Raw genomic sequence first — 57671 nt, 5'->3', positions numbered from 1 at the left:
AACGAACTCTGGAAATTTCCTCTGCCGGTCGGCTCGAGTGCGACGCCGATGACCTACGTCTCACCGAAGACAGGCAAGCAATATGTTCTGGTCTCGATTGGCGGAGCAGCAAATTCGACTGATGTCGGCGACTATGTACTCGCCTTCTCCCTGAAAGACGGGAACTAGCGAGGCAATCACACGAAGCCACCTGGCACAGCTCGATACCGTCAATCCCGGCCGTTGGCCGCTGCACTGCCACCACCTGGACCACATGGCGACGGGGATGATGACGTAGATCGCTTATGACGGCGCGATCTGATCAGCAAGCTCGGGCTCCCGCATCCGGCAAGCTCTGGTAACCCGGGAACCAACCCGCCCATGCAAGGTTAAGGCGATATGCCTCCGAGTTGTTGCCTCGGAAATATCTGGAGCGGTTCAGCTTTTCACGGAAGCGCAGAACCGCTCTAACCTTTTGGATTGACGCGATTCCGGAGGGAAAACGGCTTCGCACTTTTCCTGGAATTGCTTTAACCGCCTTCCGACTCGGTCCGGAGGCCGGAAGGAAGTTAGCGATGCGCGACCACCATAATTCCCGACATGAGGAGATGAGCAGGCATCCCTATTCCATGTTCGCTGTCAACATGATCCTCAGCCTCATCGTCATGTACTTCGTGATGTTTTCGATGATCGATGGCTGGAGCGATTTCCGGAACAATCTCAACATGCTCTACATGGCGCTGACGATGGTGGCCCCGATGGGCATCATCATGCTCGCCACCATGGGCGGCATGTACCGGAACAGGAAGCTGAACGCCGCAATCCATGTCGGCCTTGTGATCCTGTTCGTCGCGGCATTTGCAGGCACTCGCACACAGGCTCTCATAGGCGACCGCCAATTCATCGCCTCCATGGTGCCTCATCATTCAGGTGCAATCCTCATGTGCCGGGAAGCAGCCCTCAACGATCCTGAACTGGTCGCGCTCTGCGCCAATATCTCGCGCGGCCAGCGTGCGGAGATCGAGCAGATGAACGCGATCCGCACGCGCCTGGATCAGGGTGCGCGGTAAGCGCCCACGGATGTCAAGAAGGCAATCGAGACAGCCGCTCCAGCCTCGTCGACCACCATTCAACCGGGAGACGAAGATGGCCTGCAAGAGGAATTTCTCGCCCGTCCATGCTCTACCTTCTCGGCCCCGAGCTTATACCAATGCGCCTATTGGCGGCTTGGCGAATGTTGATTTGGGAAGCAGGATTTGTTGTTTTCTGTCCCGCGTCGTCGGCTTCGCCTGCTTGCAGGCCCCATCGAAAGCGCGCGCTTGGCAAGCGACCTTCGCCACATCCGGACGGACTCGATCTTGCTCCCCCGATGACAATAATCTTGTGAAAAATCCGATACTAGGGCACAATTTGCGAAGGCATCTGAAGTTGCGGCGCAGTCTCGAACCCGGCCGTCTCGCGCCGAGTGGCAGTTCGCGTCGGAGGGTCGGCGTCGATGGATCAGGGGTTCTTTCTTCTGTTCGCTGCGGTATCCGTGATCACGGCCCTGACGGTGGTCCTGGCGCGCAATCCGGTTCACAGCGCATTGGCGCTGATGGCGTGTTTTCTGCAGATCTCGGCAATCTTCGTCTTGCTCGAGGCGCCGTTGCTCGCGGTCATCCAGATCTTCGTCTATATCGGCGCGATCATGGTCCTGTTCCTGTTCGTGATCATGATGATCGATGTGCGCGAAGCGGTGTTGCAGCGGTTCTTGCCGGGCGGCAACCTGCCGGCTCTGATACTGCTCGTCCTGCTCGGGGTCGAGATGCTCGTGCTGGTGCTCTGGAGCGACCGCTTTTCGGTCGTGGAGCCCGTCGCGATGGGCGGCGGCGATGAGGTCAGGCAGCTTGGCACAGCACTTTTCGCCGACTATCTGCTGCCGTTTGAAACCGCCTCCGTAATCCTGCTGGCGGCCTTGGTCGGCGCCATCATGCTGGCGCGGAAGGAGCAGGGATGATGGTTCCGCTCTGGTGGTATGTTGTGCTCGGAGTGGTCCTGTTCGTGATCGGAGCGGCGGGCGTGCTGCTCAGGCGCAATATTCTCGTCGTACTGATGTCGCTGGAGCTGCTGCTCAACTCGGTCAACATCAATTTCATCGCTTTCGGGCGTTACCACGCTGATTTCCGCGGGCAGATCTTCGCGATCTTCGTCATCGCAATCACCGCGGCGGAAGTTGCCGTCGCCCTCGGTATCCTGGTTGCGCTCGTGAGGAACAAATCCACCCTCAAGATCGACGACGTGACGGTGATGAAAGGATAGCGGCTTTGGACCCGGTTGTATCGATCCGGCCGTTGCTTGCCATCGCCGTCGCCGGTCTGGCCGCCCTTGCAGTTCTCCTTTTGAATAACCGCGAGAGACTTCGCAATCTGGTCTCGCCATTGGCCGCGATCGCCATGTTCGCGATTGTCTTGTCGATGGCGCCCACGGTGCTGGCGGGCGGGACGGTCGAATTGCGCCTGTTCGAGATTCTGCCGGGGATCGACTTTGCTTTCCGGGTCGATGCGCTCGGAATGGTGTTTGCCACCGTCTCGTCGCTGCTATGGATCGTGGCGGCGATCTATTCCATTGGCTACATGCGGCATTTGAACGAGCATGCGCAGACCCGGTTCTTCGCCTGCTTCGCCAGCAGTCTTGCGGCCGCCGCCGGGGGCGCCTTCGCCGCCAATCTGTTTACGCTGGTGATCTTCTACGAGGTGCTCAGCCTCGTCACCTATCCGCTCGTCTACCACCACGAGGACGAGGAGGGATGGAGGGGTGGCCGCAAGTACCTCGTTTATCTGATGGGCGCCTCGAAAAGCGCGCTGCTCGCCGCACTGGCGCTGACTTACCATATTGCGGGGTCGCTCGACTTTGTCGCGGGGGGACTGCTGGCGGGGAGCGATGCCTCGGCGGCGCTGCTGACGGTCGTCTATTTCTGCTATCTTTTCGGCTTCGCCAAGGCCGCCGTGATGCCGATGCACGCCTGGCTGCCCGCCGCGATGGTCGCGCCGACACCGGTCAGCGCGCTTTTGCATGCAGTGGCAGTGGTCAAGATGGGCGTGTTCTGCGTTCTGCGGGTGGTGTTCCATGTTTTCGGCACCGGACTAGTGGGTGGGCTGGGTCTCGGCATCGCCACGGCCTATCTGGCTTCGTTCACGATCCTGATGGCGTCGGTTTACGCCCTGACGCGGGACGACCTGAAGGCCAGGCTCGCCTATTCGACGGTCAGCCAGCTCTCCTACATCGTCCTGGGCGCGGTTCTGTTGTCGCCGGTCGCGATGGTCGGCGGGATCATCCACATCGCGGCGCACGCATTCTCCAAGATCACGCTCTTTTTCTGCGCCGGGTCGATCTATTGCGCGTCGGGCAAGCGCAACATCAGCGACATGGCCGGTATCGGCCGCAGGCTGCCCTGGACGATGGGGGCATTTTTCGTCGCCTCGCTCAGCATGATCGGGATACCGCCGACCGCGGGCTTCGTCAGCAAGTGGTATCTGGCGAAGGGGGCCGTGGCGGCGGGAGAGACCGCGTTCCTGGTCGTGCTCCTGGTGAGCTCAATCCTGAACGCCGCCTATTTCCTGCCGGTCAGCTATGCCGCCTTCTTCCAGGCGGAGACGCAGGAGAGCCGCACGACGGTCCGTGAAATTCCACTGGTGACGATTCCGCTGGTCGCAACGGCGATCCTGTCGGTGCTGATGGGCATTTTCCCGAGCTATTTTCTTACCCTGGCAGACGGAGTGATCCGATGATCAAGCGTGTCGTCGACTTCTTTGGTGCCGAGCAATATGCGAGGCGGCGGCGCCGACTGTTCTACCTCGTGCTCGTCCTGATCGTCGTCGCCGACTTTCTGGTCTTCCGCGAGCACGCCGAATATCTGTGGGACAGTCTGCCGGGCTGGTCCGCCGTCTACGGATTCGTCTCCTGTGTCCTGCTTATCTTCGTTTCCAAGTTTCTCGGCCATCGGGTCGGGCTGATGCGGCGCGAGGACTATTATGACTGACTTCATCCATCCGGCTCTGCTCTTTATTCTTGGCGCCCTGCCGATCCCTTTCCTCGGCGGGTGGGTCCGCAAGGCCTATCTGCTTCTGATCCCTGCGCTGGCGATCCTTGCCGTGCTTGCGATGGAGCCGGGCAGCTATGGCGAAGCGCGGTTCATCGGGCAGGAGATCCTGATCGCGAAAGTGGACAAGCTCAGCATCGTCTTTGCCACCGTTTTCACCATCATGGCGCTGATCGGCATGGTCTACGCGCTGCACCTGACGGATGCCGGCCAGCACGTGGCGGCATTCGTCTATGTCGGCAGCGCACTTGGCGTGGTGTTTGCCGGTGACTACCTGACCCTCTACCTGTTCTGGGAGGGCATGGCATTCGCCTCCGCCTATCTGGTCTTCGCGCAGCGTGGTGGGCCGGCGATCCGGGCCGGGTTCCGTTACCTCATGGTCCATATCACCGGCGGCGTCGTCCTGCTCGGCGGCATCATTTCCCACGGGCTCGCCACCGGTTCACTGCTTTTCGGCCCGATCGCGGGGGCCCTCACCAACGGAGGAATGGGGGTCGGCGACTACCTGATCCTCGCCGGCTTCATCCTCAACGCGGCCGTGCCGCCGCTCAATGCCTGGCTGACCGATGCCTATCCGGAGGCGACCGTCACCGGGGCGGTGTTCATGAGCGCGTTTACCACCAAGACCGCCGTCTATGTGATGGCGCGGGCGTTTCCGGGGACCGAGCTTCTTGTCTGGCTCGGCACCATCATGGCGCTCTACGGCGTCATCTACGCCGTGCTGGAGAACGATTGCCGGCGGCTTCTCGCCTATCACATCGTCAGCCAGGTGGGCTACATGATCGCGGGTATCGGCATCGGGACCGAGATGGCGGTGAACGGAGCCACCAGCCACGCCTTCGCGCATATCCTCTACAAGGCGCTGCTGTTCATGGGTGCCGGCGCCGTCATCTACGTTACCGGCCGACGCAAGCTCACCGAGCTTGGCGGGCTTTACAAAACCATGCCGCTGACCGTGGCGCTTTACATGGTCGGCGCCTTCGCGATCTCGGCCTTCCCGTTCTTCTCGGGGTTCGTCACCAAATCGATGGTGATAGCGGCTGCAGGAGCGGATCACCGCGCACTGGTGGTGCTGGCGCTGACCATGGCATCGTCCGGGACGTTCCTGCACACTGGCCTCAAGCTTCCCTATTACATGTTCTTCGGGACGGACCGGAAACTGGAGGCGCGGGAGCCGCCGCGCAACATGCTGATTGCCATGGGCATGGCGGCGGTGCTCTGCATTGCGATCGGGGTGTTCCCCCAGCCGCTTTATGCGCTTCTGCCCTATCCGGTTGATTTCGAACCCTATACGGGTTTGCATGTGATGGAGAGCCTCGGGCTGCTGATGTTCACCGCCCTGGGGTTCGTGCTGTTCCTCTGGGCGCTCGATCCCGAGAACACGATCAGCCTCGACACTGACTGGTTTTACCGCAAGGGTGCGCGGGCCTTCATGTGGCTCGCCGAAAGACCGCTGGCGCGCTATGAGCAGGCGGTGAGCAATGTCTCCGAGACCGCGGCGCTGCCCTTGCTGCGCGGCGCGGCGCGGGCAGGACTCCGGCTCGATCTTGCCGGCGTGGATGCCGTCGTGAATGGCATTGCGCATTCGATCCTGAACGGCGGCGGGCGGCTCAGGCGGCTCCAGACGGGTGTCGTGACCCATTACGTGCTAGCGATGATCGTCGGTCTTATCGCAGCCACCGCCGTCTTCGTCGTGGCGTGGCGATAGGGGGTGCCATGGGCTTCCCGCTGCTCAGCCTCATCATATTCACACCCGTTGTCGGGGCCGCGATTCTGATGTTCCTGCGCGGTGCCGATGCGGTGCGGTGGACTGCGCTCTCTTTCACCGTCCTCGACCTTGCGCTCTGCATCGCCATGCTGGTCAGCTTCGACACCACGACCCATGCCATGCAGTTCACCGAGACGCACCCGTGGGTACCCGCGCTCGGGATCAATTATGCCCTTGGCATCGACGGAATCAGCGCGCTCTTCGTGTTCCTGACCGCACTGTTGGGGTCGATCTGCGTGCTCGCCTCCTGGGTCGCGATCGACAGCAAGGTGAAGGAATTCATGATCTGCCTGCTCTTCATGCAAGCGCTGATGCTCGGCGTCTTCTGTGCGCTCGATCTGTTCCTTTTCTACGTCTTTTGGGAGGCGATGCTGATCCCGATGTACCTCATCATCGGCGTGTGGGGCGGCGAGGGTCGGGTCTATGCGGCGATCAAGTTTTTCCTCTACACGCTGGCGGGCAGCCTCCTGTTCCTGATCGGTGTCATCGTGCTCTATTTCTACGGTGGCAGGACCTTCGATATCCTCGCCTTGACAGAGCAGGACTTGCCGTTCCGGATCCAGTCCTGGCTGTTCTTCGCCTTCCTGATCGCTTTTGCGGTCAAGGTGCCGATGGTGCCGCTCCATACCTGGCTGCCGGACGCCCATGTGCAGGCGCCGACGGCGGGCAGCATTATCCTCGCCGGCGTGCTCCTGAAGATGGGCGCCTACGGATTCCTGCGGTTCTCGCTGCCGATGCTGCCGGAGGCATCGATGTATTATTCGACGCTGATGCTCGCGCTTTCGGTGCTTGCGATCGTCTATGGCGGGTTGCTCGCGCTGGCGCAGGACGATCTGAAGAAGCTGGTGGCCTATTCCAGCATCAGCCACATGGGCTTCGTAACACTGGGGATTTTTGCGCTGAACCTCCGCGGGCTCGAGGGCGGCATCCTGCAGATGTTCAATCATGGCGTGACGACAGGCGCCCTCTTCCTGTTCGTCGGGCTGATTTACGAGCGGACCCATACCCGCAGCATCGCCGACTATGGCGGGTTGATGAAGGTGGCGCCGGTCTACACCACGTTTCTGGCACTGTTTACCCTGTCGTCGATGGCGTTGCCGGGAACGAATTCGTTCGTGGGCGAATTGCTGGTGCTGTCAGGGGGATTTGCGGCCAACCTGGTCTTTGGCTCGGCCGCCGTTCTGGGCGCATTGCTGGGGGCTGCCTATCTGCTCGGCATGTATGGGAAGGTCGCGCTGGGCCCGGCCAGCGCAAGCGCCCGGTTAACGATACGCGACGTGAACGCCCGTGAGATGGCTGCGATCCTGCCGCTGGCCGTCTTCGTGCTCTGGGTCGGGCTCTATCCGAAACCCTTTCTCAACGTCATCGATGCCTCGGTGAAGCATCTGGTGACACATGTGCACAGTAGGGGGAGCGGCCAATGACCGCCGCCGCGCTTTTCCAGTCGGCCCTAGCGAGCCTGCCCGAGATCGTGGTGATCACCGGCGCCTGCATCCTGCTGATCCTGGGACAGTTTGTGCGAAGGGGACAGGAAGATTTCCTTGTCTGGGCGTCGGTCGCGATCATATTGATTGCCGCCTTGGCGACGCTCATGCTGGCGAGCGAGGTACGGCCGGCCTACACGGGCATGTTCGTCGCCGACCGCTTCGCGGTCTTCTTCAAGTTCGTATTCTACCTAGCCACCGTTCTGACATTCCTCCTTTCGCGAAGATATGCCGATATCGAAGGGATCGGGAGCAGCGAATACTATGTCCTGCTGCTCTTTGCGCTTTCGGGCATGATGATCATGGCCTCGGCGACCGATCTCCTGTCGATCTATGCAGGCCTCGAACTGATGGTGATTTGCACCTATGTGCTGACCGGCTTCCTGCGGCGTGAGCGGCGGTCGAACGAAGCAGCGCTGAAATATGTCATCCTCGGCGCGGTCTCGACCGGGATTTTCCTTTACGGCGTTTCGCTGGTCTACGGGCTCACCGGCACAACGCAACTGGACGGGATGGCTGCAGCCGTGACTGGCGATCCGCTCGATCCAGGATTGTTGCTGGCGGTGGTCTTCATCGTCGCCGGGCTGGTCTTCAAGGTCGGCGCGGTTCCCTTCCACATGTGGCTGCCGGACGTCTATGAAGGCGCGCCGACAACGATCACCGCCTTCATGTCGGTAGGCCCCAAGGCGGCGGGGTTCGCGGTGATTCTGCGGGTGTTCCTCAACCCTCTGGTCGCAGCCTCGGACGTCTGGATCATCGTTGCCGTCATCGCGGTGGTGACGATGGCGCTTGGCAGCTTCGTGGCGCTGGTGCAGGATAATTTCAAGCGTCTCCTGGCCTATTCCAGTATCGCCCATGCCGGCTTCGCCATTTTCGGCGTAGCCGCTGGCGGCGCCGATGGGATCGCCAGCGTGATGCTCTATCTGCTGATCTACGCCTTCATGAATCTCGGCATTTTCGGCGCCGTCATCATGATGCGGAACGGCGATTTCTCGGGCGAGGTCATCGAAGACTATGCGGGTTTCGCCAAGTCACATCCGGGGCTGGCGCTTCTGATGCTGCTCTATCTCTTCTCATTGGCCGGCATTCCGCCGACCGCCGGGTTCTTCGCCAAGTTTTACGTGCTGGTCGCCCTCGTCGAGCATGGTTTCGTCATGCTGGCGGTCATCGCAGTGCTGTTCAGCGCGGTCGCCGCCTATTTCTACATCCGCATCGTCATGGTGATCTATATGCACGAGCCGAAGAGGGCGTTCGCCCCGGCGCTGACGCCTCTGGTGGGCGCGACACTCGCCGTCACCGCTGCCGGCACCATCGGCATCGGCCTATTTCCGTCGTGGTTTCTGAAGCTTGCCCAAGACTCGGTCTTTGGCGGGTGAGCGATTGGATTTGCAATGATCACACCGACGGAATAGACTTGAAAGAGAAGGAAGGATTGCCCAAGTCGCTCCGCGGCGTGACCTATTTACCCCGTCGGGATGAGGTCGGTGGGCAACCGGTGCAGTGATATGACTGCAATGGAATTCTTGCCGGTTCTTTTCATGATCGCCGGAGTCGTTCTGGTGGCGGGGGTGACGTTGTTGGTTTCCTCGCTGCTGCGCCCATCCAATCCCTATCCCGCCAAGAACATGCCTTATGAATGCGGCATGGACGCAGCGGGCGAGGCGGCGGCGGGCCGCTTCAGGGTGCCGTTCTTTATCCTCGCGATCCTGCTGGTCGTTTTCGATGTCGAAGCGATGTTCCTCTTTCCCTGGGCCGTCGTCCTGAAAGAGATCGGGCTGGTCGGCTATATCGAGATGATCGTCTTCATATTGCTGCTTCTCGTGGGCTTCGCCTACGCCTGGCTGAAAGGAGCGCTGGAATGGGAGGCGTAAACAACGCGATCCGCGACAGCGTGCTGTTCACCACGGCCGACAGCATCATCAGTTGGAGCCGGAGATCGGCGCTGTGGCCGGAGACCTTCGGCATTGCCTGCTGCGCCATCGAGATGATCTCGGCCGGTTGTGCCCGCTACGATCTCGACCGGTTCGGCGTGGTGTTCCGCCCTTCGCCGAGACAATCCGACGTCATGATCATCGCCGGCACCGTGACCCGGAAATTCGCGCCCGTCGTGCGGCGACTCTATGACCAGATGCCGGAACCGCGCTGGGTGATCGCCATGGGCACCTGCGCTATTTCGGGCGGGGTCTACAACACCTATGCCGTGGTGCAGGGATCGGAAACCTTCGTGCCCGTCGATGTGCATGTGCCTGGCTGTCCGCCCCGGCCCGAGGCGCTGATGCACGGCTTCCTTCTGCTTCAAGAAAAGATCAAGAGGTCCCGGGCGCTCGCCGGCACACCTCTGGATCGGGTTATAGCGTCATGAATGCGGAGCCGTCCCTCAATCGCGCTCCGATCCTGGAGCGCTTCGGAGAAACAATCGAGGACCTCGGCACTGCGCACGGTATCGAAGCCTTTGCCGTTGCGCCCGAGAGGATCGTTGAGTTCTGCCGGCTCCTGAAAGAGCATCCGGCGCTGCAGTTCAATTTCCTCTCGGACATTTGCGGCGTCGATCATTATCCCGAAATGCCGCGGTTCGAGGCGGTCTACCATCTTTACTCGCTGCCCAACAGGTGGCGGGTCCGCATCAAGTGCCGACTTGGCGATCCTCCTGAAGTGCCTTCGGTCACGGGCGTCTGGCGTACCGCCAACTGGCATGAGCGTGAGGCCTGGGACATGTATGGTATCCGGTTCGAGGGACATCCCGATCTGCGCCGGATCTACATGTGGGAAGGCTTCGAGGGCTTTCCGCAACGCAAGGATTTCCCCCTCAGGGGCTATAAGGACAAGTTGAACCCCTTCGGTGCCGAGGGTCCGCCGCCAACACAGCCCGACCTTGCCACCAGGGACATTCCGTAAGGGAGGCCGTTCTACGCCGGAACGTTGAGATGACTGAAGTCACCGAGCTCAGCAGGCCTGAGGGTGAAGCGCTCAATACCAGAGAAGTGCTTCTCAACCTCGGTCCGCAGCACCCCAGCACCCATGGGGTTCTTCGGCTCGTCCTCGAACTGGACGGCGAGTTCGTCGAGCGCGTCGATCCGCATATCGGCTATCTCCATCGTGGCACTGAAAAACTGGCGGAGAGCTTCACCTATACCCAGATTTTCCCGCTGACGGATCGGCTCGACTATCTCTGTCCGCCCTCGAACAACCTCGCCTTCGCGCTGGCGGTCGAGAAACTCCTCGGCATAGAAGCCCCAATCCGAGCGCAATATATCCGCGTGATGATGGCCGAGCTGGCACGGATCTCCGGTCACCTCCTGATCACCGGCGCGCTGCCGATGGATCTCGGCGCCATGACCGCGCTGCTTTACGTCATGCGCGAGCGTGAAATGATCATGGACCTCCTGGAAATGATCACCGGTGCGCGCATGCACACGTCCTTCTGCCGGGTTGGCGGGGTGCGCGAGGATCTGCCTGATGGGTTCTTCCCCAGGATCCGGGAGTTTTGCGACATCTTTCCGAACCGTATCCGCGACTATGAGCGACTGCTCGAAGATAACCGGGTGTTTCTCAATCGCACGAAGGGGATCGGCGTGATCTCCGCAGAGGATGCTGTCGATCTCGGCCTCAGCGGCCCGAACCTGCGTGCTTCCGGTGTCGACTGGGACATCCGGCGCGACGAGCCCTACGAGATCTACCACCGGCTCGATTTCAACGTCATCACCCGTGACGAGGGCGATTGCTATGCACGCTGGCGATGCCGCGTCGATGAGATGCGCGAGAGCATAGGGATCATCGAACAATGCATCAACCAGATGCCTGAGGGGCCTTTCCAGATCGACATGCCGACAATCGCCTTCCCGCTGGACAAGGATCGGGTGCACTGCTCGATGGAGGCGCTGATCCAGCATTTCGACCTGTCGGCTTACGGCTTCAAGGTGCCGAGGGGCGAGGTCTATTCGGCAATCGAGGCGCCAAAGGGCGAGCTTGGCTTCTACATCATCAGCGACGGGTCTCCAAAACCGTTCCGCATGAAGGTGCGGGCCCCCTCGTTCGTCAATCTTCAGGCCCTCTTCGGGGTCGCGAACGCCCGCTATCTGGCGGACATGATCGCCGTGCTCGGCAGCCTCGATCCCGTGATGGCGGAGGTGGACAAGTAGCAAGGATTTGAATGCGATGACCATGCGCGAAAAGATCGAAGAGGCGGCGGCGCGGTATCCCGACCAGCGCTCTGCGATCATGCCCGCGCTCCTGATCGCGCAGGAAGTACATGGCCATCTGCCTGGGCCAGTGTTGGAAGAGGTCGCCGACATTCTCGGAGTCGAGCGGATCTGGGTCTACGAGTTGGCGACCTTCTACACCCTCTTCCATACCGAACCGGTGGGGATGTTCCACCTGCAGCTCTGTAACAATGTTTCCTGCATGCTGTGCGGATCGCAGGACCTGCTAGACCATCTGGAAACAGTGCTGGGGATCAGGAAAGGCGGCACCACCCCGGACGGGCTGTTCACGCTCTCGACTGTCGAATGCCTCGGCGCCTGCGAGATGGCTCCGGTGATGCAAGTCGGCGACGATTACCACGCCCACCTTGATGTGATGCGGATAAACGCACTGCTGGACAACCTGCGGGCGATAGCGGGAGCCGCGAGCGTCGAGCACGCCTCTGCGCGGCTGCCGGGAGAGTAGCGCCATGTTCGAGCCGGTTCTTCTCAAAAATGTCGATGTGGCGGATGGTCATTTGGTGTCGACCTACGAGGCTGGAGGCGGCTATCAGGCGCTGGCGAAGGCGCTGCGCGAGTACACGCCTGACGAGATTATCGACCTTGTCAAACGGTCCAACCTGCGCGGTCGCGGCGGTGCCGGATTCCCGACGGGCATGAAATGGGGTTTCGTGCCGAAGCGCGCCGGCAAGCCGACATATCTGTGCTGCAACGCCGATGAAGGCGAACCGGGCACGTTCAAGGACCGGATCATCATGGAGCGTGACCCACATCAACTGATTGAGGGGCTGGCGGTAAGTGCCTACGCGATTGGGGCTGAAACCGCCTATGTCTACATTCGCGGAGAATATGTGACGGCGATCCGTCGTCTGGAGCAGGCGATCGCCGAGGCCCACGCAAGGGGCTATCTCGGAAAGCGCATTCTGGGCTCGGATTTCAATTTCGCCGTCCACATCCACTGCGGCGCCGGCGCCTATATCTGCGGCGAGGAGACTGCGATGCTCGAGTCGCTTGAGGGCAAGCGGGCGCAGCCGCGATTGAAGCCGCCGTTTCCGGCCGTGGCTGGGCTCTACGCCAGCCCGACTGTAATCAACAATGTCGAGACGCTGGCCTGCGTGCCGCATATCGTGATGCGGGGCGCGGACTGGTTCCGCGGCATCGGCCCGGACAAGAGCCCCGGCCCGAAGCTCTACTGCCTCAGTGGGCAGGTGCGCAAACCCGGCCTCTACGAGTTGCCGATGGGCATACCGCTGCGCGAGCTGGTCGAGGAACATGCCGGCGGGGCCTTGCCGGGACGCAAGATCAAGGCAGTGATCCCGGGCGGGGTCTCCGCGCCGGTCATCCCTGAGCACGGGCTGGAGGTGAGAATGGATTTTGACTCGCTGGCTGCCGCCGGCTCGATGCTCGGTTCGGCTGGCGTTATCGTGATCGACGATAGCACCTGCATGGTCAAGGTCGCCACCAGGATCGTCGAGTTCTTCCACCATGAGTCCTGCGGCAAGTGCACGCCCTGTCGGGAAGGATTGAACTGGGTTGTGAAGGTCCTGCGCCGGGTTGAAGGCGGGGATGGAGCGCCCGGCGATCTGGAGCAGCTGGAGATGCTCTGCAAGGGCATTTTCGGCAATACGTTTTGTGCCTTGGGTGACGGTGCAGCGATGGGATTGCGGGCAGCACTCGCGCATTTCCGAGATGAATTCGTCGCCCATGTCGAGGAGCGGAGGTGCCCGTTTCACTGAAGGAGTGTGCTGAATAAGGGTTGTGAGGAAACCATGCTTAAAGTCACGATCGATGGACAAACGCTGGAGGTTGAGGCTGGCTCGACAGTGTTGCAGGCCGCCCGGCGTTTGGGCATCGATATCCCGACCTTTTGCTATCTGAAGCGTCTGCCGCCGCTGGCCTCTTGCCGCATGTGTCTGGTGGAGATCGAGGGCCTGCGGCGGCTGCAGCCGTCCTGCGCTACTGCGGTCACCGATGGCATGGTCGTGCGGACAAATACGCCTCTGATCGAGGAAACGCGCTCTTCCATGCTCGACATGCTGCTCGCCAACCACCCCCTCGACTGCCCCATCTGCGACAAGGGCGGAGAATGCGAGCTTCAGAACATGGTAATGGCCTATGGGCCCCGCGAAAGCCAGTTCCGCGATGACAAACGTGTGTTCCACTCCGAGGACATTCGCCTGAGCCCGGTTATCATCATGAATGTCAACCGCTGCATCCAGTGCCAGCGCTGCGTCCGGATGTGCGAGGAGGTCGTCGGCGCGGTGGCGCTGGGCACCGTCGAGAAAGGCATGGATACCGCCGTCACCGGCTTCGAGGGCAGTCTGGCGAGTTGCGACCAGTGCGGCAATTGCGTCGAGGTCTGCCCGGTCGGCGCGCTGATGAGCTTCCCCTACCGCTATAAGGCGCGCCCCTGGGATCTCGTAGAGACCGACACGATCTGCCCGCATTGTGGCACCGGTTGCCAGCTGACAGTGGGCACGCGCAAGGGCGAGTTCATGCGGGTGCGCTCGAAGTGGGACGAAGGTGTCAACCACGAAACTCTCTGCGTGCGAGGACGCTTCGGCCTCGATTTCGTTGCAAGCCGGGACCGGATCAAGCAGCCAATGATCCGTCAGGATGGCGCCCTGGTTCCGGTTTCCTGGGACGAAGCGGGGGACTATCTGCGCCGGCGACTGTTGGCTGTCGAAGCCAAGAATGCCGGCGGGCTGGCCTCGCCTCGCCTGCCCAACGAGGTGCTTTATCAGTTCCAGAAGCTGATGCGAACAGTATTCCGGACCAACAACATTGATTGTTCGTCACGCTGGGCCGCGCCCTTCGATACGCTCGGCCCGCTATTGGGAACTTTCTACAGCCGCGCACCGCTGGACGACGTAATCGGCAACGACTGCGTGCTCGTCGTCGGCGGCAACGTGACCGAGGAGAATCCCGTCACCGAATACCTGCTGCGAGACGCCATGCGGCGACGGCAGGCCGGATTGCTGATGCTTTCGGCGCGGCCCTCGCGTCTGGACGCCGATGCCAGGGTGGTGGTTCGCGTGCCGCCGGGCGGAGAAGAGGCAAGCCTTGCGGCGGTGGTAACCGCGCTCATGGCGGCGGCCGGTCAGACCTTGCCGGGCGACTCAATTGCGGACATCGGTGCGACGATCGGCTGGCCGGCAGCGGGCACCGGCGGCGACGGGCCGGATCGTCTCGCCACCGCGCTCAAGGAAGCCCGTAGCGTCACCGTGCTTGTCAGCGTCGACCTCCTGAGATCACCCGAAGCGCGCGCGACGCTGCTGCAGCTCAACAACCTCCTGCAGGGCCTGCGCCTGCTAGGCAAGGGCCCGGCGATGCAGTTTCTCTTCGACCGTGCCAACCAGATGGGTGCCTGGGACATGGGGGTCCTGCCGGCGGCTCTGCCGGGGCTGCGGGCGGTCGCCGATGACGCGGCGCGCGCAGCTCTTGCCCGAAACTGGGACGCCCAAATCCCGTCTGGACCCGGCGCGAATCTCGACGCCATGCTGGAGCTCTGCGTCGGTGGCCGGATGGGCGCTCTCTACATCGTCGGAACCGACCCCCTGGTCGCCTATCCCGACCGGGATTTTGTGACGCGGGCGCTTGGCGCGGCTGATCTCCTGATCGTGCAGGACGCGTTCCTCACGGAGACGGCGGGCATGGCCGAGGTCGTCTTGCCCGCGGCGGGCTATGGCGAGGAATCTGGAACGTTCACCAACAACGAAGGCCGGATCCAGAATGTTCGCAAATTCCGTGAGCCCGTTTTCGAGGCGCGAGGCAATCTGGCGATTATCGACTTCGTCGCCGCGCTACGCAACCAGGCGCTGCGGCCATCGACGCGAGGCGAAATTTTCGACGAGATTGCCCGGCTGGTCCCGGCCTATCAGGGGTTGACGCAGGACGGACTTGGCGCCGACGGCGCATTCACCAGGGCGGTGCCGACATTATCGGCTGGCGTGTTCCTTGCGCCGCCGTCCGTTCCAACAGCAGCCGACCGGCTCATGCTGATCACCGGCGACTGCCTGTTCCACAACGGATATCTTTCCGAACGGTCGGACACGCTGAACACGGTCGCCAACGATCCCTATGTCGCGATGAGCGCGCAGGATACTGCGGAGCTTGGCCTTTCGGATGGCGATCAGGTAATCGTGCGTTCCGGCCAAGGCGAACTGTCGGCGCAGCTCAGGGTCGACAGGCGGTTTCCCAAGGGCCTCGTCTTCGTTCCGGAAAACTATGGAGCCTTGCGTCTCAACAGCCTGCTGCGGCGGGGCGAATATCCATGCGCGGTGGAAGTCCAGAAGGCGCATCCCACTCCTGACGTCGACCGCCCAGGCCGGAGCTGGCGTGGGGTTTGAAGATCTCGAGCGGTTCAGGTTTTCACGGAAGCGCTGAACCGCTCTAACTTTTTGTTTTTACGCAATTCCGGACGGAAAACCACTTCGCACTTTTCCTGGAATTGCTCTAGGATCGGGGCACCGCAAGGCTCCGCGGCAAGCTGCCCGTCCCAGCGTCTTCACATCGAGTTGGCGGCGTCAGTGATACCTGGCCCCGCATATGTAATCCTGCAACTCCTGCTCTGTACGCTGCGCTTCGTCGAGCCTGTGCTTAACCACATCTCCGATGCTGACCACGCCGACCACGTTGCCTCCATCCGTGACCAACACATGGCGCGTACGCCGCTGGGTCATGATCCCCATCGCGACAGGCAGCAAATCTTGTGTCGAACACATCGCCACATTGCGGTTCATGATGTCCGCGACCCGCATCGCCGCCGCCTCGGCCCCGTATTCCGCCATCGCATTGCAGCAATCCCGCTCCGACAGTGTACCCAGGTATTTGCTGTTCGAGCGGCTCACGACGACGAAGCCGATATTGTTGTCTCGAAACAACCTCAGTACCTCCACCATCGTCTGATCGGGGGCGACTGCGATGACACCGACACCCTTGTTCTTCATGATTTCACCGACAAACATCTGAGCCTCCTGTTTGAGCGCTTCGGTTTGATGGCTGGCGCGCGTTCATGTTCGCCGGATATTCCGCCACCAGTTGTAGCCCTGCGTCTCGTTGGTCTCGACAATTACGTCCTTCTTCGTATTGAGGCGCGCGGCAACCACGCCGCCGCCGGTTGCCGCCTTACCCGGCTTGACGAGCAGATCGTCGCGCCCGATCACCAGGTCAGCGGAGGAAAAACTGGAAAATTCGTATTGTTGCCCAAGCGCGATTGCATCCGCCGGGCAGGCGTCCTCGCACAACCCGCAGAACAGACAGCGTGCTGTGTCGATTTCAAATTTGGCCGGATGGCGATTGCCCTTCTCGTCCTCGTACGGGACGACTTCGATGCAGTCGCAGGGACAGATCCGCGCGCAGAGTTCGCAGGCCACGCACTTGATCTCGCCCTCTTCATCACGCTTCAAAAAGTGATGCCCTCGGTAACGCGAGTAAGGCAACCATTTTTCGTTGTCCGGATACTGCATGGTCACGGATTTGGAGAACATGTAGCCGAAGGTCAGAGCCAAGGCGCTCGCCAGATCGGCAAAAAACGTCCAGCCAATCCATGTTCCAACTCTGTCCTGCGCGCGCGACATCGCCGCCTCGCTATGGACCCGTTACGGCCCCTAAAAGTACACCAGTTACAATTATGTTCGCCATCGACAGAGGAAGCAAGACTTTCCATCCGATCGCCATCAACTGATCGTAGCGGTAGCGGGGGAAAGTGAAGCGAAACCAAATAAACACATAGACGAACAACGCGACCTTGAGAGCAAACCACAGGAGCGGTGGCAAAGGAACCAGAACGCCGTTCCAACCGCCGAAGAACAGGATCACCACCAAAACCGACACAAGCAATACGATGGCATATTCGCTGACCATAAAGAAGGCAAAGCGGATACCGCTGTATTCGGTATGGAACCCGGCCCCCAGATCGCCTTCCGCTTCCGCCAAGTCGAAGGGGATGCGCTGCGCTTCGGCCAATCCGGCGACGAAGAACACGAAGAATCCGATCGGTTGGTAGACGATGTTCCAGACATCGGCCTGCGCCCGCACGATCTCGAGAAGGCTCATGGATTGCGCCAGCATGACCACGCCGATGACCGCGAACCCCATGGGGATTTCGTAGCTGATCATCTGCGCGCAGGTTCTGAGGCTGCCCAAGACAGCGTATTTGCTGTTGGAGGCCCAACCGCCGAAGATGACGCCATAAACCTCGATCCCGATCACCGAGAAGACGAAAAGGAGCGCCACATTCATGTTGGAGACGTAGAGCGTGATCCCGTGGCCGAGGACCGAGACAGTTTCGCCGAAGGGGATCGCGACGAACACCACAAAGGGTGGGGCGAGTGCCAGGATTGGCGCCAGTTTGAACAGAAACCGGTCGGCCTCAGCCGGGATGTGATCCTCTTTCGTCAGGAGCTTGATTCCGTCCGCCACCGGCTGCAACAGCCCGTGCCATCCCACGCGCATCGGCCCCATCCGCTGCTGCATGTGCCCGGCAACCTTGCGTTCCAGCCAGGTGAGCGGCAAGGGTAGCAACAGCAGGATCGCAATCAGGAACGCGACCTTCAAGACGATCAGGCCAAGGGCGACGATAAGTTCCATGATCCGGCTACTTATTCATCGGGTTGAAGCGCGCGACGGGGCTTTGGCTCCGCTCTACAATGAGCACTGCGCACACTTGTCAGGCTACATGGTACAACGGCGACGCACCCCATACAATGCCGTCGCTGGGCGTGATGCGTTCTGCATAGGACGTTTTGAGAAGAGTAGCTCGCTGTGCAAGATGAAGGCTTCGCGTTTCCGCCGGTTACACCGCGCCATCTTGCTTATCAAAAACCGCCGAGGCTCTCATGGCTGCCGAATGAAAGTTCCGCGGCAGATCAGTCGGCGTCCGGGGAGTTGAACGCCCAGCAGAAACGCAAAGCTCGTCGAGGGTTATGTCGAGTGCTTCTGCCAAGCGATTTGCATGGGTAAATTTGCAAGTTGAATTGGTCGCGGGGTCAAGATTTGGGGTTTTTGTGTCCGGGCTGCGTCGACTTTGCCTTCTTGCGGGCCGCAGATGAGGCGTCAAATTCTCGAGCTGTTACCAAACAAAAAGCCCGCACGAGGCGGGCTTTTTGGGAAGATTGGTTGCGGGGGCAGGATTTGAACCTGCGGCCTTCAGGTTATGAGGTTCCGGACCAGCCAAAGTCATATCCCGTCACGTCGTGCCAGTATGCGTCAATTCGACCTGTAACATATTGTAATCATTTACATTTACCTGCACCCCTGTTTCTCTTTGTTTGCACGGGCATACCACCTCCAGACCGGATTGTTGCCCGGTTTGTTGCCCCAAAAACAGAAGGAAACGGAAGATGGAAAAAACACACCTCACCGACAGGATAATAGAGAGGCTCCCGCTCGCAGTCTCGGCGCGCTATCGCTACGAGATTCCCGATTCGTCGATCGAGAACCTCGCCATCCGCGTCGGATCGAAGAGCAAGACGTTCACCCTGACGGCCCGCTTCGGAGGGTCCCCGAACCCTACGCGGCGGCCGCTCGGGAGATTCCCGAAAATGTCCACGGCGAAGGCGCGCCAGATCGCAGACTCCTGGAACGACAAGATCAAGAGGGGCCTGAATCCGGCGGAGGAGGAGGCCCGGAAGCGTGAAAAGGAGGCTCGGAAGCAGGACGAAAAGCTCCTCCGCGAGAGAAGCACATTCGCCTCGGTCATCGGGGACTATATCGTCTACCTACCCTCCCGGGAACGGAACAGAGCGACAGGCAAGCTGGTCGGCAACATCCAGCGGGAATTCCTGAACCCCGACAGAAATCCCTGGATGAACAAGCCGATCTCGCAGGTCACGGACAGCGACGTGAGCTCGCGCATCGCGGCCATCGCGGACAGAGGCGCGAGGGGCCAGGCGCGGGAGTGCCTCAAGCTCCTTCGAACCTTCTTCCGCTGGGCGATGTTGCCGCACCGGCGGGACGCCATCGGGCTCGCCCGCAACCCAATCGCCGATCTCACTCCCTCCCTCATGGGGCTTCCCAAGAAAACGAGGTCGCGACATTTCGGCTATCTCGAAATACAGGCCTACCTCGCGACGGCGGCGAGGTTTGAATATCCCTACGGCTCCTTTGCCCGCGCTCTGATCGAAATGGGCCAGCGGCGAGAGGAAACCGCGCGGATGAGGTGGTCGCACCTCGACCTCGAGCGCAAGGTCTGGACAATCCCGGGGGGAACTTCGAAGCCCGAGACCGACCATGTCGTGCACCTGTCGGACTGCATGGTCCGAATGCTGAAGTCCATCAAGTCGGCGCAGGTCGTCGGACACGGCGACTACGTCTTCAGTTCGTCGCACGGCCAGCGCCCCATCGCAAAGCCGAGCTGGTTCAAGACGGAGTTCGAGAAAAAGTTCCGCGAGGAGTTCGAGAAGATCGCGCCCGGCGCCTTCATCCGCCAGTGGACATGGCACGACGTCCGACGAACCGTCCGGACCCAGCTCGAGCCGATCGTTGCCAGAGGCGAGGTGGCGGAAGCGGCGATCGGACATGGCAAGACGGGGATCGAAAGGGTTTACAACCTCTATTCCTATGCCCGGGAACTGAGGGCCGCGTTCAACGCATGGTCTGAAAAGCTGCGGAAGATAAGCGAGGGCACGCTCACTCTCGACGACTGGGAGGATCGGAAATGCGCCAGGATCCCGTCAATTCCGAACTGCGCGTTGTCTCCCGCGAACAGCTCTACGAGCTCGTGTGGAGCACGCCGGTGACGCGGGCGGCCGCTCGGCTCAAGGTGTCGGACAGCTACGCGGCCAGGATCTGCACGGCGCTCGACGTGCCCCGGCCGCCACGTGGCTGGTGGACCAGGACGAAGGCCGGCCAGACACCGGCCAGGCCGCCCCTGCCTCCACCCAGGCCGGGACGGCCGCTGTCCTGGTCGAAAGACGCATGGGGCGGCAGCCTGAAGACGTACTATGAGCGCCGCAGGGTTTGGCAGGCGCCCGCGGGCGACATCCATCCACTCGCCGTCCTCGCAACCGAGATCTTCCGCGTTGCGAAAACGGAACCAACCGCGTCCCTCCTTGTCACTCGCGCGAACAACGCGATCGACGTCGCGGCGAGTGCGGAGACGCTCCGGCGCGCTCTCGCATTCGCGAATGCCCTGTTCCTCGCTCTCGAAGAGAGGGGGCATTCGGTCACCGTGGCTGCAAGGCGCCGTTTCACCCGGCCTCGGATCGAAATCTGGGACGAACCTCCAGTTCACTGCAGTGAAAAGGCGGCTCCCGATCTCGCCCCCCGATGGCCGACAGTCGCAACGCTCCACGGCATGCCCGCGGGCCTTGCAATCGTCGAGACCTGCCGGGAGACCCAAATGCGGTATCTCGGCGGCGGGAAGTTCGAACCCGTGCCGCCCAGATCACGGAAAGGCGTTCGCCCGGTTGTCGGCATCACCTGGAACGAGTGGCGACCTCAACCCAGCGGCCAGTTGAAGCTGGTCGCCTACTCCCCCATCCACCCGCCGCGATGGAGGCGGGAGTGGCGGACGTCGAAGCTCCACGAAAACCCGCGGGAAGTCGAACTGATCATCGACGAGCTTGAAGAAATCGCTGCCGCGCAATCGGCCGCGACTGCAACTCCCTAGCCTGCCGAGACACGCCAGGGACATCGCATCCGCCTGCCAGGCGCAGGCGGCGCATGGAATTTCGTACCCAAGCAAGATTTTCAAACGCACACCATCCAACCTCGAAAGGATAGTAGCATGCAGAAGATCCATCTCACGGACGATATTGTACGCAGCCTGCCGTTCACGGCTCTCGGCCGAAGGGTGCACTTCGCCGACACTACGGTCGAGAACATGCGCCTCGTCGTGGGCGGCGGCCGGAAGGCGTTCTACTTCGTCCCCGACCAGCCCGGCATCTCCGGAATCCTGAGAATCGGCGAATACCCGGAGACCGCCACGGAAACGGCGCGCGAGGTAGCCACGCGGCTGAAAAAAGCCGTCAGCGGTGGCGTGGCAAACCCGCCCGAGCAGTCGGAGCAGCTCGCACATTCCCTGCCATTCGCCGCCGTGGTCGAGCTCCAAGCGCAGCAACTGCACCTCCGGCGCCACAATCGCAGTGCGGACAAGGACGCCAAGTTCCTGAAACGGTATCTCATCGACCCCTCGGTCAACCCGTGGGCGCTCAAGCCGATTGGAATGGTGGCTGCCACGGACGTCGTCAACCTGATATACTCCATGCGGGACCGGCCCGCACTGGCCCGGACCTGCCTGTCCAAGGTCAAGGCCCTGTTCAACTGGGCAATGCATCCCTCAAGGCGAGTGGAGTTCGGGCTACCGGCGAATCCCGTCTCCGATATCACGCCCAGGATGCTCGACTTGCGCCCCCGGTGGCGAGACCGTCACTTCTCTGAACTCGAGATGAGGGCCTACCTTGCGGCGGCGGACCGGCTTGAGAAGCCTTCCCAGCGGGTATTCTGCCAGGCTCTCACGCTGACCGGACAGCGCCCCCTGGATCTAGGCATGATGAGGTGGTCGGAACTTAACTTGGACAAGGGAATCTGGATGAAACCGCGCGACCGGGACTCCCTATACTCGAATACGCCCGAAATCACGCCGCTGTCCGAACGCACGGTCTCGCTGCTACTGAGCCTTCGCTGCGGCACCTCGTCAGCCGTGGACGAATATGTCTTCGGCTCGGACTTCGCAAGTCGGGGAAAGCTGGCCAGGCTGAGAGGGATGGTCGATCGTAGGATGAGCGATTATCTGCGAGGGGCCGCACCGACAAGGCCAAGGGGTGAGCCATGGCGGTGGCACGACGTTCGCCGCTCGGTCATCGAAATCCTCATGGAGGCGGGCACCCCGGTGGAAATCGCTCGGCGCGCCACCGGAAGCGCCCCGGATCCGATGACTTCAACGACTGCCCTCCGTTCGATCAGAGAGGCGCTCGACAGACTGGCGCTTGCACTGAACGAGATCCGGCAGGACGGCGAGAGGGACGATGAGGACGGTCCCGGCCACTCGCCCGGGTGAAGGTGGGTCAGGCCCTGGTTCCGTCTACCAATCTAAGCACAACGCCCAGCGCGAGCGGCATTGGAAATGGGCCGCTGGCTGGAAAAGAAGGACGCCGAGCGGCCTCGCCAGAGCCGCTCGGATCGGCTGTTCGGAACTGGACGATCTGCCTGGGTTCGGTGATTTGAAAGCGGTAGCCTTGATGGCGGGGCAGCTAGGTGAATGGATTCAAGTGTGGCTTGGGCAACAATGGAGGTGCTCATAGACTAGCTCCTGTGACGTCGTGCTTCGAGCATGACTGTCGTTGCCGGAGACATTTGACGTCTGCCGGGACAGCACAGGGGCCCGTGATGGCTGGCTTCGACAGGGGCTAACGTGTGCGCGTAAGAAGTAAGGGAGAATGCCGGTTGTCGATTGCTCATCACGCAATTCAAGCTAGAGTGGCCTCGCAGAAACGGTTGTATTATAAGATTCGCGAATGTCGCTTCCTCCCTTGATCGGACCAAACGCGTCGGATGCCGGCGGCGTTGCCGGGCGTCGCGGCTTTCGGTTTCAAGACCATGTTGCGGCTCGATTTCTGATTCATCTTCTACAGCAGCAGAATCTTGCGCAGGTTGAGTGCGAAACGGGTGACGACATCGCTCTGCGTTGGGATGACGGTTTGACGCGACACAATGAGTACGTCCAGGTCAAGACGACAGACAGCACCAGCAAGTGGTCATTAAGCGAGATCTGTGAGCGCTCGCCTGCGTCCTCAAGAGGCACGTCGCTTGTCGAGCGCTCCCTCGCCTCGGAGCAATTTCCTGGGCCGTCTTTATTTAGGTTCGTCACCGTGCGCGATGTCCGTTCAGACCTTCTTCCGTTGAAGATCGCAAGAGCCGACCGTTTCGACCGTAACGTGGTGGACGCGTTTGCATCGCTGGCCCCCAGAATTGCCAAAAGGCTTCCTGGCTCGATTTCGCCACAGGGGACGACGGTGGAACAGTGGACGCACGCAATCCTCTGGGAGACCGTTGGCGGCGGCATCGAGGCCTTGAGGCTTGAGAACCTGAACTCTCTGCTTCGCCTCGCGGAAGCCGATGGGGAATGCCTGCTCGTTTCAGCGGCCGAACAGATCTACGACGACTTGGTCGTTCTGGCCGTGACAGCCGGTGACGCATCCCGGGTACAAAATCCATCGGCCAAAGTGATCACTAAAGGAGCTATCACCGCATGGTGGAAGCAGCAGGTAGTGCTCATCAGGCAGCGGAACCAGTCATTCGTAAAGGTCTATCAGTTCGCGACACCAGGATTCTTCACTGAGATCCATAGAATCGAAGAAACGGATCCCATGCGCTCGATGGCATCATACGACGCGGAATTCGATGGTGGGGCATGGCGGAAGGACGATCTCTGCGAGTATCTCATCGACTGGCTTCCCGAGATTTCGTTATCGGCCCGAGTTCTTGCTCAGACGCCCAAGCTGGAGGCGCGAAGGCAGATTCATCGGGCTATCGAATCCTTCGACAGGAGCCGCATCGACGAAGAAGCTCTCCTGGCTCAATTGCTCCTTCATGCTATCCTCAGGCACTACAAATCCAGCGAGCCGCTTACATGCAAGCTCTTCAGCGTAGCGGGCACCACGGCGTACGAAATGAACGCTCACATTGTGCCTTCGTCGACGGGAGACGAGTTGTGGCTCGGGCAATCCCACATCACTGCGACGCGCGATTTGGCCGACGTCGCCAGTGCAGTAGCCGCCGCCCTTGCGGACACGCTTGACCGAGATTTTCTGAAGAAGGAACGGGAGATCATCCTCCAGCTCCGCGAACCTCAGCACCTCCGGTCGAGCACCATCGACGGAATCTTCGACCGACATTCGAAACTGGACGACCTTGTAAAGGTCTTGAACGTGCCCGTTTTAGTTGCATACGACAGCGCCGTACTCGCTGCAGGCTTCGCCGACGATTACGTGACGCACCTTCAGGCAGAAGTGGAAACCACGTACCAGTTCATAACGAACCAGTTTTCAGATGCGTTGAAGAAGGTGCGCATCCACGTTTTTCTGGTACCCGTGCAGGGACCCGAGCTGCTAGATGAATTCAAGCTCCGGCTGAGGAGAGCCTGACGTGGATACCAAGGATTTGCGCGCACTCCTCAAGACCGACTTCTCCCTGGAAGAAGCAGGACTTATCCTGTCTGCGATAAGCCGCCTCGTGAACGCTCGGGCCACCCACGACGAAGGCCGCGAACTGGTCATTCGCTGCCTGGATCGGCGCGAACGTTTCCCCGACGGGCTGTCGATGGTTCTGGATGGATTGGTGCGATCCGTGGGATTGCTACCATACGTCGCCGAGAGCCGAGCCTCAACCTTGGAAGACCAGCTTCTGCTCGAAGCTCACCGCATGCCGATCGTCGGCGAGAAAAGGGTGTTTCATACCCTGCAGCTTCAAATCTATAGGGAGCTCGTGGCTGGCAGGAACGTCGTGCTGAGCGCCACGACCAGCGTAGGGAAGAGCGCCATCATCGACGCGGTTATCGCCACCGGGAAGCACCATCATCTGGCGATCATCGTCCCAACAATCGCCTTGATAGATGAAACAAGGCGACGTCTCGCCACACAGTTCGGCGATCATTACGACATTGTTACCCACCCGACCCAGATCACCTCTCCCGAGCGTGAGACAATCTTCATCCTGACGCAGGAAAGAGCGCTGACGCGCAAGGATCTCAGCCTCGTGACCTTCTTCGTCATCGATGAGTTCTACAAACTCGATCTGCGGGGTGACGACGATGACGAGCGCTCTGTCGATCTCAATCTATGCTTTCACAAGCTGGCCTCCACAGGAGCACAGTTTTATCTCATCGGACCGCATGTCGACGGAGTTGTCGGCCTCGCTTCGTCCTACGAATACCTTTTCGTGCCGTCGTTGTTCTCCACCGTGGCGTTGGACATCGTGCAATTTAGGTTGCCAAGGCACGGAGGGCAGCGCGAAGATAAGCTGATAGAGCTTTGCTCCGATCTCACTTCACCGACGATCGTCTACTGCCAGTCGCCGCACAGCGCTCACGATGCTGCCAGCGCCCTGCTTGATGCCGCCCTTTTTCCACTGGTCCCGGAACTGGATGACGCGGTTGAATGGCTGACCTTCGAATATCCGTCGGACTGGATCGTGACCACGGCGTTGAAGCACGGAATCGGCATTCATCACGGCAACATTCCGCGAGCGTTACAACAGTACGTGCTTCGCGCGTTCGAAAGTGGAACCCTTAAGCTGCTCGTCTGTACATCGACGATGATCGAAGGTGTCAACACCGTCGCCGAGAACGTCATCCTGTTCGACAAGCGGCTCAACAACACCTCATTAGACCATTTCACTTTCCGGAACATTGCGGGACGGGCTGGACGGATGAGGCGGTACTTTGTGGGCAAGGTCTTCGTCCTGGAAGAGCAGCCGGCGCCGGATCGGTTCACCGTAGAGATAGCCGTCGGCACACAAGGCCCGAACGCGCCGATCTCGCTGCTTCTGGATTTGGAGGATGAAGATCTGACGGAAGTCTCTCGAGACCGCGTCAAGGGAGTGCGCGAGGCAAGCCCGCTGTCCCCAGAGACCCTGCGCCTCAACCGGCATGTCTCGGTCGACCGGCAGGAGGCCATTTACCACCTGATCACGAGCGATCTTCATCTCTATCACGACATGCTCGCCTGGACCGGAATGCCACGGCCGCCGCAGCTACTCGGTGTCTGCGATCTTGTCTTCGACTATCTCGACACGAACGTTCTGAAGGGTTACGGCATCTTTTCCGGCAACGCCCTGAAGGCGTCAATTACGCGTGTTCAGATGTCGCAACGCTACCGCGAAGTGGTCGACAACTTCGTTGCACATCGAAGGGCCGATACCACTATCAGCGACGGGGTGGAACTTGCGCTTCGTTTCATGCGCAAGTACCTCTCCTACACATTTCCCCGCCACCTCATGGCGATATCTCATATTCAGGCTGACATCTTTAGGAGAGTTGGCTTGGAGCCGGGAAATTACGGCCTTTACGCGGCCATGTGCGAGAATCTCTTTCTCCCCGCCGGCCTTTACGCGTTGGACGAGTATGGCGTTGCACCGGAAACAGCACGGAAGCTGGGGCCGGGAGACTTTAAGACCCTCGACGCGGCTCTCGACTACATCACAGCCATCGATCTTCAGAAGACCCAGCTTCTTAACTTCGAACGGGACATGATCGAGGATATGCGAGCGACGTTAAGGCGCAAAATGTAGGATCCTTCTCGAACCGCAAATGCGGGTCCATAGTGCTGGGGGCGCATTGTAGACCATTGCCAACCCCTAGGTTGCTCCATCCCCATCTTACCCTACCCTCAGCATTCTTCCACAGGTTGGCTGAGATGGAGCGTTGCGCAGGCTCGCTATGAGAGCAAACTAGATAGGCTTGACCGCAGTCGTCTTGCTTGGCATACAAGGCATGGCCCTACACGCGGGCCGGTGTGCCCGCCACGCAAAGCTATGTCAGCGTTTAAATCTCTAAAGTGTCACTCCATGCCAACGGGCATGGGTCTGGCCATTAGCGGGCACATGGTCGGATCATACCAGGATATGGATATGACCGAAACGAAAGAATTTCGCAGACTAAAGGCTCTGGCAAAGCGATACGCGCGCGCGAATAGGATCGCGCAACATCAGGCCCTTGACCTGATTGCGGGGGAACTGGATTTCCCTAGCTGGACCAAGTTTATCGCCGCCGGTAAAAAAGGCTGGCAGATCGCTACCGACCAAATGGAGGGTCTCGAGGCCTTTGTTAAGCGCCCCGTCCCGGCGGCAACCTTCCGGAACGGTGAACCCGAAACTATGAACCGGCGTTTCGTATACCTCGAAGAGGCCGAACAGGGCATGATTGGGGATCATGCATATCGGCTTCAAGTCGTTCTTCACGACGTCATCATCGCAGGCGAAGGATGGAGCATCACGGTGCCAGAGAACCCTGGCGCGATCCCGATCGTAGAGACACTTACGGATCAGAGTGGGGAGCGCCCGGTACTTGACCCGGAGTTCCTGGAGACCGCACTCCGTCTGGCCCGAGATCGGGCGGCTCAGGTCCGTGCGGAGATCTCTACCGATTGGCCCCGACGGTCCACAAAGCCTGATCTTGACCGTGTTGTTCGGCACCCGCTAAGCCACGTGGAGTCGGACATGTGGTTCTGTGTACATTGCAATGGAAAGATCACCGGCGCTCAGATCGCGCAGAACCTCTGGCATTGTCCGGGTTGCGGGGCATCGCCTCTCGACATCTTTGACACTCCATTCTGGTCTGTTGATGAGAGCAAGTCACTTCTTCCGGTGAAAGCTGACGGCCCCGCGGATAAAGGCAAACCCGATTTCCGTATTGTCGATAGCCGGCCCAAGCTCGACCTGAATGAAGACAAGGTCGTTCTTCTGATCCGCAGCGCTTTGCTTGATGACGCAACCAACATCAGCGAGAAGCTGGGCGCTCTTCGTGCAGAGATCCGTGTCCATGACGACAATGGTGTCTGGATTCGTCTTGAGGAGGATTTGTGGCCGGAGGACAAGGACCCGGCTCAGGCTTTGGCGGTAGCGGAGCTACTGGGTCTGGAGGTTGAAGTTGAAACGATCTGGTCCGCCATACCATTCGCGTGGCCAGGCCTGGGCGAGATAACCTCGAGCACGAGTGAGTATACGCGAATAATGCTGGACGCGTATGGGCAGTATGGCGGCTTACCAGACAAGAAAGCTAAGGCGTTGTAGGGTGTCTCCGACCAACGTTCTGGCCAGGGAAGCCACGTCAATGGCAGGCGCGTTGGTCGCGACTGCCACCGCCACCTCATCAGCAAATTGGCCGCTTTAATTAAAGGGCTGGGATGCGGCGCAAAACAGCCGTTCCGCGAGGCGCCATGTCAATTTGCGCCGACAGCAGACATCGGCAGTCGGCGCTTTGCAGTAAAAGCAGCCATCGCGCTGCCATTAATGTCCTCGATCGTTCCCACGAAATCGCTTTGTCACGCCCCCAATTCTTGGTGACCTGTCGAATACCATATTCACACCTCGGCTGACGTTTAATCGGAGCGGATTTTCGGCTACCGAAAGCTGAATTCGCGAATGTTGCCGAACATCCCGTGGTCCTCGAGAGGCATCTCCTCGACGGGGGGCGCCACGACGAATTCCAATTGGCTCAGGTCCATGTTCTCAATAAACGGAGCAAAGGCGACGACGCGGTCTTGGATCGCGGGCAGCGGCGCAGAGAAGATCGAGGGGATTCCGCTACCGCGCGTCGCGGGGGTCCATGTCTGCGCAAACTGCTCGACTGGCCCCAGCCCCAGGGAATATGAGCTCAGGTAGTGGAGTTCCCGACGAAATGCATCTTGCGTAGGCATGTAAACACCTCGGCGGACATACAACTCATCGAGCGAACCTGGACCCTCGTGACCGAGATGATCAAGGTAATCCGGCAAGAATGCTTCGATAAGACCGTTGTTCGCTTGGAAGATCGCCGCCATTTCGGCGGGCGTAAAAAGAGGAACAACGCTTTGATCGACCGCATTGATTACAAACCGACCGGCCTGAGACGGATAGCAGAACTGGTCGAAATCGCGGATCGATGCTTTAATTGCCAAGATTTCCGGAGAGTCTTGTCGACGCTTTAGACCATCGACCCATAACTCTGTAAAACCGCTCAGAAACGTGTCGAGCTTGGCTGGAGCGACACCTTTTCCTAGAACATAGTCGTTGAATTCAGCAGACCATTTTTTCTGGCTGTCTTTGAAGAAGTCGTGGCTGCGAATGATGAGTTCGTCGCTAGCCATGACCTTTGGGCCAGTGGCAAAGGGGACGCGCTCTACCGGCGCCACACCGGAACTGTCGTCCAGAAGGCGTTGCCGCATATAAGGATCGCGTAGATTCTGAGGAAGGGTTAAGTGGCGAAGCCGCTCTCCCGGTTCCCAGGTCTCTAAGAAAACGTCGTAATCATCAAGATCGTTCATTTGATCGGCTTCAACGTTCATCGCTATCGTCCTCGTAATTGATGTGTTAGCGGATCCCCTAGGCCCACGGGAGCTTTATGTTGGACATCCCCGCTTGAACTCGTGACAGCCGGCCGCATGCCCAGCAGCCTGACGCTTCCATGATCAAAGCAGACAGCGTGGATGACTGGCACGGGGCGAAATACAACCGCTCCACTTACGATCTTCTGAAGCCGCTTTAGGCAGTGGGCTCAAGCGGTCGCGGGCGGGAGTTGTACACTCATCGATTCGGCTGCTGGTGGCCGTTGACAATGTCGTGGACGCTCATACCAGCCCAGTCGAAGCTACTGATCGACGTCTGCTTGGATTCGAGCTGCTCGAATGAGGGCTACGCCGGGGCCTCGCATCCCCTCGCCATCGATGAAGACGACGCCGGCGGCCTCCAGGGCGGCCCGCACCCTCTCGATGGATTCGACGAGGACGTTTCCCTCGCCCTTCTCTATTCTGGCAACGACCTGCCGGCTGATGCCGGCAAGCGCCGCCAATTCCTCCTGGCTCAGTCCCAGCAGCGCACGGCCGGCCCGCAGGGCAGTCATAATCTCGGAAGTGGTATCCATGAATCCTTGGAAAGGAATGGGATATCGTTGTCAACAATTACAAGCAAGGATTCATATCGAATCCCACCAAGTGACGCGGAACCATTAGGGCATGGCAATGTGTCCTAGTCCGCTCGGGGCCGTGCGAACCATTGGAAACGCGCTCCAACGTGGCCATTTGCTGGCGGTATCTCGGCGGCAGCGACCTCGATCAGTAGCAGTGGCCGGAGGCCCCGCGCGAGAATCCGTTCCTCGCGCAGCCTCGCCATCATCACGCCGCCCAGATGGTATATCGAAGGCACATGGACCTCAAAGCAACTCCATCTGTACGTCGACGCATGCAGCGCACACGGAGGCATGACAATCCATTCGAGGTTTCAATCAGGTCGCAGCTCTTCGACAAAGGGCTCCGCTATCGGGTCCATTATCCCGTTCCCGGAATGAAGCGCATCACCTGCGACATCGCCGTGCCCGGGTTAAGGATCGCAATCTTCCTCGACGGCTGCTTCTGGCATGGTTGCTATATCCACCCGCCATCGGTGAAGAAGAACACCACCTTCTGGATGGAGAAGATCGAACGCAACCGCGCACGTGACAAGCGGGTCCGCGAGCACCTTGCGCAGATCGGCTGGACAGTTCTTCGATTCTGGGAGCACGAGGCGGTCGAAGCAATCGTTAAGAAGATCGTTTCGACCGCCGCGCAACATAGAGCAGCGAAATCCTCACTTCCCGGCGGCGCGCGCTCGCTGCAGAACATGAAGCGGGCGCCTGGACAATTCGAAGCTGTCGACAGCGACGTAGTTGCGACGGAGGTCCAGGCGGTCGAACAGCCTCCTCGCGTCCCATAGTGGATGCACGACCACCCCCCACCGGCTGTTGCCTTCATCGAGGGAGAAGATCGGAATGTCCGGCCTCCCTTTCACGCTCGATACTGTGTTGCCGGGGATGAACGTCTTCGTCTGGAGAGCAAGCTCCCTGGCGGTCGCGGGCCAGTCGCTCAGTTCGAAGTTGCCGTAGTTCCCGTCGATCCCGCACTCGTAGCAGGGGTCAACCATCGCCCGCAGGTAGGAGAGTCCCAGTCGCCAGTCGAGAAGGCCGTGGAAATTCCTGTTGTTGTATCTCTGCAGGCACCTGTAGCAGGAGGCTCCGCACCGCTTCATGTGTTCGGCGTCGGCCACATCGGTTCTCGGCCATGCTCCGCCCTCGTCGAGGATGCTGCCGATCAGGGCGGAGACAGGGATGGTGCTGTCGCCCAGAAGGTGCCGGCAGAAGCCGGAGCCGTTCGGCAGCGCATCCGATATCTGCAGGTACGGCAGGCGCTCCCCGGTAGGCGAGACCATGATGTTCGGCGCGAGTGCGTCGAACTCCTCCGGCGCGATGTCGAGATCGAGCGCGGCGCGCTGGACGAGGATCTCCGTCGCCGATATCGCCGCGGCGCGCACGCTCGTGCGGGCGGGATCTCGTCGGCCCATGGAGAGGCCGATGTCCATGTCGAGCAGTCGCAGGTTCGGATTGAGCCTGACGGGTCCGATCTGCAGCGAGTTCGTCACTTTGGTGGAGGCGAGCCATGCGCTGATGGGTTCCTCCAGCGCCCGGTAGCGGCCGTTCTGGTCGTCCGCGAGGGTGTCGGTGGCGATGGCCTGTCCCGCAAGCTTCATGAGGGGCTTGTCTTTCCACCACCATATGCGCTGCGCGTCGTTGTCGATCGCCTCCTGGACTTCGAAGCCTGTGAAGTCCGTGTCGTCCCTGAAGCCGGGATTGACGAGGAAGATCTCCGACTGTTCCGCGAAATTCACGCTGAGGTTCTCGTCGGTTCTCTGCCTGTCCGGCTTGCCGAGGCTGGCGAGAGTCATCCGCTGGCCGACCTTCGATGCGAGGTTCTCGTCGGTCGGGCGAAGCTCCGTCCGGTAGGCCGCTGGCGTGATGCACCGGATCCCGGTGTCGGCCAGAGGCGCATCGCATCCGTGGCAGGATACCGTCTGCTCGGTTCCACGGCTCCACGCGCCGCATTGGCCGCAGAAGCGGAGATGGAAGTCGTCCTTGAACCAGTTCGAGAATCCGCGCATCGGAGCGCCGAAGTCTGTCGCGAACTCGTCGGGATCGGGAAGAACGCCGCTGAAGCCGATGCAGCGGTGACGCAGCTTCTCGCGGGTGCGGACGCTGCCCGGCGCGAAGTCGAAGATCGCCATGTCCTGATCGCGGTCGATGGTGTCCCACTCGGCCTCAAAGCTACCCTTGGGCTTCCTCAGCTCCACATAGAGGTTTCGCGACCGCGTGGGCATGCCATAGAGCGGTACGAGACCGCGTTCGGCGAGCGCCGCCGCGATGCCCACCGCCTGCAGGCCGAACTCCTCCTCGAGGCTGTCGATGGCCGCGAGCACGGTGTCCGCTGAGACCGCGGTCAGGATCCTGCTCAGATCGCACCCGGAGACGGCGGCGAGGATCGTCGCCAGACGGACCCTTCGATGGTCGGTGCGCGAGAGCGCGTCGGCCAGTCGCTCCCGCCAGTTCATGTCCTGACGGAAGTATTCCCTGCAATAGAGGAACTCCCCGTGGATGTCGCCGGGTACGAGATCGTCGCCCGCCCATGTCTCTCCGGCCTCCTCGCGGAGTATGCGGAAGGCCTCGACCAGCCAGAACTTGCGCAGGAGACGCGACGGGATGTCGGTCAGTCCCGTCGTGATGAACGGCGGCGGCGGAGCCGATCCGGTGATCTCGATCGGGTTGTGAAAGTAGTGGATGTCATGGCTCTTACTGCGGCAGACGGTCAGGACCGTCGAGAACGCCTGTCCGCGACGGCCGGCACGGCCCACGCGCTGCTGGTAGTTGAAGCGCTGAGGCGGCATGTTGCCCTGATAGACCGCCTGCAGGGAGCCGATGTCCACGCCCACTTCCATGGTCGTCGTCACCGAAAGCAGGTCGGACGTGTCGAAGAGCTTGCGCCAGCGGAAGTCCTCGTCGCTCTCGTCGTCCTCCTTGACGAACACGCCCTTGAACTGCTGGAGCCGCCCGGCCGGATCGCTCGTCTGCCCCGTCAGCTCCTCGCACTTGAGCCGGAAGTGCGGCTCCCCGCTCGTGATCGAGCGCATCACCCGGCGACCGAGGAAGTTCTCCGCGGAGATCTTGGTGGCCGTCAGATCCTCCGGCCGGGTCAGCGTCTCGCCGCAGCGCGTGCACCGTCCGAACCCGGCGTGGAGATGGACGCGGCCGCAGCGGTCGCAGCGCCATGCGGCGCCGGCCGGATCGGCGGCTCGGAAGAAGAGCATGCTGATGTCGATCGAGCCGTCGCCTCGGGTCTGCTTCAACGTGGTCCTGAGCTTGTCGAGGAACTCGTCGCAATCCCTTTCCGGATGCTGCAGGATCTTCGTCATCAGGCGCTTCAGCCTGTTGTCGCCCCTGCCGAGCATGTCGAAGGCGTTCTTCCAGGCGGTGCGCGTCTCCTCCTGGAACTGGTTCGGCGTGATGCGGTAGGCATCTGCGAAGATGCGCAGCATCGCGTCGTCGCGCGACTTGTCCGCCGAGTATTCCTCGGGGCCGTAGAAGCTCGGCCAGCCAAGGCCCGTCTCCTCCAGCGCGAAGTAGGTCTTGCTGAAGAGCAGGTCTGTTGCGTCCGGCGGCTGCTCGTCCTGTACCCTCTCGCGCGCCTTTCGGATCAGCTTGAGCTGCTCCTCGGGAACGTCGTGCTTCCACGAGATCTGGCCATCGCTCCCGATCTCGAAGAATTCGTACCAGTCGCGGTTGCGGATGCGCGTGTGGATCGTGTCGGCTCCCTCGACGGGGGTGGAGCCCAGCTTCATGAGCTCCGTCAGGATCGGACGCGTGGCGTTGCCCGCCTTGTCGCGCTCGAACTCGAAGAGATCCTTCAGCGGAACGCTCGGGGGCTGCCCGGCGCCGGACTTGCGCTTCTGCAGTGCTTTGAGCCTCGGCGTGAGATGGTCGGTGTCCTTGTCGTCCATCATAAGGTCGGCGACTTCGCGCTTGAGACGCTGGTACTCGGCCTCGTCATCGGCGGTGTAGGTATGCTCTGCGGCGATGCGCGTCGCGGCCGAGATGAGGATCTCGCGGCGCAGGTCGCGCTGGTGCTGCACCTCGACCTCGAGGGCGAGGTTCGCCGCATCCTCGCGGCTGTCGGAGAAGGCGACCAGCTTGCCGTCGCCGCCCTGCGCCTTCAGCGAGGCGACCAGTTCGGTCGCGAGGAGCTGGGAGGTCTTGCCGAAACCGGTCCTGAAGCTTCGGATCGGCGACAGGCGGCCTTCGCGCCTCTTGGAGTTGGCCTGACGGTAGCGGCCGGAATAATCCGTTCCGCACTTGGCGCAGCAGAACGGAACAGCAGTGCCGTCGTCCTCGATCTTGCGCTGATGGAAGCCGTCGGAACCAGACCAGCGCAGCAGATGCCCCGGCACGTCGCCGCTTTCTTCCGTGTCGCTGACGACGCCCGTGCGCGGATTGAGGTAGCCCTGCGTCCAGCGGTACGGACTTCTCTCGACGCGGATTTCGGTCTCTGCCTGCCCCTGGTTGGGCCAGAAGAGAGCGAACTCGCGGAAGCTCGCATCCTCGAAGCGGATCGATGAGGCACTCTCCGGTAGCTTCTCAAGTTCCTGCGGCGCGGGCAGCAGCGACACGCGCCGCGACGAGCCGGGGTCGGTCTCGCCGCGCTTGCCGCCCAGATAGAGGTCGCCGCAGGCTTCGCAGTAGAGCATCTCGAACAGGCGCTTGCGGCCCTCCTGATCACTGTCTCCGTCATAGTTCTGGCCTCGCTCGATGCTGGGGGTGCCCCAGACGACGGAACCATCGTCCTCCCTGTGGATGGAGGCGAAGAGACCTTCGATGTTGCGGACGAAGCAGTGCATCCTGAAGCCCGGCAGCGATCCGACGGCTGCGCGGCCCGGCACCAGTTCCGCGGGAAGCACGGATGATGGAAGGTCGGGGATGGCCCGGAGGGCGAGAAGGCCCCGCACTGCCTCCCTGTCGTCCGTTCCGAAGAGGATGTTGCCGATGTCCTCGACCGTGCGCGGCTTCTTCGCTCCTTGCCTGTCGGCATCCTGAAGCGCGAAGTCGAGCATCGCGGCCGCCGCGATCGTGGCGGCCTCCATCATCGCCGCCGGGGTCTTTCCGGCGGATCCCGGAATGCTCGCAGCCGCAGAGAGGAAGCGGTCGAGCAGATCGCGGGGACTCCGGCGGTGGTCGAGATCCTGCAGCGCGCGGGCCAGTTCGGCCAGGCTTTCGCGGGAAGGCATGTTCACGGGGCGCGTGACCTCGATGGGTTCGCCCGTGACGACGCTCTGCCTCCAGGCCTCGTTGAGATCGGTGGAGCCAGCGGTGCCCGCGTCGCCGAACATGTTCTTGAGGTAGTCGATGCTGGCCGCGGCGTTTTCCTCGTCCATCGGAAGAGAGGCGGACGAGGAGAGAATGCGAAGCTTGTGGGCGTGCGCGGGATCGGTGAGACCCAGACGCTCGAGAAGCACCTTGAGAAGGCCCGCCATCTCGGCACCGGCCGAACCTCGGATCAGGTGAAGCTCGTCCAGCACGAGGTAGAAGCGCGCGTCGTCGCTGCTCAATAGCCAATCGCGCGTCTGCGTCAGGATGGGATCGTCGACTTCGCGCACGAGCATCGCGTTGAGGATCGACTGGTTGGTCACGAGGATGTCCGGCGGGGTCGCCTGCATGTCCCAGCGCGAGATCAGTTCGGCGCCGTCGGTCGTCGGGAAGATGTAGCGCAGATCCGGATCGCTATCGGAGGCCAGACGCTGCTGGATCGACTGGTAGCGCTGCAGTTCCTGCTTCAGCTCGCGGCGGGCGCGGGTGTTGCGCGCCTTCCATGTCTTGTCCTTGCTCTTGCGCGGATGCTGCAGGAAGCCCGTGACTGGAGACTTGCCCGTGTATCGGCCGAAGAAGATGCGGTTCCCGTTGAAGTGGCGGGCCATCACGTCCTGCGCGTCGTCGGAGTCCAGCGCCTTGCGCAGGCGCACCATCTGGTCCTCAACGAGGGCGTTGAGCGGATAGAGGACGAGTGCCCTGACCGCCTTGGGTCTGTCGGGATGCTCGTTCCGGCGATGCGGTTGGAATTTACGCCCCTCTTCGAGCCAAGAGTCATCGAGCGGCTGCAGTGGAGCCGGCCACGAGGTCGCCTCCTTAGCGAGCTGCGCGAGGATCGGCAGCATGAAGGATTCCGTCTTGCCGGAACCCGTGCCGGAGGTGACGATGCCGGGCGTTCCGTCGCGCGCGCCCTTTTCGAGCATCTGCACCTGATGGAGATAGGGAGCGTAGGCACCCTTGAAGCCCGAGCTGGACTTCTCCCTGTCGAAGAGGCCGGAGAGCGCGAGTTCGACGAAAGCCTGCCGCTCGTTCCGCGAGAAATGAGGCAGGCGGCCTTCGGGATCGTCGATCAGCCCTTCCAATCCATAACTGACGGGCTTGTAGCGTGCGACGGCCTCGAAGATCGGGTCGAGCGCGAGTTGGCCCGGCGTGGAAAGAAGCTCCCTCCTCATCCCCGACACGCGCGGATCATCGATCCGGTAGGCCGTGTCCAGGTACGCGAGGAATTGGTCGATCATCCGGTTGAAACCGCCAATCGGATCAAACATTGTCAGCGCCCTCTATGCTCATGAAGTATTCGTCGTATTCGTGCTCGTTGCCCGCAGCGGTAGAGGCAAGCCACTTCGCCTGCCTCAGGAAGACATCGATCGCATCGGAACCTTTGATCCACGACGGGGTGCGTGCGAGCGCCCGTGCCACGGTTTGCATGGCGGAACGCTCCACGTCACGGTCTAGGAGAATTGCAAGCGCTTGACGGACCCTCTCCGGATCGGCACTTGTCATTGGCCAGAAACCTTCGAACTTCGCGGATCCGGGGCGAGGTGTCTTCGAGGGCTTCAACGGAAACAGATGCCGCAACGTGGAATCAGGAATCGGGACCCGGAGGCCGTCCACACCCGCGCTTGCGACAAGCGCGAGATTGCGCGGGAGACGTCCGACCCTCCTCATCTCGATCATCTGGGGAAGCCAGTACTCGCATGGACCGCTCGTGATGCTGCATAGCGCCGCGGCCAACAACATCTCGGGCCGATCCTTCGCCTTCTCGATGGCTTCCCTGAGACCTGAATGCTCGTCGTTCAGCAGATCCGTCAGGGAAATCTTGGTGGGGTCGCAGAAAACGATGGCGGCATCGTCCCCGGCAACAGCCGTGGCAATGTCGACCGCACCCGCAGCGGAATCGGGACCAAGCAGCACCGGGACAACATCTGTGAACGTCGCGACGACGGCGGCAACATCGGCAAGCGTCAGCCCAGTTGCGACAGCAAGCTCGTAGAGGATTTCTTTCCTCTGATCTTCCGAAGCAAGGGCCAGCAGACGAGCTGGCGGAACCGCCTCTTCGGCCTGTTCCGCCACGACTGGCGCCGGGGCAACTGGCTCTGCCGAAGCGGGGGCGGCGGTGGCGATCTGGACCATGTCGTCCCGCAGGCGGGCGACCTCGTCGCGAATGGCCGCCGTTTCGCGGGAGGATTCGCTCCTTATTGCTTCCGCTGCGCTTGCGATCCTGCTGCGAAGCGCCTCCTCGTGCTTTTCGGTCTCGCTCCTCAGGAGCGCCTCCCGGTGGGAGAAAGTAGCGAGCTTCGTTTCAGCGTCCGCGACTTCGATCCGAAGGGCAGCAAGACGGGCACTCTCCGCCTCGATCTCCTTGCGGAGCCGCTCTTCCAACTCGGTTCGAAGGCGCGTCCTTTCCGTTTCCTCGAAGGCAGCGAGCCTGCCCCTGAACGCGGGATCGCGTCCCAGCATCTCGGGAAGGATGTCGGAAAGCTCGCTGCGCTTCGACAGACGTCCCGCGATGGATGCCAGATCGGCCTTCTCTTCCTCGCTGATTGCCCTGACGGCCAGCAGGTGAAGGAGTTCTGCAGGCTCCAGGGAATGAGCGCCGTGGGGAAGGCTCAGAACCTGCTTCGATCTGGATAACCACTGCTCCACCGTCTGGTGGATCTCCTCCTCCGACCGCAGATCAGTGTCCTTCGCCTCCGACCATTTGGGTGGGGAGACGAATACGACAAGACCGTTCCCAAGCTTCATCGTTTCGGGACTATTCTTGAGAGTGGCCGTGGCAACCGACCGCAAGGACTGCTGGCGCAGTTTGTAGCGCCCCGACGGCAGTGCTTCGAATCCCGATGTCAGCCAGTGACCGGACTGCACCTCGATCGCCGCGACGGATGCGTCGAGGGGAACGTGGAGCGAACCTTCCGAAAGAGCGGAAACCAGGTCCCCAAAGTCGCCTTCCTGCGGGCTGTAGCCGACACTGAGCCGTGTGGCGGTCGCGAAGGATACGGCATCGAGCTTTCCCGGGCCTGCATTGTCGTGGCCGATCTTTGGAAGCTCGAAGACGGAACCCCGGATTCTGGAGGCCATCGTTGATATGCCGCCCGCGAATGCCGGAACCGAGCGGTCGTCCTTCTGCACGACGAGCTTCTGCTCCTTCTCGCCGGTGATAAGCCAGAAGGATCCCGCGCCGCCGAGCGCTATCCTGCTGTCGCGGGTTTCCTTCAGCTTGCCGCTTTGGGGATCTGCGTTCTTCACTTCAACGATGATCGCGACATCGTGCGCGAGCACCTGCTTCACTCTGTAAACCGTCTTGCCTGATACTGACATGTTCTATCTCTTTTCGGCCATCACGCGTGCGATCCGCGTCGTCCGTGATCTGCTGTCATGGATCGCACGGCCCCGGTTGGAGGCCGATGCGAGAAACCTGTCGATCCATTTGGTTCTGTGTGCTTCCTCTTCCTCCTCGTCCCGTTCTTTGTCCGTGACAGGAACGAGGCGGCAGATTGCCGAGAGGGAGGAAGCGCCGACCGCATACTGGTACCGCCACCCGTCGTTGGAAGACCCCGGAGCGGCGTTGCAGAGCACCCTGTCGGATGCCCATCTCGCCCAGCTCGACGGCAGGAGGACGCGGGGGCGCCTTGGTTGAAGGATACCGTCCGATTGGAAGAAGACCGGGCCGCCGACGCGCAGATGGTGAGACAGTATTGCCACTGACGGGGAGACGTAGATCTTCACGGGTTTTCCGTCGACGACCGAGCGGTGAAGGAAGGGGTTGCGTGACTCCTTCCTTTCGAGCCTGTAGAGGCCGTCGGCAACCTTGTCGTCGTAACGGACCGCGAAGTAGCCGTGCTCCTCATCGAGCCTGCCGATAACCTGGTAGCCGTGCACTCCGTCGGGGTCGCCGACATCGGTGACTGCCAGTTTTGGCGTGGGCTTTTCCGCAATGGCCATCCTTTCGATGAAGTCGCGGCGCGCGCGCTCGTTCGGACACCTGACGGCATATCGGGGCAGCGCCCACTTCGACAGCCCGTTCCATGTCTCGACTTTGGCTCCGGCCGCTCCTGCTGCGGCATGAAGGCGTTCGAGCACCGCGATCGGGGTCGGGCCGCTGATCCTGACGAGGTCCTCGCCGACGCGCTCGGCCATCAGCGGGTTCTGAAGTATCCGCCGCACCGGGAAATGGCGTAGCAGCGTCATCTCCAGCCACCCAGCGTCGGAGAAGGATCGAAGCAGGTCCCATTCGGAAGGGCGGTCGGCCTCGGGCATGCCTCTCAGGATGATCTCGATGGCTTCGGAGAACGAAAGTCCTCGTGCCGTCCGTTCATAGAGCGCTTCGCCGATTGTCACCAGTTCATCGCAGGGTGGCACGCGGTTGCCGCTCCACTCCTCGAGCGTGGAGACAAGCGATGGCACCGTCTCGTGGTGGAATTCGTCCTCCGAGATCTCCCTTGAGAATTCGAAGGAAAGGCGGCGGATGTCGCCGACCTCGTTCGCCCGGGGAACGAGCAGTATTTCGCGGCTTTCCCGGTGGCTCCGGGCGACGAACATTCCCGAGTGGATCCCATCCTTGAAAGACAGGCCGTCATCGCGCCGGATCATGTCAATCGACTTGCCGTTTTTCTCGACGCGGATAGCCGCCGGGATCGGGCCTGTGATCGTCGGAGCCAGTGGTGTGCGTCCAAGGTAGGCGCCGCCGACCCTGATGCCGTCCCGCCAGCCGAATTCCCTCGGCGCGCCTGCCGCCTGGGTTCCGCCTTCGAGCTGTTTTTTGAAGCTGGCAACGACCCAGTCTGCGTTCAAGCCGGCAACGGAGCGGATCGCCTCGGAGGGGCATCCTGCGAGCTTCTCGCGCTTGATCAGGAGGATGTTGGATTCCGCCTTTCCTGCCCGGTATCTGCCGAAGCCTAGATTTTCGAGAAAGACGATCCCGCTCCGAACGAACTTCCCAATAGCCTTGGGAATGAACTTGAGCGCATCCTCCGGGGTCGAGATCGCCACACGGACACCGAGCGGAGAAACCCTGAAGAGCTCGTGCTCCCCGAAATCGCCCTCTGCAACCTCGATGTGCTCGAGCGCAGCTAGGTCAGCCACGATCGAATACCAGGCCTGCCAGAAGGGCGTCTCCATGTATTCGCGCACGCCGCGTTTCCGCGCTTCATCGAATTTCACGAAGTTGTACACGAACGACTGCATCGTCTCGCCGCGCATCTTCGATGTCTGAAACCTGTTGGCAACAGTGAGGGGATCGAGAAGATTCCCTGGAGGAATGAGATCCCTTACTTTCCGCAACTCATTTTTGTGCCGCCAAGTTGGAAAGGCCATCTGAAGCGTGCGGCCAATCCGGCTAATGTGGCTGGGAATGTGCTCGGGTAGAACAAGATCAATGCGGTGTTCCCGCCAGAGGAACTCCTTCAGGTGATGCCACATCAGGTCGAGGCCGTTCATCGGGAACCCGGTGAAGTGCTCGTTAAGCTGCTTTGCGAGAAGGTCGTCGCGGAAATCTCGATCCTCCTCCAGTCTCAACCTGGTCGTCTGCATCCAGCAGAGGAATACGAGGATCCTCACATAGTCCGGCGCATTGCCCTTTCGCGGCGCCACATCTCCGGAAAGGCGTTGCTTGAGGATGTCGATGTGCGGAAGCGTTTGAATGAGCCGCATCCGGGCCGTTTCCAGATCGGTAACGCCGAAGATATCGCAGAGATCGTCGTCGGCGACATAGACGCTCGCTACCGGCCCCGTGCTGCCAGGCCCCAGAAAATACCTTTCGATGCATTCCGCCTCGAATTTTCTCAATCTGTCTCCCCCCTAAGACATCCTGAACCGAGCCTGCTCCGACCTTTGCTATCGGTAGCGAAGATAGTCGTCCGCAGCCTTGTCTGTGCCCTTCTGGCGGGGCCGCTCGGGATGAAGGACGAGATGCGGAGCCTTGAGCGACGCGTCAGCCGACATGTCGGTGTCCTCGAACGTCAGCCGGGCAAGAAGGAACGTTCCCTCGTCGCCGCCAAGGCGAACGGCCGCTCCCTCCTCAGGTATCGCCAGCAGCGGCAGGTTCGATACCCGGCGTTCTGCGAGCTGGTCATGCAGCAGCTTCAGGCGTGCGCGGAGATAGCGAACGGGAATATCGAGTTCCATCTGGCCCGGCTTCGATCCGACGATCGCAAGAAGCTGGACGATGGCCCGGTCGATGGCGTCGACATCGCCTTCACGGGTCAGGGGAAGCGCAACCACCCCGGCAGGTACGATGCCACGGCGCTGCTGCTCCTCGTAGACGGCGACGAGGTCCTGATCGGTGAACTTGTCGCGCGAGGCGCGCCATTCATCGCGCCGACGAAACCGCAGCGGCATCTCGCTCAATCGATACCCATTGGCGGCGACAGCGTCGGCCGCAATCGGTTCGCCCCAGCCCACTGGCCAGTAGGTTCCGGCACCGTAGCCGTCTCGGGCGCGCTCGGATTCGTTCTTCTTTCCCGTGAAGCGCTTGACCATCTTGGGCAGTTTCTTGCCGTCCGCCAGCGCATCCTTGGTAATCCTTGCCTTTACACCTTCGGCCCCATGAAGCAGATGCGGAATGAGCTTTGTCATGAAGAAGGGCGGGACAGCGTTGCCAACCTGCTTGTATTGCTTGCCCCGCGGCCCGGTGAATTCGAAGCTGTCCGGGAAACCCTGAAGGCGCGCGCCCTCTCTGACAGAGAGCGGTCTATCATGCAGTGGATGCGTGAAGCAGCCAGAGGTAACGTTCCCGAAGCCGGCAGAAATGGTGTAGGCGGGCGAAGCCTCGTGCAGCCGCCCATAGAGCGTCGCGTAGTCAGTCAGGCGCACGCGGCGAAAACGATCAGGCAGTAGTTCTGGCGGGATGTCTTTCCAGGAGCCGCCCTGCGGCACCTTGCTGATCCGCTTGCGGTTCAGGTCAGTGAGAACGTTGCACCAGTGGTTCGCAACTTCACCATCTGAATCCGCGACAAAGGATTGAAACTCAGTCGGCACGGACGTCGCCGTGGTGGAAGCTTTACCGTCGCTGCTTGTTGGAGCTACCAGGTCACCAATAGCTTCCGATACCGTAACGTACGCGAGTAGGCCATGACTGCCATCGACAGAGTGCGTCGGCTTTGGAAAGGTGGTGGGGATCGGATCCACCGACGCAATGAGAATAAACCTGTTGCGGAGCTGCGGTAGGCCGTAATCCGCCATATTCACGACGTCGGCGAAAACGTGGTAACCGCGATCCTCGAAGAGCGTGAACAGCTCCTTAACGATCACAAGATTCTTGCCGTAGACGACGCCTGGCACGTTTTCCATGACAACGCGCTGAGGACGCCGCCCAGCCGCCGTGAAACCGTCCAGCAAGCGGATGAAATGTACGAAGAGCGCGTTCCTGGGATCATCCAGGTGGAAAACCCCCATCGTGCTAACGGCTTGGCATGTGGGGCCGGCGAAAAACCAGTCGATCTTCTCGATTCCCGCGCGCTCAATCACGTCGGTCGCCGATACCAGCGAAACATCGCAGCAATCGACTAGCGCTTCGGGATGAGCCTTCTTGAAGGTCGCGGTCGCGTTCTTGTCAATGTCGAGCGCCCATTTCACTTCGAGACCGGGGATCGCAATGGCCGCACCAGCCGACATGCCGCCGCAGCCGGAATAGAGATCGATAGCAGTCTGCATGATTCCCCCAAAATTCTCGCGGTACACTATCAAGATCAACTGCATTCTGCGATAGCATTTAGTGTGACCGGACTAAATTTATACGTGTCTATACATCAAGGAATCGCTGGGGAGCCGTTGCGGAGGCTCGCTTTCAAGAACCGCCGTCGGTGCGAGGTCGACTTGCGCCCTATACAATCCCGCTGAACCTCTCCCTATGCAGCGCCAAATAAGCCGGGTGGGGCCACAGCCGCTCATCCGCAGGCAGATGTATCCGATCCATCTGCTTGGCAAACAGCGTCCGCAACTCCGGGGGCACCTTGTTGTGTGAAACAAGGATTCGGTATTCGTCGGTCAACGAGATCAGATGCCTGTCGAACAGCCAGTGCACGGTAGCCGACAGCGCGATGCCATTCTGCACAACATCCGGTCCACCATCGGCGACCGACCATATATGCGCCGCCTGGGCCTCGGACTTGCCGCCGCCATTCACAATTCGCAACCCTGTAATCGCGCATCGGCTGTCGTAGGCATCACAGACCTTCCGGCGAAAGCTGGCCTCCCGAATCTTGCGGTTCATCAGGATGTGCTCGATGCGACGCTCCTGTTCCTGAATTGGGAGGTCGAGCAGCTCTTGTGTGCGATCGTCAACGTTCTTGGGATCGAGTTCCAACCGGATGGCGTTTTTGGCCGACAAGGTCTCAGAAAGGCCTGCACGCACAATGGCCGCAAAGTCGCTCTCTGGAATTGTGCGGATGGATTTTCCTTGAAGATAGGCGCCGACACGGGTCGGATCCGGAATCGAGCGAAGGGTCGTCTCCCAGTAGCGCCCCTCGCGGACGAAGGGGACGGGTTCATCGAACTCCTGATATTCAGCCATGACAGCGTATGCGTGGCCGGGCCGAGCGGCATCGTCGTTGACGACGATCACCTTCGCCGTGGCCACGTACGCCCGACGCCCCCCATTTCTTTGCGGCTCTCGATAGATGATCCTATCGCCTACCAGGCTCTCCGCGACGCCCCGGTACTGTTTTGGAAAATGGTACCGGAACGCTATCTCGTCGTCGTAACCGGAGTCCCGCTTGGTATCGAAGATTCCCTTCAAGATGTGCCCTGCTTTGGTCTGTCGAATCTCGTTCGTTCGGCGGGCACAGGCCTAGACGGACAGAGACCAAGCAGCAACGGATTGCCGCCTTGATGGCGGATTTCAACCTATGGAAAGGAGAGTTCGAGTGGAAGAGGCCGGACGGTCCTGGCCAAGGCACGCCCGTCCCAACACCCTAACTTTCAAGCAATAACTCAAGCCGATGTTACGCGGGTGCTGGTTGCGTGGCGCATGAGCATTCCGAAGAGGTCACGCGGTTCATCAGGATCGGCGAGCAAATCGAGGTTTTGAAATCCAGAATTCGTGGACAGCTTGTCTCGGACATACCGCAACGCCGAGAAGTCTTCCGTTGCGAAGCCTACGCTGTCGAACAATGTCATTTGCTTCTCGGCAACTCGACCGGGTTCAGCGCCCGCAATCACCTTCCAAAGCTCATGGACAGGATGGTCCTGGGCAAGCTGCTGGATCTCACCTTCGATCCTTGTCTGCGGAGGGAATTCAACGAAGATGTCCGAACGAAGGAGTATGTCTCGGTGGAGTTCGGTCTTTCCGGGGCAGTCTCCGCCCACGGCATTGATGTGAACGCCCGGCCCTACCATGTTGTCCGTCAAAATCGTGCTGTTCTTCTTGTCGGCGGTCACCGTCGTTACAATCTGGGCGCCTTCGACTGCGTCCTCAGCGGACCGGCAGGCATCAATCTTGAACCCGAAGGATTCAAGATTCTTCTTGCATCGCTGCGTCGCGCCCGGATCGATATCATAAAGCCTGAGGTGGTCGATGCCCAGCAACGCCTTGAAGGCGATCGCCTGGAATTCGCTCTGTGCACCGTTTCCTATGATCGCCATGGTCTTCGCGCCGGTGGGCGCCAGATGCTTTGCCGCAACGGCCGACGTAGCTGCCGTGCGCAACGCCGTGAGGATCGTCATCTCGGTAAGAAGAACGGGATAGCCCGAGTCGACCTCTGCAAGGACTCCGAACGCCGTGACAGTCTGCCGTCCGGACTTTGTGTTCTTGGGATGTCCGTTGACATATTTGAAACTGTATAGCTTTCCGTCGCTGGTGGGCATCAGCTCAATGACGCCATCGTTCGAATGAGAAGCGACGCGAGGCGTCTTGTCGAAGTCTACCCAGCGAATGAAGTCCTCCTCCACGTACGCGCTCAGTTCGATTAGGAACTTCTCGATTCCGACCGAAAGGACAAGATCCATCATGTTCTCGACGCTTACGAATGGGACAATGTTGAGGCTATGGGCTGCGGACATCATTAGTTCCTTGTCGGTCTGTCGAGGACGGTGCGTCCCACGAGGATTTCTGTCAGTTCGAGGAGGAGGCGTGCTGTCGCCGCCCCGTTCGTCCACGATGAGATCGCGACTTGAGCCGTTCGCCTATCGCAGTTCACGACGTCGCAGTCAGGACGATTTCCACGAGAATGTCGTCATCGGCCATTCGAGCTTCGCAGGTGGCTCGCGCTGGAGGGTTCGCGGCATCGATCCATGCTTCCCAGACAGAATTCATCCGGTCGAAATCCTGGATCTCGCGCAGCCAGATCGTTGCAGTGAGAAGCATAGCCTTGTCGGTTCCGGCGCTGGACAGTTTCGCATCAGCCTTCTTCAAAACCTGCCTCGTCTGACCGGCGACGTCCTGCGAAAGATCGTCTGCAGTCAATCCTGCCAGGTAGACGACACCGTTGTGCTTCACCACGCGGCTCATCCGCGCGCCGACTTCCAGTCGTTCGATCATTCCACTTTCCTTGACTTCTATCTTGCTACGACGGTGCCTGTGCCGGACTCCTCCTTCGGAGGTTCATCCTTCACTGAAGCGCGAGATGAACTTGTTGAAGCGTTCATTCGCACCGCCACCGAAGAGCTCCTTCGGAGACCCCTGTGCTGCTATCCTGCCTTGCTCCAGGAAGAGAATTCGGTTCGAGACGTCGCGGGCAAACGCCATCTCGTGCGTGACGATGAGCATCGTACGCCCTTCGGACGCGAGATCCCGCATTACCTTGAGCACCTCGCCGACGAGTTCGGGATCAAGCGCGCTCGTGGGCTCGTCAAAGAGTAGAGCTTTCGGCCTCATGACGAGCGCGCGTGCGATCGCAGCTCGCTGCTGCTGTCCTCCCGACAGTTGTGCGGGGTATGACTTGATACGTTCTTTCAGGCCGACGCGAACGAGCATCGCTTCGGCCTCGTCCCGAACCTCGGAACGGCTTCGTTTCTGCACGTGGATCGGCGCTTCCATCAGATTGTCGAGAACGGACATGTGCTGCCACAGACAGAAATTCTGGAAGACCATTGCCACCTGGGTTCGCAGGCGGTCGAGCTGCTTCCTGTCGCCAATGTGCAAGCCATTCGAGGTCGACTTCAGCCGAACTTCCTCGCCGAAAACGTGCAGTCGTCCGGCAGACGGCAGTTCGAGGAGATTGAGGCATCTCAGAAAGGTGGACTTTCCGGAGCCAGACGCCCCCAGTATAGAAATGACCTCGCCATGCCGGGCCTCGAAATCGAGCCCTTTCAGGACTTCCAGGTTGCCGAAATGCTTGTGAAGGCCTTCGACCGCAATGGCCGCGGGTGTGGTCGCACTATCTGTGGGGGCCATGAGTGTCTCCGAAGTTTGCCATCAGGAGCGGCGATGCGCGAGATGGGCTTGAAGGGATCGTTCGAGCAGCATGAAGCCAGTGCTCACGAGGAAGTTCAGCGCGAGGTAAATCGCCCCGGCGACGACGAATATTTCGATCACCCTGTAGGAGGACGAAACGAGCTTGTAGGTGATCCCCGTCACCTCGTTCAGCGTCACGATGCTGGCCAAGGATGTTGCCTTGATCATCTGGATCACTTCGCTGCTGTATACCGGCAGACCCTGCCGAAGGGCGATCGGCCAGACGATCCGACGTCGCAAGAGCAGTCCGGACATGCCGCAGGCACGAGCGGCTTCGACCTCGCCACGCGGAACGGCCTGTATCGCACCGCGGATGATTTCGGCAGTATATGCCGACGTGTTGAGTGCGAGCGCCATGATGGAGCACCAGTACGGTTCGCGCAGGAACGGCCACAAGAAGGAGTGACGGAGCAAAGGAACCTGGCCCAACCCGTAGTATATGAGGAATATCTGTAGGAGCAGCGGCGTTCCGCGGAAAAGTTCTATGTGGGCCATTGCGGCCCACCGGACGGGCGGAACCCGGCCATTTGCTGCGGCAAAGACCACCGCGGCCAGTACGAAGCCGACCACCAGCCCTATTGCGGTCAGTTCGAGTGTCAGCGGCAGTCCTGCTAGAAGCTGCTGCAGGACCTCGGACATAAACGGCCAATCCATGATCAGCGCCTCCAGGGTTTGGCAAGATGGTTCTCGAACCGGCGGATGACGTGTCCTGTCGATCTGCCGATAATGAAGAACATGACCGCTGCCACTGTGTAGAAGAGAAGGGGCTGGTGCGTCGACCCTGCCGCCGTACCTGCCTGACGGAGAAGTTCGGTGAGACCGATCACGGACAAAAGCGAAGTCTCTTTCAGCGCCGACTGCCAGATATTGCCAAGGGCTGGCAGCGCAAATCTGAGTGTCTGCGGGGCTATAATCCTTCGAAGGAGAAGCTGGTCCGACATCCCGGTTGAAAGGCCGGCGTCGAGCTGTCCCCGGTCGAGACGGAGGAAAGCTGAGCGAAATGCTTCGGTCTGGTAGGCCCCCGAGACGATTCCGACCGCCATTACGCCGGTCGCGAAGCCCGGAAGCGAATAGAAGCCCGTTATGCCTCCAGCGTTCATCGCCTTCGTCAGGACGAGACTGCCTCCGAAATAAAATAGGTAGACGACGAGAATCTCAGGAACGCCTCGGAAAATCGTCGTGTAGGACTGCCCGATGCCTCTAAGGATGATATACCGGGACAGCTTCAGTATGGATCCCAGGACGCCTAGCAAGCTTCCGAGAAGAAAGCCGCAGACGGCAGCAGAAAAGGTCACTCCTGCTGCTCTCAGCAATGGCAATCCCCAGCCCTGGGAACCGAAACCCACCAGGTCGATCAAGTCGGGCGTCATAGCAGCGCCTCCCCCTTGCTGGCCGCAAAAGCGGCGAAGCGGTCCACCGCGAAAGGTGCAAGTGTCGGATCGACGTTCCCGGTGATCAGAGAACGAGTTACGGCTTCTCCCACGGCCGGCGAAATCTGAAATCCATGGCCACAGAAGCCGAAGACGTGCCATAGGCCCCAATGGCGGGCGCTCGGCCCGATGTAGGGGACGCCATCCGGGGTGGCCCCCTCGAGGCCGGTCCAACTCCTCACGACGGCGATGTTGGCCAGGGCAGGGAATGCCGCAACGGTCGCCGCTGCGCTCGACGCCATACGGTCCATCACCGTGAACGACGTTCCTTCGTCCAGACAGGGCTTTCCGGAAATGCCGCCACCAATAACAAGGGATCCGACCGCGCTCTGCTTGAACGACAGCGGCTGGTCGATTCCGATGACCACCGGCTTCACAAATGGCGCGACACGAGTGGTCACCATCATCGACAATGCCATGACCGTCATTGGCAGTTGTTCGCCAACCCCGTCGGCGATCCTTGAGCCCCAAGCGCCGGCGCAGTTGACGACCAGTTCGGATTCGATGGCGCCCTGGTCCGTCTGCGTGCGCCAGCCGGCCGATGTCGGAGATAGGCCCCGTACCGTGCAGCTTTCCCGTACCTCAACGCCAGCCTCTTCGGCCGCGACTCTGAAAGCTCGCGCGGCGCTTGCCGGATTGGCATGCCCGTCGCGTCGCGAGATGAGGCCGCCGAGAGCGGAGGATGTCAGGCCTGGCAGCAACCGATGGAGCTCAGCGGCATCGATCAGCTCCTCCGTGTGGATTCCTTTTCGGATCATGTCCTTCGAACGGGCAACCGCCCATTCCATTTCGGCCCGGTCGACCGCCAGCGCAATCTGGGACGTTCCGAGTTTGACCTCCGCCATCTGTGCCGCTCCGCGGCCTACGAACTCGTCAAGGCGCTCCCACATCTCCATCGCACGCGTCGACAGCGGATATTCTCGAATGTCTCTCAGCAGAAGCCTGAGACCCCCGGCGTTCACGCCGGAAGCGTGACGTCCTGCAAGATTCTTTTCGACGATGGTCACCCGCTTTCCGGCCCGTGCCAGGAACAGGCCGATGCTGCATCCCTGCAGGCCACCGCCGATGATGACGACGTCTTTTGACCGTTCACTCATGCGCGTCCTCCTCGCTGTTCGCTTCCGGCTTGTCACCAAGCGAGACGATCTCCGCGAGTTCGGGGTCAAGACCTGAGAGGTTGGCGAGAGCGCCCAGAGGAATCGGGCGCAGTGGCGGTCGCGCGCGGAAGGGAGGATGCGGACGATCTGACGCGCCCTCTTCGGTCAGGAGACGGGCCAGCGTTATCGAGCAATGCCTTCCCTGGCAGGGGCCCATCCCGCAGCGCAGAAGTCCCCTGACCAGGTTCATGTCGTCTGCACCGCCCCGAATGGCCTTGCGAAGCGTACCGGAGTCCAGTTCCTCGCATCGACAGACGATCGTTTCGTCTTCAGGTAGCTCATTGGAGAGACCTGGGGGAAACGCGGCGTCGATAAACGGGCGGCCGGCCATCGCCACACGAACTGCATTGCCTGTCGCGTCCACGTCACTTTGGGCCACCATGCCGAGATCCTGGACGATGGTCGCTGCAACATAGCGTCCGTGGGCAGTGGCAGCGTCCGCGCCACCGATTCCACGCGCATCACCGGAGACGAATATGCGGCACGGGCCTGAGGTCAAGGCCGGACCCGGTGCCATTTCAGCCTGCCCGCGGGAAGACGTTTTCGGCCGCCAGCTTCTGTCCTCGGAAAGCCAGTCGAGGGCGAGTCCGGCGCCATGGGCGAGATCGGTGCACGGTATGACGCCATCGTGGACGATCAGCATGTCGCACGGAAGCGTGATCCTCTTCCCACGCACGTCCATGCTGACGGACTCGACGCTCTCGGTGCCATGCGCTCGAAGGTTGGAAATGCCTCTGGGCATCGGTATGCCGGCCATCTTCAGCCTGACGATCCATCCCAGTCCTTTCACCAGGGCAGGAAGCGCGGGAATCTTAAGGGTAGACAGAGCTGCAAGCTTGTTCCGGAGAGTGTCGGTCCGAGCGATGAGGAGCGGCCGCACGCCAAGTCTTCGAAGCTGCTCGGCTAGCAGCAGGATCAACGGGCCCGTTCCTGCAAGCACTATCCTGCCTTCCGGCTGCAGGCGGCCGGCCTTGATGAGGGTCTGGACAGCACCCGCGGTGAAGACGCCCGGCAATGTCCAACCTGGAAACGGCATGGGTCGCTCCATCGCTCCGTTCGCCAGAACTATCCGGGAAGCGCGAAGGTAGCCCGCCTGGGTTCCCTTCAACCAGCCGACCGTTCCGTCGGCTCGAACCTCCCAGACCGTGGTGTCCGGTCTGTAGTCGATCCCAGGAGTTGCACGGAACTGTTCGACCAGCTCCAGCCCCGCCGCATATGATCGACCGAGCGCCTCCAGCAGTCGGTCCGTGACAGGGCGGGCTGCATGGTTCGCCTCTATCGAACGGAATATCTGTCCACCCGGGGATGGCTGCATGTCCAAAACGATAACCCGGCAGCCCGCCGTCGCAAGGTCGACAGCCGCGGACATGCCGGCCGGTCCTGCTCCGATCACCAGCACGTCGGCATCGGGGAGTGGAGACAGCCCTTCCGTTGGGTTCTTGTTTTCCATGACAGCGTTCACCGATCGCAATCCCCATCAATGAATGCCGGGCCGATCTGATGCCGCAGCGTCATTCCCTCCTGAACGAGCGAGAGACAAGCCTGTCGGCTTCCCATCCCCTCGATCTCGACCAGGCATTCGAAACAATGTCCGATCATGCAGTACGGAAGTCGCTTGGATCCCGTGACGGGCGTCGTCCGGAAGTATCGGACACCTGCCCGAAGGAGACAGGCTGCCACTGTTTCTCCCTGTCGCGCGGAAACTGGCTGGCCGTCGAAGAAAATAGTGATCGTTGCCTCGGAGGACCCGATGGGCGTGAACATGCCATCACCTATATTGAGCGTTTATGGTAATCCGCTGCGCTACGCCCGCGGGTGGCGTCCCTCCCGAAGAGGGAGGGACGGAGGACATTACTCGTGAATCGAGATGTCGACGCCGAACCACTTTTCGGTCAGGACCTTGTTAGTGCCGTCTTTGTCGATGGAAGTGATCGCGTCGTCGAAAGCCTTCTTCAACGCTTCATCACGCTGGCGAAGGGCAACATTGGTGGTTCCGAGTCCGAGCACGCCTCCAGAGAAGGTTGGGCCGGTGAACACCAGGCTTCCCTTGCTTTGATCGATAGCGGCCTTGAACGCCGTCACGTTTGCGACGGCGAGATCGATGCGCCCCGCGTTCAACTCCAGACTGAGCTGTTCGAACGAGGGATATTCCCGGATATCCGCACCCTTCATGTATTGCGCCACGAACGTTGCAGCGGTGGACCCCGTCTGGACGCCGACTACCTTGCCGGACAACTTCGACTTCAGCACTCCCAGAGCCGCCTCTGCATCCTTTGGATCCTTGGCGAGGTCGAACGACTTGCCCGCATCCGGCAGATCCTTCATAGGATTCTCGCTGGAAGTCAGGAAGCCATTCGGAGCCTTGGCGTAAGGCTTGGAGAACGCGACTACCTTCTTGCGCTCTTCGGTGACGCCCATCGATGCCAGGATCGCGTCGTACTTTCCAACCGTCAGCCCTGGAATGATCCCGCTCCATTCCTGTGGCACGATATCGCACTTCACTTTCATGCGCTCACAGAGGAGCTTCGCTAGGTCGATCTCGTATCCCGCGAGAGTGCCGTCGGCATTCGTATAGTTCCACGGTGCGTACGCGCCTTCGGTGGCGATAGTCACATGGTCAGGAAGACTTTGGGAGGATGCGGTGCCAGCAAGGAGGGGCAATGTCGCGGTGGCGATAATTAGTAGTCTGCGGTTAAGCATATGTTCGTTCCCTTATTTTCTTGGGGTAGTTCCAGGAACGTTATGCCATCGGAATTAGCATCTGTAGACTCAGTATCTGATTGCCCTTAGCTTAAGTTTTACTTACTCTACGCTAATGACTCGAAGCCTTATCCCATCTCTGAACTGGCTCCGCGTATTCGAGGCTGCGGCACGTCACCAGAGCTTCGCCCGCGCCGGAAAAGAGTTGAACATGTCTTCCGCGGCCGTAAGCCAGCAGGTGCTAGCGCTCGAAAGCCATCTGGGTCGACCCTTGTTCGAGCGCACTGCGAACCGGGTTGCGTTGACGCCGGACGGAAATGACTTTCTTCCGACCGTGCAGGTCTCGCTAGGGTCGATCGAGAGCAAGGCTCAGTCGATGTTCGGGCGCCAGCGAGTTGAGCAGGTCACGCTGCTGGCGAGTCAGTTAATGTCGATGAGCTGGCTTCCGAAGGTTTTGGCTACCTTCGAGGCCACAAATCAATCCATCCGTGTCAACCTACTGATGGAGGGCTCGCAGCGAAACGCGGATCCGGATCTCATGATCAGATTCGGAGAGGAGCCCCATCTCGTCCGTCACCCGATGTGGCTCATGGGACTTTCGCATGTCGTTATGTGCCGCGACGAAGATCTCGAGAAATTGCAGACTGTCGAAGATTTGCTGACCTTCCGTCTCTTCGATGTCGCCTCCCATGCGATGGGATGGACAGCACTCCTGAACCACAACTTCGGCCCGGTGAGTGGACGGAGCACCAAACTGGAAGTGGTCGACACAACTCCTCTTGCGCTCATGATGGTTAGTCAGGGCCTAGGACTGGCGATCGGTCATCTTCCCGTCTGCGGCCCCCTCGCAGCATCATTGGGACTCAGGATATGTCCGGTTGTCGCGAAGACGCCCGGACCAGGAAACTACTATCTGGAACAGCCGGTCGGACGTCCGCAGCGACCGGCCGTTCTTCGATTGGAACGCGCTCTCCAGGAGGCGGCACAGACAGCCATGCGCGCAGTATGACAACTGAAAGCGAACCCACACCACCGCCCTGGTCCGGGGGCCTTCGCCAAGTTGTCGGGGACGCAAGCGTCCGCCCCTGAGCGGAGCATAGACGATCGCATCGAGACAATCCTCGAACGCTCCACGAGCGGCGACGGGACGCTTCCGTATCGCTCGCAACTGCATACCCGAGAGCATGATCCGACTAACGTTTCGAAATGGTGCCCTGGGTCTGGGTCCGGCCAGGTATTTCAGGATCTTGGAGAATTTATACTGGAGCAAGCGCCTCACTTGCCTCGGGGACGGAAGGCTCGCCTTCGGCGTAGCAAACCGCGAGATAGAACGTGCGCGTATCGGCCGCATTCCGGAAAGCCTACTTGCTCGGCTCCTTGGGAGGAGTCCTCCTCAAAGGTTCTCTACGTCTTCCTTGCGGCACGGTTTTGCGCCCGACATTGGCCGGTTCGAACCCCGCTCTCGCAAGAGCTTCATCGAGCGTTTCATCGTGGTCCTTCCCGTCCCCGACCGGGCTGGCTTCGTCGGCCTTGCCCACACCGCCCTTCCCGTGTGGCATGTTTCATTCCTCCTACGACCCCATGCGGCGTCCATGCAGTTCGCAAGCCCCGGCATCGTACGAGTCCTTGGCTCGGCAACGAGTGCGCCTGCACGCGCTGCAGCGGCCGGATCGACACCCTGCCGCGGTAGGCGTCGTTGCCGGCGGTCCACGCGATGGCATGGTCCCGGCTTCCGCTACGCCGCCTTCGCTATTCCACCGCGCTCGATCCTCACCGACTGATTGGCGACGACTTCGGCCGCCAGGTCAAGGAGGCGTTCCAGCTCTCCCGCGAGCATGGCGCGAACACGCTCCCACTCGTCCGAAAGCATTTGCGTCACTTCCGCTTCCTGCCGCTCGGGCAAGGGCGCGTTTCCGAGGTCTCCGGGCGTGCCGAGAAAGATTGGCGTCTTGCCGAGGCCATAGCTTCCAATCATCCGCCGGGCGATGGACGTCGCGTGCTCGACATCGCTCCCGACAATGCCGCCGGAGCCCAGTGACCGATCGCCGAACACCGCCGCCTCAGCAGCCATCCCGGCGTAGCTCACTGCGATACGATTGCGCAGACTCGTCTCCGTTGGAAGGTAGTCCGGAACAACGGTGTACGACGCCAGTCCCCCGAGAAACTCGGTTGCGTTCGGATCGAAGCTGTCCCTGATCTCGATGGTCGCGCTCGTCGCATATCCGAGCGCGAGCGCGACCAGCGCATGTCCGGCTTCGTGGACTGCAAGCCTGAGCTGTTGCTCCGCCGTGCGTCGCTTTCTCTCCGGGAGGCGGTCGATGATATCCCGCAGCTCCAAGTCTCGATCCTCGCCTCGCGCAGTCCCGCGTGCATCACGCACCAGCCTCTCCAGATCGGCTCCAGAAGCCCCTTCCAGATCCTCGGCGATACCGGATAGGGAATCGAGCGATATGGCGTCGCCAGCATGATGCTTTAGAATCCCGGCCCGCGAGGTACGGTCGGGGAGAGTGAGTTCGAAATGATTTTCGAGGCGCCCGGCGCGCAGGATGGCCGGATCGATCCACTCGGGGAAATTCGTAGCCCCGACCACCACAACGCCATCGCCGAGGTTGGTCAACAGGCTGAGAAAATCGTTGAGGACGATCTGCCAATAGTGATCGTTGTGGTGGCCGGGCCGAGCGGATCTCCGTCCGATACTATCGAATTCATCGATGAATAGGACCGCCCCCACCCCGTCATCGGCATCGCGGAAGCTCTTCTGCATCGCCGCGAGCGTGTCATCGAGATGGCCGGCCGCCTGCCAGCGCCCTACCGTTGCAGAGATAAGCTTGAACCCGAGAGCGTTGGCGAGTGCCGACGCAAACAACGTCTTCCCTGTTCCGGGAGGGCCGGATATGAGCGCGCCCCGCGTCACCAGGCTCCAGGACAGCTTGCCGCTCCGCCAGCGCGCGACGTCGGCCGAGAGTCGTCGCGCCCACGGCTTCAGCTCCTCATATCCTGGCAGCTCGAAGAGACCCGGTCCGCTGCTTTCGCGATTCAAGTCGTCGAGTTCATCAATCCTGCCTTCGACCGAGTTCGGCTGAAGAATGGCGGCCAGAAGCGCGTTCTGGGGCTTTGCAGCCAGCAGAGCGGCCACCTCCCGGGAAAAAGGCGCCCGCCCGGAAAGACGGCGCGCGGCATTGACGTGCCCCGGCGTTGGTCGCTCCACCCGGACAATGGCAGTGGCTGCAAAGCGCACGTCCTTCGGCACCTCGCCGATGTCCCTGGCGACCAGCACCTCCAGCCCCTTGAGGTCGAATATCGACACGCGCCGATGCGGCACGCCTTTTTTTCTGGGTGGATTGGCAAGGCGGACCTTGATTTGCTGGTCCCCCCAGTCGTCGCGCTTAGTTTTCAGCATGGCGAATGCTGCCGCCTCGTATTCTTCGGTACGATAGCCCCTGGGAACCACGCAGATCACAAAGCCGGGGACGCCGCTCCGCAACAGCCCGACGGCCCTCAAGGCGCGCGCGAAGGTGCAGGACGCGAGGAGCATGCCTGGATCCCCGGACTGCTCCCGGGCGAGCGCACGGCCAATCTCAAGCCTCATGTCAATGCCCCCCGCTTCCGGCCCGGGAGCCTAGGCGATACCACCTGCTCATGGTGCGGGCGATGCCACGGTCCGCATCCAGATAGAAGAGCTGGCTCGTGACTATCTTCCGCCCGTCGCCGATGCGGGGATGCCCATGGACGATCCCAGACAGTGCGAACGCGTGACCGACAGCCGCCCGGTAGCTGTCCAGCAATGGCGCTCCCTCGAGGGCGGCGGCAAGGTCCGGCCCGCCCGTGTTCGCCACGTGAATGCTTTCGAGAAGGCGTTCGACCGTCTCGCTGTCCATCCATTCAAAGTTCAAGCTATGTCCTTTCCCTGCTAATCGTCGCGCATCGGCGCGGGACCTCGTTCTTTCCCCCGCACGGGCGGAGCAATTGCGGCTGTAACATTCTCTGAGGCCGGCGGCCGGGGGCGGAACCCACGCGTCACCAACGCGCGGACGTGATGATCGCGGCAGCACGCGCCCACCGGAACCCATCCCGCGCCGGCCAGCAGACGTAATCTCAACAATGTCCGTCCCTTCGATTTGGTTATGCCGCCCGAAGGGAACAGGACTTGGACATTCCGGCTCGAGTGACCGGCTCTGCTGAATCCGGCGCCTCCAGCTTTTCCTAATAGCTACTCGGGGGGCAGGCTTCTTTCTGCGGCACCAGCCGCATTGTGCACGGGAGGCCCTCGACACTGCAAAGCTTGCCACCCCATGAGCAGGGCCGCTCCCTAGGATTCAAAAACCACTCACCCATGTCCGCTATTCTCGCTGAATCCTATACAAGGGGCATTACTTCAAAGAACTCGAACCGCGACATAGAGTTACTTTTCCAGCAGAACTTAGTCCTATGAGCTAGAAGTGAGAGTTACCTCACCGGGCGCAACTCCGGCACCTTGGCGAGAGCTGCCATTTTCACCATTACGCTCACAACAACCACCTTTGTGCTCACGTGATAAGCATTATGTTATTTCCGAGTTATCGTCAACCGTTTTCGGCGCCCGTTTAAGTCCTTTCGAGCGTCCGAGCAGGTCATTACTCTCCGGTGCGGGTTACGACAGGATTCAAAAGTAATGTTGACAATTTCTCTTGCTCCGTTGACACCAATTCTCGCCCATGCTAGTTTAGTCGGTTTTAATTTAGCGTATAGACATAGTATTGTGACTGTGTTAGCGTCCACGTCATACATGAAACAGAAGCAGAGACGAGCGGAGCTGGGAGTCTGTCCCGGAACCGGAGGCAATACTGTGTGTGGAGCAGCCACCATGATATTCAATGACCCTGTCGGTTTCTATACGGCGCGCGAGGTGTGCCGCATCACCACACTCTCCCGGCGGTCGCTTTACCGCTACCTGGACAAAGGGCGTTTTCCTTACCCTGTGGAGTTCTCGAAGCGGCGAAAGGTCTGGTGGATCCCGGACGTCCATCAGTGGATCCGCGAACAGCTTCGAAAGCCGCGCAGATGACAGAAGAACCAACAGATTCAGCGGCGACGAGCCGGGTCTCCTTCTGGCGGATGATCCATCCGGGAAAGTTCCCGACCGCGTCGGTGAAGATCTCGGATGCATGGAGGGTCTGGCGGTCTGAAGAGGTCCAGCCGTGGATTCGGGAACAGCTTGAGAAGTCGAACACATGAGCAAAATCCCAACGGAATCGATGTCGATGGTGCCGCGATCGGTTTCGCGCCAGATCTCCTACGGAAATGTCTCGGAGAGACATGCGGTGACTCAATCATTGTTGCTGAGAGCAATATCAATGGCGACAGGTCTCGCAGTGGCCACGGCGGTGGCGGCTCAGACTCCCAGCCTCCCCGTCCGGCGACGCACTGCAGCCGAGCCCGGAGTCCTTCGCCGTTGCCCGGAACGTAGCCCCGAACGCAAAAAAGGCGCCTCCAAGGGCGCCTTTGCAAAGCTAAGTAGCTGGAAAGTTTGGTTGCGGGGGCAGGATTTGAACCTGCGGCCTTCAGGTTATGAGCCTGACGAGCTACCGGGCTGCTCCACCCCGCGATATTTCATTCCGGACGTTATGCCCGGGAGCGATGTCAGGCGTAGCCTG

At 60.7% G+C, this 57671-nt stretch carries 46 protein-coding genes, 1 tRNA gene and 1 pseudogene (1 of these 48 running past the window's edge); 26 read left to right on the top strand and 22 right to left on the bottom strand.

The features are described from left to right. From HJC04_RS00240 to nuoG, 17 genes are all read left to right on the top strand, one after another. A protein-coding gene (locus tag HJC04_RS00240; RefSeq protein WP_221144571.1) for a membrane-bound PQQ-dependent dehydrogenase, glucose/quinate/shikimate family crosses the window boundary here: on the top strand, window positions 1-168 show its final stretch. 2151 nt of this gene lie to the left of the window's left edge; only the last 168 of its 2319 coding nucleotides appear in the window; the start codon falls outside the window, past its left edge; its stop codon occupies window positions 166-168. A 7-nt stretch (window positions 169-175) separates the two neighbouring features. Then, the gene (locus HJC04_RS32145) at window positions 176-277 is read left to right on the top strand and encodes a multicopper oxidase domain-containing protein (protein ID WP_210631570.1); all 102 of its coding nucleotides are present in this window, start codon (window positions 176-178) and stop codon (window positions 275-277) included. 277 nt (window positions 278-554) lie between these two features. Continuing rightward, on the top strand, window positions 555-1049 hold the full coding sequence (locus HJC04_RS00230; protein ID WP_210630005.1) for a DUF305 domain-containing protein: 495 nt from the start codon (window positions 555-557) through the stop codon (window positions 1047-1049). A 425-nt stretch (window positions 1050-1474) separates the two neighbouring features. After that, entirely contained in the window at window positions 1475-1975 is a 501-nt protein-coding gene (locus HJC04_RS00225; RefSeq protein WP_210630004.1) for an NADH-quinone oxidoreductase subunit J, read from the top strand. After that, on the top strand, window positions 1975-2277 hold the full coding sequence (gene nuoK / locus HJC04_RS00220; protein ID WP_221144734.1) for an NADH-quinone oxidoreductase subunit NuoK: 303 nt from the start codon (window positions 1975-1977) through the stop codon (window positions 2275-2277). Before HJC04_RS00225 ends, nuoK begins: the two co-directional genes overlap by 1 nt. A 5-nt stretch (window positions 2278-2282) precedes the next feature. Further along, the gene (locus HJC04_RS00215; protein WP_210630002.1) at window positions 2283-3746 is read left to right on the top strand and encodes a monovalent cation/H+ antiporter subunit D family protein; all 1464 of its coding nucleotides are present in this window, start codon (window positions 2283-2285) and stop codon (window positions 3744-3746) included. Beyond that, window positions 3743-3997, top strand: a complete 255-nt coding sequence (locus tag HJC04_RS00210) for a hypothetical protein (RefSeq protein WP_210630001.1) — start codon at window positions 3743-3745, stop codon at window positions 3995-3997. The genes HJC04_RS00215 and HJC04_RS00210 overlap by 4 nt, the downstream gene beginning before the upstream one ends. Next, window positions 3990-5765: a Na(+)/H(+) antiporter subunit D gene (locus tag HJC04_RS00205; RefSeq protein WP_221144568.1), complete on the top strand. Its 1776-nt coding sequence runs from the start codon at window positions 3990-3992 to the stop codon at window positions 5763-5765. Before HJC04_RS00210 ends, HJC04_RS00205 begins: the two co-directional genes overlap by 8 nt. An 8-nt stretch (window positions 5766-5773) precedes the next feature. Further along, complete coding sequence (locus HJC04_RS00200) at window positions 5774-7249, top strand: NADH-quinone oxidoreductase subunit M (RefSeq protein ID WP_210629999.1); 1476 nt, start codon at window positions 5774-5776, stop codon at window positions 7247-7249. Further along, window positions 7246-8685, top strand: a complete 1440-nt coding sequence (locus HJC04_RS00195) for an NADH-quinone oxidoreductase subunit N (protein WP_221144566.1) — start codon at window positions 7246-7248, stop codon at window positions 8683-8685. Before HJC04_RS00200 ends, HJC04_RS00195 begins: the two co-directional genes overlap by 4 nt. A 129-nt stretch (window positions 8686-8814) precedes the next feature. Further along, window positions 8815-9180 (top strand): NADH-quinone oxidoreductase subunit A, encoded by a 366-nt coding sequence (locus tag HJC04_RS00190; RefSeq protein ID WP_210629997.1) that lies wholly within the window; start codon window positions 8815-8817, stop codon window positions 9178-9180. Then, entirely contained in the window at window positions 9168-9671 is a 504-nt protein-coding gene (locus HJC04_RS00185) for an NADH-quinone oxidoreductase subunit B family protein (RefSeq protein WP_003582024.1), read from the top strand. Before HJC04_RS00190 ends, HJC04_RS00185 begins: the two co-directional genes overlap by 13 nt. Continuing rightward, on the top strand, window positions 9668-10204 hold the full coding sequence (locus HJC04_RS00180; RefSeq protein ID WP_210629996.1) for an NADH-quinone oxidoreductase subunit C: 537 nt from the start codon (window positions 9668-9670) through the stop codon (window positions 10202-10204). The genes HJC04_RS00185 and HJC04_RS00180 overlap by 4 nt, the downstream gene beginning before the upstream one ends. A 29-nt stretch (window positions 10205-10233) precedes the next feature. Next, complete coding sequence (gene nuoD / locus HJC04_RS00175) at window positions 10234-11448, top strand: NADH dehydrogenase (quinone) subunit D (RefSeq protein WP_221144564.1); 1215 nt, start codon at window positions 10234-10236, stop codon at window positions 11446-11448. A 16-nt stretch (window positions 11449-11464) separates the two neighbouring features. Next, window positions 11465-11974 carry an NADH-quinone oxidoreductase subunit NuoE gene (nuoE, locus tag HJC04_RS00170; RefSeq protein ID WP_221144562.1) on the top strand — a complete coding sequence of 170 codons (510 nt, stop codon included), beginning with the start codon at window positions 11465-11467 and terminating at the stop codon, window positions 11972-11974. 4 nt (window positions 11975-11978) lie between these two features. After that, window positions 11979-13244 carry an NADH-quinone oxidoreductase subunit NuoF gene (nuoF, locus tag HJC04_RS00165; RefSeq protein ID WP_210629993.1) on the top strand — a complete coding sequence of 422 codons (1266 nt, stop codon included), beginning with the start codon at window positions 11979-11981 and terminating at the stop codon, window positions 13242-13244. A 33-nt stretch (window positions 13245-13277) separates the two neighbouring features. Beyond that, window positions 13278-15857 (top strand): NADH-quinone oxidoreductase subunit NuoG, encoded by a 2580-nt coding sequence (gene nuoG, locus HJC04_RS00160; RefSeq protein WP_221144560.1) that lies wholly within the window; start codon window positions 13278-13280, stop codon window positions 15855-15857. Between the two features lie 177 nt (window positions 15858-16034). On the opposite strand, the gene HJC04_RS00155 is transcribed toward nuoG, so the two are convergent. The 3 genes from HJC04_RS00155 to nuoH are packed head-to-tail and all read right to left on the bottom strand — an operon-like array spanning window position 16035 to window position 18099. Beyond that, window positions 16035-16475, bottom strand: a complete 441-nt coding sequence (locus tag HJC04_RS00155) for a CBS domain-containing protein (protein ID WP_210629991.1) — start codon at window positions 16473-16475, stop codon at window positions 16035-16037. A gap of 45 nt (window positions 16476-16520) precedes the next feature. Then, window positions 16521-17087, bottom strand: coding sequence for an NADH-quinone oxidoreductase subunit I (locus HJC04_RS00150; RefSeq protein ID WP_210629990.1), 567 nt, complete (start codon window positions 17085-17087; stop codon window positions 16521-16523). Between the two features lie 10 nt (window positions 17088-17097). Continuing rightward, complete coding sequence (nuoH, locus tag HJC04_RS00145; protein ID WP_210629989.1) at window positions 17098-18099, bottom strand: NADH-quinone oxidoreductase subunit NuoH; 1002 nt, start codon at window positions 18097-18099, stop codon at window positions 17098-17100. Between the two features lie 752 nt (window positions 18100-18851). Here nuoH and HJC04_RS00140 point away from each other — a divergent pair. The 6 genes from HJC04_RS00140 (at window position 18852) to HJC04_RS00115 (ending at window position 28239) form a co-directional block, all read left to right on the top strand. Next, window positions 18852-20249: an integrase family protein gene (locus HJC04_RS00140; protein ID WP_221144558.1), complete on the top strand. Its 1398-nt coding sequence runs from the start codon at window positions 18852-18854 to the stop codon at window positions 20247-20249. Beyond that, complete coding sequence (locus HJC04_RS00135; protein WP_221144557.1) at window positions 20168-21121, top strand: hypothetical protein; 954 nt, start codon at window positions 20168-20170, stop codon at window positions 21119-21121. The genes HJC04_RS00140 and HJC04_RS00135 overlap by 82 nt, the downstream gene beginning before the upstream one ends. Window positions 21122-21238: 117 nt before the next feature. After that, complete coding sequence (locus tag HJC04_RS00130) at window positions 21239-22510, top strand: tyrosine-type recombinase/integrase (RefSeq protein ID WP_221144554.1); 1272 nt, start codon at window positions 21239-21241, stop codon at window positions 22508-22510. Window positions 22511-22967: 457 nt separating this feature from the next. Further along, a complete protein-coding gene (locus HJC04_RS00125; protein ID WP_221144551.1) occupies window positions 22968-24596 on the top strand; it encodes a Hachiman antiphage defense system protein HamA in 1629 nt (542 codons plus the stop codon). A 1-nt stretch (window position 24597) separates the two neighbouring features. Continuing rightward, a complete protein-coding gene (locus HJC04_RS00120; protein ID WP_221144549.1) occupies window positions 24598-26739 on the top strand; it encodes a DEAD/DEAH box helicase in 2142 nt (713 codons plus the stop codon). 339 nt (window positions 26740-27078) lie between these two features. After that, window positions 27079-28239, top strand: a complete 1161-nt coding sequence (locus HJC04_RS00115) for a hypothetical protein (protein ID WP_221144547.1) — start codon at window positions 27079-27081, stop codon at window positions 28237-28239. 329 nt (window positions 28240-28568) lie between these two features. On the opposite strand, the gene HJC04_RS00110 is transcribed toward HJC04_RS00115, so the two are convergent. After that, on the bottom strand, window positions 28569-29492 hold the full coding sequence (locus HJC04_RS00110; protein ID WP_221144545.1) for a hypothetical protein: 924 nt from the start codon (window positions 29490-29492) through the stop codon (window positions 28569-28571). Window positions 29493-29794: 302 nt separating this feature from the next. Next, window positions 29795-30067, bottom strand: a complete 273-nt coding sequence (locus HJC04_RS00105; RefSeq protein WP_259668772.1) for a helix-turn-helix transcriptional regulator — start codon at window positions 30065-30067, stop codon at window positions 29795-29797. 263 nt (window positions 30068-30330) lie between these two features. On the opposite strand from HJC04_RS00105, the pseudogene vsr reads away from it, so the two are divergent. Continuing rightward, window positions 30331-30693 (top strand): annotated as a pseudogene (gene vsr, locus HJC04_RS00100) (DNA mismatch endonuclease Vsr); the annotation flags it as partial. 75 nt (window positions 30694-30768) lie between these two features. Here the strand turns inward: vsr and HJC04_RS00095 are convergent. The 14 genes from HJC04_RS00095 to HJC04_RS00030 all read right to left on the bottom strand — a co-directional run bounded on the left by HJC04_RS00095 (window position 30769) and on the right by HJC04_RS00030 (window position 52038). Next, complete coding sequence (locus HJC04_RS00095; protein WP_221144543.1) at window positions 30769-36630, bottom strand: DEAD/DEAH box helicase; 5862 nt, start codon at window positions 36628-36630, stop codon at window positions 30769-30771. After that, complete coding sequence (locus tag HJC04_RS00090) at window positions 36623-38680, bottom strand: hypothetical protein (RefSeq protein WP_221144541.1); 2058 nt, start codon at window positions 38678-38680, stop codon at window positions 36623-36625. Before HJC04_RS00090 ends, HJC04_RS00095 begins: the two co-directional genes overlap by 8 nt. A gap of 3 nt (window positions 38681-38683) precedes the next feature. Beyond that, a complete protein-coding gene (locus HJC04_RS00085; protein ID WP_221144539.1) occupies window positions 38684-41146 on the bottom strand; it encodes a hypothetical protein in 2463 nt (820 codons plus the stop codon). Window positions 41147-41194: 48 nt separating this feature from the next. Next, window positions 41195-43012 (bottom strand): DNA cytosine methyltransferase, encoded by a 1818-nt coding sequence (locus HJC04_RS00080; protein ID WP_259668771.1) that lies wholly within the window; start codon window positions 43010-43012, stop codon window positions 41195-41197. A gap of 169 nt (window positions 43013-43181) precedes the next feature. Further along, window positions 43182-44096 carry an HNH endonuclease gene (locus HJC04_RS00075; protein WP_221144538.1) on the bottom strand — a complete coding sequence of 305 codons (915 nt, stop codon included), beginning with the start codon at window positions 44094-44096 and terminating at the stop codon, window positions 43182-43184. Between the two features lie 194 nt (window positions 44097-44290). Then, window positions 44291-45358, bottom strand: coding sequence for an ornithine cyclodeaminase (locus tag HJC04_RS00070; RefSeq protein WP_221144537.1), 1068 nt, complete (start codon window positions 45356-45358; stop codon window positions 44291-44293). A 133-nt stretch (window positions 45359-45491) separates the two neighbouring features. Beyond that, window positions 45492-45836 carry a RidA family protein gene (locus HJC04_RS00065; RefSeq protein WP_221144536.1) on the bottom strand — a complete coding sequence of 115 codons (345 nt, stop codon included), beginning with the start codon at window positions 45834-45836 and terminating at the stop codon, window positions 45492-45494. Window positions 45837-45899: 63 nt separating this feature from the next. Continuing rightward, window positions 45900-46691 carry an ABC transporter ATP-binding protein gene (locus HJC04_RS00060; protein ID WP_221144535.1) on the bottom strand — a complete coding sequence of 264 codons (792 nt, stop codon included), beginning with the start codon at window positions 46689-46691 and terminating at the stop codon, window positions 45900-45902. A 21-nt stretch (window positions 46692-46712) separates the two neighbouring features. Further along, window positions 46713-47405, bottom strand: coding sequence for an ABC transporter permease subunit (locus HJC04_RS00055; protein WP_221144534.1), 693 nt, complete (start codon window positions 47403-47405; stop codon window positions 46713-46715). Window positions 47406-47407: 2 nt separating this feature from the next. Beyond that, window positions 47408-48121, bottom strand: a complete 714-nt coding sequence (locus HJC04_RS00050) for an ABC transporter permease (protein ID WP_221144533.1) — start codon at window positions 48119-48121, stop codon at window positions 47408-47410. Next, window positions 48118-49278 (bottom strand): FAD-binding oxidoreductase, encoded by a 1161-nt coding sequence (locus tag HJC04_RS00045; RefSeq protein ID WP_221144532.1) that lies wholly within the window; start codon window positions 49276-49278, stop codon window positions 48118-48120. Before HJC04_RS00045 ends, HJC04_RS00050 begins: the two co-directional genes overlap by 4 nt. Further along, on the bottom strand, window positions 49271-50788 hold the full coding sequence (locus HJC04_RS00040) for an FAD/NAD(P)-binding oxidoreductase (RefSeq protein WP_221144531.1): 1518 nt from the start codon (window positions 50786-50788) through the stop codon (window positions 49271-49273). The genes HJC04_RS00045 and HJC04_RS00040 overlap by 8 nt, the downstream gene beginning before the upstream one ends. Before the next feature lie 8 nt (window positions 50789-50796). Continuing rightward, entirely contained in the window at window positions 50797-51102 is a 306-nt protein-coding gene (locus tag HJC04_RS00035) for a (2Fe-2S)-binding protein (protein WP_221144530.1), read from the bottom strand. 87 nt (window positions 51103-51189) lie between these two features. Beyond that, complete coding sequence (locus tag HJC04_RS00030) at window positions 51190-52038, bottom strand: transporter substrate-binding domain-containing protein (RefSeq protein ID WP_259668769.1); 849 nt, start codon at window positions 52036-52038, stop codon at window positions 51190-51192. A gap of 115 nt (window positions 52039-52153) precedes the next feature. Here HJC04_RS00030 and HJC04_RS00025 point away from each other — a divergent pair, with 115 nt between their 5' ends. Next, the gene (locus HJC04_RS00025; RefSeq protein WP_221144529.1) at window positions 52154-53047 is read left to right on the top strand and encodes a LysR family transcriptional regulator; all 894 of its coding nucleotides are present in this window, start codon (window positions 52154-52156) and stop codon (window positions 53045-53047) included. 726 nt (window positions 53048-53773) lie between these two features. Here the strand turns inward: HJC04_RS00025 and HJC04_RS00020 are convergent. Both HJC04_RS00020 and HJC04_RS00015 read right to left on the bottom strand, forming a co-directional pair. Further along, window positions 53774-55627: an AAA family ATPase gene (locus tag HJC04_RS00020; protein WP_221144528.1), complete on the bottom strand. Its 1854-nt coding sequence runs from the start codon at window positions 55625-55627 to the stop codon at window positions 53774-53776. A 1-nt stretch (window position 55628) separates the two neighbouring features. After that, a complete protein-coding gene (locus tag HJC04_RS00015; RefSeq protein ID WP_221144751.1) occupies window positions 55629-55931 on the bottom strand; it encodes a DUF6634 family protein in 303 nt (100 codons plus the stop codon). A 950-nt stretch (window positions 55932-56881) separates the two neighbouring features. Between HJC04_RS00015 and HJC04_RS00010 the strand changes: the two genes are divergently transcribed. After that, window positions 56882-57082: an AlpA family transcriptional regulator gene (locus tag HJC04_RS00010; RefSeq protein ID WP_221144527.1), complete on the top strand. Its 201-nt coding sequence runs from the start codon at window positions 56882-56884 to the stop codon at window positions 57080-57082. Window positions 57083-57545: 463 nt separating this feature from the next. Here the strand turns inward: HJC04_RS00010 and HJC04_RS00005 are convergent. Continuing rightward, window positions 57546-57622 (bottom strand) — tRNA-Met (locus HJC04_RS00005). Between the last annotated feature and the right edge of the window lie 49 nt (window positions 57623-57671).

It is taken from the genome of Rhizobium sp. NLR8a (assembly GCF_019685235.1).
GTDB lineage: Bacteria > Pseudomonadota > Alphaproteobacteria > Rhizobiales > Rhizobiaceae > Rhizobium.
Note: the sequence above shows the minus strand (reverse complement) of the source record. Positions and strands in the feature narration are given on the sequence as shown.

Excerpts from the sequence above, each read along its gene's own strand:
- HJC04_RS00125 (WP_221144551.1), top strand. The coding sequence starts at position 22,968 with ATGTCGCTTCCTCCCTTGATCGGACCAAACGCGTCGGATGCCGGCGGC.
- HJC04_RS00065 (WP_221144536.1), bottom strand. The coding sequence starts at position 45,836 with ATGATCGAACGACTGGAAGTCGGCGCGCGGATGAGCCGCGTGGTGAAG.
- HJC04_RS00210 (WP_210630001.1), top strand. The coding sequence starts at position 3,743 with ATGATCAAGCGTGTCGTCGACTTCTTTGGTGCCGAGCAATATGCGAGG.
- HJC04_RS00205 (WP_221144568.1), top strand. The coding sequence starts at position 3,990 with ATGACTGACTTCATCCATCCGGCTCTGCTCTTTATTCTTGGCGCCCTG.
- nuoF (WP_210629993.1), top strand. The coding sequence starts at position 11,979 with ATGTTCGAGCCGGTTCTTCTCAAAAATGTCGATGTGGCGGATGGTCAT.
- nuoG (WP_221144560.1), top strand. The coding sequence starts at position 13,278 with ATGCTTAAAGTCACGATCGATGGACAAACGCTGGAGGTTGAGGCTGGC.
- HJC04_RS00115 (WP_221144547.1), top strand. The coding sequence starts at position 27,079 with ATGACCGAAACGAAAGAATTTCGCAGACTAAAGGCTCTGGCAAAGCGA.
- nuoE (WP_221144562.1), top strand. The coding sequence starts at position 11,465 with ATGACCATGCGCGAAAAGATCGAAGAGGCGGCGGCGCGGTATCCCGAC.
- HJC04_RS00030 (WP_259668769.1), bottom strand. The coding sequence starts at position 52,038 with ATGCTTAACCGCAGACTACTAATTATCGCCACCGCGACATTGCCCCTC.
- HJC04_RS00105 (WP_259668772.1), bottom strand. The coding sequence starts at position 30,067 with ATGGATACCACTTCCGAGATTATGACTGCCCTGCGGGCCGGCCGTGCG.
- HJC04_RS00095 (WP_221144543.1), bottom strand. The coding sequence starts at position 36,630 with ATGTTTGATCCGATTGGCGGTTTCAACCGGATGATCGACCAATTCCTC.
- HJC04_RS00045 (WP_221144532.1), bottom strand. The coding sequence starts at position 49,278 with ATGAGTGAACGGTCAAAAGACGTCGTCATCATCGGCGGTGGCCTGCAG.
- HJC04_RS00050 (WP_221144533.1), bottom strand. The coding sequence starts at position 48,121 with ATGACGCCCGACTTGATCGACCTGGTGGGTTTCGGTTCCCAGGGCTGG.
- HJC04_RS00135 (WP_221144557.1), top strand. The coding sequence starts at position 20,168 with ATGCGCCAGGATCCCGTCAATTCCGAACTGCGCGTTGTCTCCCGCGAA.
- HJC04_RS00110 (WP_221144545.1), bottom strand. The coding sequence starts at position 29,492 with ATGAACGTTGAAGCCGATCAAATGAACGATCTTGATGATTACGACGTT.
- HJC04_RS00180 (WP_210629996.1), top strand. The coding sequence starts at position 9,668 with ATGAATGCGGAGCCGTCCCTCAATCGCGCTCCGATCCTGGAGCGCTTC.
- HJC04_RS00230 (WP_210630005.1), top strand. The coding sequence starts at position 555 with ATGCGCGACCACCATAATTCCCGACATGAGGAGATGAGCAGGCATCCC.
- HJC04_RS00010 (WP_221144527.1), top strand. The coding sequence starts at position 56,882 with ATGATATTCAATGACCCTGTCGGTTTCTATACGGCGCGCGAGGTGTGC.
- HJC04_RS00140 (WP_221144558.1), top strand. The coding sequence starts at position 18,852 with ATGGAAAAAACACACCTCACCGACAGGATAATAGAGAGGCTCCCGCTC.
- HJC04_RS00070 (WP_221144537.1), bottom strand. The coding sequence starts at position 45,358 with ATGTCCGCAGCCCATAGCCTCAACATTGTCCCATTCGTAAGCGTCGAG.
- HJC04_RS00025 (WP_221144529.1), top strand. The coding sequence starts at position 52,154 with ATGACTCGAAGCCTTATCCCATCTCTGAACTGGCTCCGCGTATTCGAG.
- HJC04_RS00225 (WP_210630004.1), top strand. The coding sequence starts at position 1,475 with ATGGATCAGGGGTTCTTTCTTCTGTTCGCTGCGGTATCCGTGATCACG.
- HJC04_RS00185 (WP_003582024.1), top strand. The coding sequence starts at position 9,168 with ATGGGAGGCGTAAACAACGCGATCCGCGACAGCGTGCTGTTCACCACG.
- nuoD (WP_221144564.1), top strand. The coding sequence starts at position 10,234 with ATGACTGAAGTCACCGAGCTCAGCAGGCCTGAGGGTGAAGCGCTCAAT.
- HJC04_RS00155 (WP_210629991.1), bottom strand. The coding sequence starts at position 16,475 with ATGTTTGTCGGTGAAATCATGAAGAACAAGGGTGTCGGTGTCATCGCA.
- HJC04_RS00035 (WP_221144530.1), bottom strand. The coding sequence starts at position 51,102 with ATGTTCACGCCCATCGGGTCCTCCGAGGCAACGATCACTATTTTCTTC.
- nuoK (WP_221144734.1), top strand. The coding sequence starts at position 1,975 with ATGGTTCCGCTCTGGTGGTATGTTGTGCTCGGAGTGGTCCTGTTCGTG.
- nuoH (WP_210629989.1), bottom strand. The coding sequence starts at position 18,099 with ATGGAACTTATCGTCGCCCTTGGCCTGATCGTCTTGAAGGTCGCGTTC.
- HJC04_RS00040 (WP_221144531.1), bottom strand. The coding sequence starts at position 50,788 with ATGGAAAACAAGAACCCAACGGAAGGGCTGTCTCCACTCCCCGATGCC.
- HJC04_RS00150 (WP_210629990.1), bottom strand. The coding sequence starts at position 17,087 with ATGTCGCGCGCGCAGGACAGAGTTGGAACATGGATTGGCTGGACGTTT.
- HJC04_RS00130 (WP_221144554.1), top strand. The coding sequence starts at position 21,239 with ATGCAGAAGATCCATCTCACGGACGATATTGTACGCAGCCTGCCGTTC.
- HJC04_RS00060 (WP_221144535.1), bottom strand. The coding sequence starts at position 46,691 with ATGGCCCCCACAGATAGTGCGACCACACCCGCGGCCATTGCGGTCGAA.
- HJC04_RS00090 (WP_221144541.1), bottom strand. The coding sequence starts at position 38,680 with ATGTCAGTATCAGGCAAGACGGTTTACAGAGTGAAGCAGGTGCTCGCG.
- HJC04_RS00055 (WP_221144534.1), bottom strand. The coding sequence starts at position 47,405 with ATGGATTGGCCGTTTATGTCCGAGGTCCTGCAGCAGCTTCTAGCAGGA.
- HJC04_RS00195 (WP_221144566.1), top strand. The coding sequence starts at position 7,246 with ATGACCGCCGCCGCGCTTTTCCAGTCGGCCCTAGCGAGCCTGCCCGAG.
- HJC04_RS00190 (WP_210629997.1), top strand. The coding sequence starts at position 8,815 with ATGACTGCAATGGAATTCTTGCCGGTTCTTTTCATGATCGCCGGAGTC.
- HJC04_RS00020 (WP_221144528.1), bottom strand. The coding sequence starts at position 55,627 with ATGAGGCTTGAGATTGGCCGTGCGCTCGCCCGGGAGCAGTCCGGGGAT.
- HJC04_RS00200 (WP_210629999.1), top strand. The coding sequence starts at position 5,774 with ATGGGCTTCCCGCTGCTCAGCCTCATCATATTCACACCCGTTGTCGGG.
- HJC04_RS00080 (WP_259668771.1), bottom strand. The coding sequence starts at position 43,012 with ATGCAGACTGCTATCGATCTCTATTCCGGCTGCGGCGGCATGTCGGCT.